Source organism: Flavobacterium sp. JLP, assembly GCF_015350755.1.
Classification (GTDB): Bacteria; Bacteroidota; Bacteroidia; order Flavobacteriales; family Flavobacteriaceae; genus Flavobacterium.
Window position 1 is genome coordinate 57,672 of record NZ_JADKPS010000009.1, and the last position, 57,671, is coordinate 115,342.

Sequence of the window (57,671 nt, forward strand, 5' to 3'; positions counted from 1 at the left end):
CTGCTCTAAGAATTACAGCTCAAGGCGGTTTGAATTCATTTGAAACCAGTAATTGGTTTAACATCCCAGCTTCATTATTTGGAACTGTGGCTGGAGGTTTAACACAGCCTTTATTAAACAACAAAAGAGTTAGAACGCAATATAACATTGCTGTTGCCGAAAGAGAAAAAGCAGTTTTAAATTTCAGACAATCTGTTTTAGTCGCAGTAAGCGAAGTTTCTGATGCTTTGGTAAAAGTAGAAAAATTACAACAGCAGGAAGCATTTTTGCAACAACGTGTAAAAACATTACAGCAAGCCATTAAAAATGCCAATTTGTTATTTAAAAACGGTATGGCTGAATACTTAGAAGTTCTTTCAGCGCAAGCCAATTTATTGCAGAGCGAGCTGGAACTGGCAAACATAAAAAGAGAGCAATTAGCTGCTAATACCGATTTATATCGCGCATTGGGCGGAGGTTGGAAATAATACCCGTTAATTATTTATTTTTTGAGATGAAAACGCTGTGAAACTTTGGTTTTGCAGCGTTTTTTTATTTTTCTGTTGTCATGGAACGCGGATTAAACGGATTTATACAGATTTCTTATAATCTGCGCTTATTTCGTTACTTTTGATTTTCCTTAATCTATATAATTAAACCTATGAAAAAAATAGCACTAATTGCACTTTTAGCTTTACTGTTTACCAATTGTAAAAAAAGCAATCAAGATGAAGAATTAAAACCAATAGAAAAACCAGCAGCTGTAAGTGCTGTAAAAAAAACCGAAGCGAAGGTCGATCAAAAAGAAGAACAAGATTGTAAAGATATTGCAGTAGAGATGGGAGACGGAAAAGAATGTATCTTAAAAAATACAGATCTTGAAAAAGTGTACCAAAATATCATTAAAAATAAAGAAGTCGAAGAATCTAGTTATTTTTTAAGTGCGATTCCAAGCGAAAATAAATCTGTTGAAGTAAATCAAAATGGATTAATGTCAATCGATTATGAAATCACAAAAGACAAAGTTGCTATTTCTATGAATTATGAAGGCGGTGTGACAGAAGTAACACTCGAAAAAATAAAGGACACTATTAAAAAGAGTATTTATCACTATGCTGACTAAATTCTGAAATGAAATAAAAATTTCGTATAATCTTTGATTAAACCGCTATGCAACTTTTAAGTGTTTAGCGGTTTTTCTTATTTCCTGCTGAGCGAAGTTCTTGAATCGCTCAGCAGGACATATGCATTGATAGAATTTTTACTCTTGATTCTTTACTTTCTATTCTCTAAAATCTAAATTAACTTGTCCTAAATGACCTTAAAATAGTCGTAAATACCTATTCGATAAAAAAATAAAGATCAGTAAGTTTGTAATACATTAACCAATAACTATTTAAAAAAATAAAAACCATGAAGAAAGCAAAAATTATTTTTTGGATTACTACAATTATTATTTTTCTATTTGAAGGCGTTATGCCGGCCTTAACTTCTCAAACTGAATTAGCGAAAGAAGGAATTAAACATTTAGGATATCCTGAATATTTTGGAAATGCTTTAGTTGTCTTTAAAATTCTAGGCGTTTTGGTATTGGTGATCCCACAGATTCCGAATAGAGTTAAAGAATGGGCCTATGCCGGATTTGCATTCGATTTTATATTCGCTTCGATAAGTCATTTTGCAGTAGACGGTGTTAATTTTCAATCTTTTTTCCCTTTGATCTTTTTAGTGATTTTAGCGATTTCATATACGTATCATCATAAAATAGAGCGCTATAAAAATATTGCGTTATAAACTTTTGGAGGCGATGATAGAGGTTTTTAAAACAAATGTTCAAGAAGTCGATCAGTCAAAAATGATTGTGGGGAAACTTCTTGAGCATTTTCCAAACAGTATTATCAATTTTGATTTGGAAGACTGCGATAAAATTCTGCGCATTCACTCCTCCTCCATTTCAAATAAAAAAATAATTGAGCTTCTAGATTCGTATGGTTATCAATGCGAAGTACTTTTATAAGTTACCAAAATCAACTTAAAAATTTGGTTTTCAAAATTTTAAATAAATTATTGTAAATTTGAAACACTATCAATCATTAAATCAAAAAAAATGAATATACCCGCTGGACATCAAACTGTAATGCCTTATTTAATTCTAAAGGGCGCATCACAATTTATTGATTTTACCAAAAAAGTTTTTAGTGCAGAAAATTCTCATTCACCTGTTTTACGCGAAGACGGAACAATAATGCATAGTGAAATAAAGATAAACGGAAGCACAATTATGGTAACTGATGAAACTGCAGATTGGGGAAAACAAACCGCAAACTTATTTATATATGTTCCAAATGCTGATGACACATATAAAATAGCGTTAGAAAACGGTGCAGCAAGCTTAATGGAACCAAGCGATCAGGAGTATGGCAGAGCTTGCGGCGTAACAGATTCCTTTGGAAATGTTTGGTGGATCACCTCTGTTAACAAATAATTTTTTAAGACAATAGAATGAAAACAGCAGTTCAAAAAAATGTTGTTGAAACATTTCAAAAATTAAACGAAGTACTTTCCTATTTTTCGCAGGAAGAATTTAATATTGTTCCTTTTAAAGGAAGCTGGACGGCAGGACAAACCGCTCAGCATATTATTTTAGCTTGTTCTGGCTATCCAGAATTGTTTTCTGGAAAAACAGAAAAAACCATTAGAAAATATGATGAGCATGTTAAAGAGCTCGAAACGTTATTTCTAAACTTCAATATCAAAATGGAATCGCCAGAATTCCTTAGACCTGAAAAAAAAGAGTACAATAAAAATTCGCTGACTTTAGTACTGCTCAAAATAGAATCTGATTTACTTGAGGCAATAGAAAATTATGATTTAACCTTGACTTGTCTGGATTTTCACTTGCCAAATTCCGAAAATTTTACCATTTATGAATGGATTAATTTTGCCTTGGTTCATGCACAAAGGCATACAAACCAACTGAATTCTATTTTACAATACTTAACCAAATTGTAAATTGAACATATTAACTTTCAACCAAAACCAAAAACCATTTTTATGAAATCAAAAGGAGGCGCTGTTTTCTTATCGGGATTAATTGCCGGCACATTAGATATTGTTGCGGCAATTACCGTTTACTCTATTATTCTAAACAAAACTACCGGAATAAAAATTTTGCAGTCTATAGCAAGCGGTATTTTTAAAAAAGAAGCTTACACAGGTGGTTCGAGTATGGCTTTGATCGGATTACTGCTTCATTATTTCATTGCCTTTACGTTTGCCTGGTTTTATTTCATTCTTTATCCTCGTCTTTCATTTCTAAAAAAGAATGCTTTACTCTCAGGAATTGTTTATGGCATCTTTGTATGGATTATAATGAATCTTATAGTATTGCCAATTGTATTTCCTGTTTTGCCAGAGAAACATTTCGATTTTCCTTTAATGCTGTCCATTTTAATTTTGATCGTCTGCATTGGAATTCCAATTTCTTTTATAACTAAAAAATACTATTCTATTAAGGAATAGTTTCAGGTTTCAGGTTTCAGGTTTCAGGTTTCAAGTTTCAGGTTTCAGGTTTCAGGTTTCAGGTTTCAGGTTGAAATGCATATTTTACCGCAAAGTACGCAAGGAGATAGTAGCTTGTTTTTAATATTATAAAAAAAAGTTCGCAAAGCTTTGCGAACTTTGTGTTTTAACTAAACCTTTATATAAATAAACTTAGCGTCCTTTGAGGTAAAATATACGATTAACAATTCTGCATTTCAACCTGAAGCCTGAAACTTGAAACTTGAAACTTGAAACAAAAAAAAAGCAACACGATAACGGTTGCTTTTTTTTTTAGAGAATTAGAACTTATTGTTAAACTTTTGTTCTTCCGCTTATCAATGAGATTATGAATAATACCAAAAATATAAAGAATAAAACTTTTGCAATACTAGCAGCTCCAGCGGCAATTCCGCCAAAACCAAAAATTCCGGCTATAATAGCAAGAACGATAAAAATAACTGTCCAACGTAACATAATATTTATTTTTTAGTTAGAAAAATGACTTTTTGACAAGTCTGATTTGTTTGTTACTCAAAGTTCTCAAATTCCTACAATTCGCATTAACTCAAAACGTTAATTTTTTATCGCAATCAACTATAAATCAAATTTTTAAAGTACTTTTATAATTCTCCTCTTTTCGTTACAGAATTCCCACCTGTAAGCATTTGAGTTAATTTTTTGATCGATTGGATTAATTCTCGCTCTACACCTAAAGTAATTTTATATCAAAATAACAGAAATATGGAATTAGCCACGGTCCAAAGCACAACAGCTACAAAACACGGTGTGATTTTAGAGAAAACAGAAAGAGCATTTGAAGAATTAGGCGTTTTAAATCCAGCCATTTACCAAGACGGAAATTCTGTTCATATGTTTTACAGAGCGGCTAAAAAAGGTAACTTTTCAACAATTGGTTATTGTCGTTTTGAAGGTCCGACAACTTTAGTAGAAAGACTTGCAGAACCGATATTTTCTCCTGAATATATTTATGAAATTCACGGTGTTGAAGATCCGAGAATTACTAAAATTGATGACACCTTTTACATGACTTATGTTACCTATGATGGATTGAATGCCTCTGGTGCTTTAGCAACGTCGAAAGATTTAAAAAAGTTTAAAAAGAAAGGAATTATAACACCAAAATTTATTCTGCATGATTTTACTAATCTAATTAGAAAACATTTACAGAATTCAAGCATTGCTAAAATTTTAGCTTTTAATGTAGAAAGAAATTATCCTCTTGCTCAAATGACAATCGAACATTCGCTTGTATGGGACAAAAATGTAGTTCTTTTTCCGAAAAAAATTAACGGAAAATTTGTGGCACTGCATCGATTATTTCCATCAATTCAAATTTTCACTTTTGAAAAAAAGAGCGATTTGACAGTTGACTTCTGGAAAGAGTATTTGGAGAATTTACCCAATTATCTGGTAATGGAACCAAGATACGAGCATGAAACCAGCCACATTGGCCCTGGTGCACCGCCTATTGAAACAAAAGATGGCTGGCTTATGATTTATCATGCAGCTGAAAAACGCGATAAAGGATTAGTTTATCATGCCTGTGCTGTGTTGCTTGATCTCGAAAATCCGCAGAAAGTGATTGGAAGATTATCAAAACCTATTATAACACCAGAAGAATATTACGAACGAAATGGGTATGTAAATTATGTTGTTTTCCCTACGGGAACAGCCATTTTTGATGACCTTTTATATATTTATTACGGTGCTGCCGATGACAAAATTGCGGTGGCTTCATTGAACCTAAACGACTTATTAACTGAACTAAAACAGAATTCCCATGAAAACGATATCTAATAAATCAAAAATAGTTTTTTTATCTACTTTTCCGCCAACACAATGCGGGATTGCAACTTATACGCAGGACACAATTAAAGGAATCAACGATGTTTTTGGTAAATCAGTTACTTGCGAAATTTGTGAACTGGTAGACAAACCTAACGCAAAATCAACTCAAGCTTTTACTTTAAACACAAAAAACAAAGAAGAATATGCAAAAGTTGCCGAAGAAATCAATAATGATAAAGCGGTTAAATTGGTACATATTCAACATGAATTTGGTTTGTTTGGAGGAAATTATGGAGACTATTTATTAGATTTTTTGAATGTTGTCAAAAAACCCTTAACATATACTTTTCACAGCGTTATCCCGAATCCTAATAACGAATTGAAAACTTTTGTGAAATTATTATTGAGCTACAGTAATTCTGTATTTGTAATGACAAATCAATCAAAAGAAATTTTGATGAGAGATTATGACATTAAAGAAGAAATTATTACTTGTGTACCTCACGGAACGCATATTGTAATTTACGAAGCACCGGATAAAGCAAAAGAAAAATTTGATATTCAAGACAGAAAAGTACTTGCTACATTTGGTCTTTTGGGAGAAGGGAAAAATATAGAAACAGGTTTGCAGGCTATGCCAAAAATTATCGAAAATACACCAAACGCATTGTATTTGATAATTGGAAAAACACACCCAAATTTAATTATTGACGGTGTTGATGCTTACCGCAATAAGTTAGAAGCAATCGTCGAAGATTTAAATATAAAAGATAACGTTCGTTTTATCAATCAGTATTTAGATACAGATGAGCTGTTAGATTATTTAAAAGCAACAGACATTTATCTGTTTACTTCTAAAGATCCAAATCAGGCTGTAAGCGGCACTTTTTCATATGCTATGAGCTGTGCTTGCCCAATTGTTGCCTCAAAAATTCCTCATACTTTAGAAGTTCTTACGCCAGATTCTGGAGTTTTGGTTGATATTGGAAATGTAGATCAGTTTTCAGATGCAGCTATCAAATTACTTTCTGATGATGAATTAAGAACTGAAATGGGAATTAATGCCTTCAGAAAAACAAGAGCATCTTCTTGGGAAAATGTGGCAATTACACACATGAATACGTATAAAGAATTGATCGAGAATCCTTCTGAAATTAAATTCAGCTATCCTTCAATTCAATTAGGACATATTAAAAAAATGACCACAGATTTGGGAATTATCCAATTCAGCAAAATCTCTGTTCCAGACCTTTCATCAGGTTATACCTTAGATGATAATGCACGTGCACTTATTGCATTATGTATGCATTATAAACTAACAAAAGACAAAGAAGATCTTCCTTATATTTTGATTTATTTAGATTTTATCGAGCGTTGTCAAAAACCAAAAGGAAACTTTATCAACTATGTTGATCAAGAAAACCGCGAACATATTGAACAAAATGCTGAAGTTAATTTAGAAGATTCTAATGCTAGAGGTATTTGGGCTTTAGGAACTGTAGTTTCAATGAAAGATATTTTACCAGATGCAATTTCTAAAAAAGCTTCAAAAATTTTATTGAACTCATTAAAATGGGCAGAGAGTATACAATCTCCTCGTTCTATTGGTTTTGCAACAAAAGGTTTGTATTTATATCACACAGCTGTTCCTAATTTATACGTTGCAGCAATTATTAATAAACTGAATGCAAAATTGCTTTCTAACTATGAAATTCATGCTTCAAACGACTGGAAATGGTTTGAAAACTATATGACGTACGGAAATGGTATTTTACCAGAATCAATGCTGTTTGCTTATTTAACAACAAATAAACCTATTTATAAAAAAGTAGCTTTAGATTCTCTTGATTTCTTGATGTCGAAAATGTTTAAAGGCAAAGACTTTAAAGTAATTTCAAATAACGGATGGCTTCACAGAGATTCAGAAGCAAAAGAATACGGAGAACAACCAATTGACGTTGCATACACTATTCATACCTTGAATTCATTTTATGCTGCTTTTGGTACGCCAGAATATAAAAACAAAATGAAAATTGCTTTTAACTGGTTTTTAGGTAAAAATCATTTAGGTGAAATTATGTACAACCCTATTAGTGGTGGTGGTTATGACGGACTTGAAAAAGAAAACGTAAACTTGAATCAAGGAGCTGAATCTACAGTATGTTTCTTGACAGCCAGACTGTTGATGGAAAATCTTAAATTATCTGAAATCAAAGTTATTCCGTTAATGAAAACCGGAACAGACGTTGCTATAAATTCTTAAGTCAATTATATGATAATAGGCTAGCCAAAATGCTATTACATAAACTCAGAAAATCCCTCTTCTACAAGAGGGATTTTTTGTTAACTAAATTGTCGCTAACGTCAATTTTTTACGATTATTGTGTTTAAATGTTAATTATATAAACTTCCAAAAAAGTTGTGTAATATGTTTTGCTTTCTTATAAAGTAATTTTAATACTTGTAAATGAGAGGGTAAGCAAAATTTTTAAATCATTGTTTCTCAGAAGTTTATTTTCGATTTAATAACCTAAAACATAGTATTTTGATTCTCACTTTAAAAAATACATTCACCGAGATAGGAAATGCAACACTGTTTGCAAAGCAGTTTTTTAAGGAAGTTTTTATACCTCCTTATGAGGGAAAAGAATTCCTAAAACAATGTTATGTTATAGGATATAAATCATTACCGCTGGTTGCGATCACTGGTTTTATTATGGGATTGGTTCTTACGCTTCAGTCGAGACCAACTTTGGTAAAATTTGGTGCTGAATCTTGGCTTCCAGGAATGGTAGCACTTTCTTTAATTAGAGAGATTGCTCCGGTAATTACAGCTTTAATTTGTGCCGGAAAGGTATCATCAGGAATTGGTGCGGAATTAGGCTCAATGAAAGTAACTGAACAAATTGATGCCATGGAAGTTTCGGCAATCAATCCTTATAATTATTTAGTTGTAACTCGAATTTTAGCTACAACATTAATGGTACCGCTTTTAGTAATTTTTGCAGATGCCATCGGAATTTTTGGAGGATATATTGGAATTAATATTCACGGCGATGTTAATTTTTACCGATTTGTAACACAAATTTTTCAATCGCTAGAATTTCTAGATGTTATTCCGGCTACAATTAAGACTTTTTTCTTTGGCTTTTTTATCGGAATGATTGGATGTTACAAAGGATTTAATGCATCAAATGGAACTGAAAGCGTGGGTAAAGCGGCAAACTCTGCTGTAGTAACTGCTTCATTAACCATTTTTATAATTGATATGGTCGCTGTACAGATAACCGATTTATTTTTTTAAGATGATTAAAGAGAAAGAAAATATAGAACCTAAAGCAGAAGTACAAAGCAAAAGTCCGATCATTGAGATTAAGGATCTGCATAAAACTTTTGGCAAGGATAATAAAATATTAAGAGGCGTAAATCTGACTGTAAACAAAGGTGAAGATTTAGTAATCTTAGGCCGTTCAGGTTCAGGAAAATCAGTTACTATAAAATGCATTGTTGGCTTAATTGAACCAGACAAAGGCGAAATAAAAGTTTTTAATGAAAATGTACTAAATCTGACAAAACCAGAATTAAATGAAATCAGGGTCAGAATTGGATTTTTATTTCAAAGCGGTGCGTTGTATGATTCGATGTCAGTAAGAGAAAATTTAGCTTTTACCTTAAGAAAACATAGAAAAGATTTGACAGCTGAAGAAGTTGAAAGTGAAATTGTAGAAGCTTTAGACAGTGTTGGGTTAAGCGATGCAATCGAAAAAATGCCGTCTGAATTATCTGGAGGAATGCAAAAAAGAATTGGCTTGGCCAGAACTTTAATTCTTAAGCCTGAAATCATTTTATACGACGAGCCTACAACAGGTTTAGATACGATAACATCAAGAGAAATCAGCGAATTAATCTTAGATATTAAACACAAGCAAAAAACAACATCTATAATTATTACGCACGATATGGCCTGCGCAAAATTAACTGCAGACCGTATTATGGTATTAAAAGATGGCGTTATACATGCTGAAGGAACATACGAAGAACTAGAAAAAGACGAAGACGAATGGGTTCGCTCATTTTTTGAATAAGCAAAATAAATAATTAGAAATCATGGATAAGCAATCTGGATACACTTGGAAATTAGGAATGTTTGTAACAATAGGTTTATTGCTTTTTATAATGGCAATATACTTTATCGGAAAACAGAAAAACCTTTTTGGATCAACATTCAACATCACATCTAACTTTAGAACTGTAAGCGGTTTAGAGGTCGGGAACAATGTACGTTTTTCAGGAATTAATATCGGAACTGTAGAAGAAATCAGATTAGTAAATGATTCTTCAGTTATAGTATCAATGGTTATAAAAGATGACGTTCGAGAATTTATTAAAACAGATGCGCGTACCAGTATTGGTTCTGACGGATTAATGGGCGATAAAGTGCTGACAATTTCTCCGGGAGTAAAATCTCAAAAAGCAATTGAAAACGGTGGACAATTGGCATCTCTTAAAGGAATTGAGATGAACGATATTATGAAAAGCGTTAAAAAAAGTATGGATAACGTGGGCGTAATATCTGAAGAGCTGGCAATTTTCAGTCATAGCATGAACAACGGAAACGGTGCTTTAGCAAGATTGGTTCGTGATGATAAAATGGCGAACAGCGTATCGAACACCCTTTCTAACTTAGAATCTGGAACTAAAGGTTTCAGTGAAAATATGGAAGCTGCAAAAAGCAATTTCTTATTTAAAGGTTACTTCAAGAAAAAAGAGAAAGAAAAAGAAAAGGCTAAAGAAGAAGCAAAAGAGAAAAAAGAAGAGCAAGCTGAAAAGCTAGAAAAAGCTAATAAAGAGAAAGAAGAAAAGGCTAAAGAAGAAAAGGCTAAGGAAGAAAAACAGAAACAGGAAAAGCAGAAAGAAGAAGACGCTAAAAAAGCAAAATCTTAAACTCTTGAAAACAATGTTATGAAAGCCACATATAAAAATATAAGCCTTAAAATCTTAAAGGTAACCGGAATAGTAATAGCAAGTATTTTGCTGTTACTATTTTTGATTCCGCTGCTTTTTCCTGGAACAGTTGCGTCTGAAGTAAAAAAGATTGCAAACGAACGTTTGGATACGAAATTAGATTTTTCGAAATCCAGACTTTCCTTTTTTACACATTTTCCCTCACTTACAGTTTCACTTGATGATTTGTCGATGACAGGTTCTGCACCGTTTAGAAATGATACTTTGCTTAAAGCGGAACAAGTTGCATTTGGAATTAACCTAAAAAGATTGATTTTCGACAACGAAGTTAAAATCAATAAATTATACGTTTCTAAAGCGATGATAAATATAATGGTAAACCAAAAAGGGCAAGCCAATTATAATATTTATATCGCTCCTGAGGAGAAAAAACTAAAACCAAATGAAAAACCAGATGAAGGAACCGCTATTCGATTAGAACGAATTGATTTGGAAGATTGTCATGTAAAATATAACGACCGTTCTGCCAAAATACTGGTTGATGCAAAAGGTTTTAATTATGTAGGAAAAGGAAATTTGAGCGAAGATATTTTTGATTTGAATACAGATGCTCAAATTGACAAACTTGATTTCTATTACAACAGAACTGGTTATTTAAGAAGAAAAGAAGTTCACGCCAATTTAATTACGCGAATCAATACTCATGCGCTTTCGTTTATTCTTCAAAAAAACGAATTGCATATCAATAAGCTACCACTAAAATTTACAGGCTTTTTTACTATTTTGAGAGATGGTTATAAAATCAATATTAAAGCTGCTTCAGAAAATACAACCGTAAAAGATTTATTGTCTGTCATGCCGCCAGAATATTTGACATGGCTGGAAGAAACTGAAATTTCAGGCAGAAGTGACTTGCTTCTGACTTTCAAAGGAAATTATAATGTTGCTAAAAAACAAAAACCAAATTTAGCTTTCAATTTAAAAATCGAGAAAGGAGCTGTAAATTATCAAAATGCACCAGTGCCTTTAACCGATTTTAATATGGATCTGAATGCTATGCTGCCTGATCTTGATCCGGAAAAATTATTAATAAATCTAAGAGCACTTAAATTTAAAGTGGGTGAAAAAGATTATTTTAATGCTTACCTGCACAGCAAAGGCTTATCTGAAATGACGGTTGATGCAAGTGTAAAGGGTGCGCTGGACCTCGCTGTTGTTGATGCTGCTATTGGCTTAAATAGTATTGAATTAAAAGGACTCTTAAAAACTGATATTCAGGCTAAAGGTGTTTTTAGCACTTCAAAAAAACTATTTCCAAAAACTATCGGAGGAATTGCTTTGCATAATGGCTGGCTAAAAACAGACTCCTATCCTAACCCAATTACCAATATCACTTTTGTTGCCAATATACTTAACAAGGCAGGAACCTATCAAGATTTGATTGTGGCCGTAGCGCCTGCATCTTTTGTTTTTGAAGGAAATCCGATGTATCTAAACGCTACATTATCTGATTTTAGTGATCTGGCTTATAATGCAAAAATAAAAGGCGAATTGAATGTTGGCCGAATTTATCAGGTTTTCTCTAAAAAAGGATTGGATGTAACAGGTTATGCAAAAGCGGATCTGTCGCTAAAAGGAAAACAAAGTTATGCTACAACAGGACAATATGATAAACTCAATAATAAGGGAACTATTATTCTTAAAAATATAAAAGCGACATCAGAACTTTTTCCGAAATCTTTTTTCATTAAACAAGGAAATTTCCGATTTCAGAATGAGAAAATGTGGTTTGAAAAGTTCAATGCTTCTTACGGAAAATCAGATTTTGATATTAACGGATATCTGCTGAACACTATTAATTATTTCTTAGAATCACACGGAACTTTGACCGGGAACTTCAACATGAAGTCAAAACTGATTAATGTTGATGAATTTATGGCACTTGAAAAAGGCGAAAATACCGATCGAAATCTTGAAGTTGAATACGCTAAAGAAGATCATCCAAAAATGAGCGGTGTTGTTCTAGTTCCTAAAAATCTAAATGTTTCGCTTACAGCAAATGCTGATAAAGTCGAATATAACGGTTTGGTTTTAAACAACCTTTCTGGAAAATTTGGAATTTCAAAAGAAGGCTTTTATTTAGAAAAATCAACTTTTGACATCATCGACTGTATTGTTGGAGTTGATGCATCTTATAAAGACGAATCACCAACTACAGCACATTTTAATGCCCATTTTACAGCTAAAGATTTTAGTGTACAAAGAGCTTACAAAGAAATTCCGATGTTTCATGAAATGGTTTCTGTGGCTGAAAAAGCACAAGGAATTATTTCTGTTGATTATACTGTAAAAGGAGATTTAAACGGAAATATGGGGCCAATTTACGAATCTCTTGAAGGCGGAGGAACTTTAAACTTGCGTGATGTGCAGGTAAAAGGATTAAAATTATTTGACGGAATCAGTTCTAAAACCGGACAAAAAGGATTAGATAATCCTGATCTAAAAGGAATCGAAATTATCTCAACTGTCGATAATAATTTAATCCACGTAGAGCCTTTTACATTTTCGGTAGCCAGCTTTAGACCCACTATAAAAGGAACAAGCAGTTTTGACGGATTACTGGATTTACGAGTACGATTAGGACTTCCGCCCTTTGGCATTATCGGAATTCCAATTGTAATCACAGGAACTCACGATGATCCAAAAATTAAGGTTTTTAGTAAAACTGGCAAAAAAATAAACGATGCCATTTATGATGAAATTCGAAATAAAGTAATTCGTGAAGAAAAAGTAAGCAAACCATAAAATCAAAAGAAAAAATGAAAAATAAAAAACAGAATGGCGGCAGTACATTCGAAAAATTCGCTACTAAGGTTTCAAAAGCTTCTGGAAGTACAACTGCTTTTTTAGGTGCTTTTTTTATCGTTGTAGCATGGGCGGTTTCAGGTCCGGTTTTTAATTATTCTGAAACTTGGCAATTGGTTATTAATACCGGTACAACAATTATAACGTTTCTTATGGTCTTCTTGATTCAGAAAGCCCAAAATAAAGATTCTCTTGCCATTCAATTGAAGTTAAATGAATTAGTAGCTTCTAACGAATATTCAAGCAATAGTTTAGTTGATATTGAAAGCATGACTGAGGAAGAGATGATTATTGTTCAAAAATACTATCACAGACTTAGCGAGCTTGCCAAAAAAGAAGAAAGCATAAGAACTTCTCACTCGATTGCCGAAGCACATCAGCAGCATGAACGAAAAGATAAAAACAGAAGTGGGCTAAAAACGATTCAAAAACCAAATACAACAAATCGAAATACAACCAAAAAATGAAACTACGCTCTATAGAAACTTTCTGGCCATTAAAAAATGCTATGAAAGCAAGTTATCCATCAATAGATTCGGATTTAAATACAACGATTTTAATTATTGGAGGTGGAATTACTGGAGCTTTAATTGCTTATAAATTAATAAACGACGGCAAAAAAGTAGTATTGGTTGACCGCCGCGACATCTGCAGCGGAAGCACTGCAGCCAGCACAGCGCTTCTTCAATATGAAATTGATGTAGCATTGCATGAGCTTATTAAAATTAGAGGAATAAACTGCGCTGTTGACAGTTACAGAAATGGAAAAAAAGCCATTTTTGATTTGCGAACCATAATTGACACTGTAAAAAGCGATTGCCAATTTGAATTCAAAAAAAGCATTTATTTCAGCTCTGTTCAAAAAGATCTTCCTTATTTAAGAAATGAATATAAAGCCCGCAAAGAACATGGATTTGATGTGAATTGGCTTGAAAAATACGAATTAAAAAAAATGGGTTTAAATGCTCTTGCGGGAATTGAGTCTAAAACCGCGGCAGTTATGGATCCGTATCGATTGGCAAGTGACATTTTAATTTACTGCCAGAAAAAAGGCATGCAGATTTTTGACCGCACTAATATCACCTCAATTCAAACTCAAAAAGGAAAATCTATAGCGCATACCGAAAATAAATTTACAATCACTGCAGATCATGTTGTACATTGTTCTGGTTATGAAAGTACTCAGACATTAGACGAGAAAGTAGTTGACTTAAAAAGTACCTACGTAATTGCATCTGAGAGTTTGCCTGATCTGCCAAATTCTTTTAAAAATGCCATATTTTGGGATACCAGTAAGCCCTATTTATATTTTAGATCTACTGTAGATGGCAGAATTATTGCAGGCGGAGGAGATGAAGAATTTGTAGATGCTAAAAAACGTGATAAATTATTACCTAAAAAAGAACAATATCTTTTACGAAGATTTCAGCGAAAATTTCCCAATATAAATTTTAAGCTCGATTATTCCTGGGCTGGAACTTTTGGAGAAACAAGAGATGGACTTCCTTATTTTGGAAAACCAGATCCGGATAAAAACGAACATTACGTTCTAGGTTTTGGCGGCAACGGAATTACCTTCAGCGTTATTGGAATGAATTCTATTCTAGATTCTATAAATGGAATCAAGAATCAGGATTTGGAATATTATAAGTTTAAGCGTTAATTTTTTAGCTTCTAAGATACTGAGTTGCTAAGTTGCTGAAAAAAACTTAGAACCTTAGCAACTCAGAACCTTAGTGTCTTAAATGCTATAGCACTAATTCCATTTGTATGTTACAGCGTTTGTAAGGCGTTGGTAAACCAAATACCTTTTGAAAACCCAGTTTATAATACAAATTAACTGCGGGCTTTAAGATTGTGTTGCTTTCCAAATATATTTTTTTTGCGCCTTGTTCTCTAGCATAATTCACAATAGTTTGGCCTAATAAAAAGCCAATGTTTTTACCCTGCGCTTTTGGAGAAACTGCCATTTTTGCCATTTCAAAATCATAATCAGAATTATTCATTTTAATCAGCGCACAAACTCCCACAGGCTCATTTTTATACAAAGCCACGAAAATTTTTCCGCCCTTATTTAAAATATATTCTTCTGGATTATCTAAAGCTTTGTAATCGGCTTCTTCCATTTCAAAATAAGTCGAAATCCATTCTATATTTAAAGATCTAAAAGCTTCACGGTATTGAGGTTCATATCCTGTAATTTTTACATCTTGGCTTTCTCTCAATTTTTTCTGTTCGTTAACTCTTTTAAGCAAAGTTTTCTGCTCCAATAAAAACTCCCATTCTTCTAAAGCTGCCCAAAGATTTGTAGAAGATTCTGCAATTAATCCGTCAACCGCAGCTTCTACATCCTTCAATTGGAGCTTTAATTCTTTTGAAAATGCTATTCCCTGCGCTGTCAAACCCACAATATTTCGTCGTTTGTCATTGCTTTTTAAACTTTCTTCTACTAAACCTGCCACAATCATTTCCTGAACAATTTTACTGACAGAAGGCTGAGAATGACCAATTTCATTTGCAATTTCTGTAATTGTTATTTCTCTATCTTCTGTAAGCGTATAAAAAACAGGAAACCATTTTGGCATAAAGTCCATTCCGTACAACTCGTATATTTTAGCAGCATCATCTGTAATAATTGCTGTCATCAAACGCAACCGGCTTCCTAAAGCCACTTTGCCTACTTTATTAAAAAATTCCATATATAATTAATTACATAACTAGTTATGCAAAGATATGTAAAAATAGGTTCAAAGTTGCAAAGGTTTTTCTGCACTGCTAATTTTAATTCTAAAATAAAAAAGACGGACAAATAATGTCCGCCTTATATTTATCTTTAAACCTTCAAACCTTTGTTGCTTTGAACCTTTGCAACTTTGAACCTTTAAACCTTCAAATTAAGCTGTAATAGCCATCGGATTCAAATTGAATTTATATTCTTTTGGGCTGCAGTTGAACTTTTCTTTAAAGATTTTAGAGAAATAGCTTCTGCTGGTAAAACCAATGCAGTAAACAATCTCAGAAATATTTAAGTCAGATGTTCGCATTAGAACTTCGGCTTTTAAAACTCTAACGTGAGTAATATAGTCGTTTACAGTCCTGTTGTGTATTAATTTAAAACCTTCTTGAAGTTTATTTGGTGACAAACCTGATTTTTTGCTTAACGATTTAATGGTGAAAGCTTCTTCAGGGCAAGATTTTATAAATTCAGAAAGTTCTTTGATTTCTTCCATTTCTTTAAGAGTCAGACAATTTGTATCTTTTGATGCATTTAAATCATCTGTATGTTGCTGAATTTCCATTGCAAGAATAATTCTTAAAATTCCTTCTTTCAATAAATTTCTAACAACTCCGGTTTGTGTTATAGCGTTTAATTGCTCAATTTTTTCAGCAATTTTCAAATTATAAGAACCTACATAAAAGAAATCTTGAACCGTATTATTTTCAAAGAAAGTTTCTTTTACTTTTTGATTTAAAGAATGCAGATTATTTTCGTCAACTTGCGTTCCAACAATAATCAAAGTAAATTTTGTTTTGATGTCTTTTTCAAAGAACAAAACATTATCCTGTTTGTTTTTAGAAGTAACAATAGCAGTCTGAAAAGTTTTGAATTTTCTTTCTTCACCGTTAAGTCCAAAACTATGCGATAAATTTCCTTTAGAACAGTATGCGAAATAAACAGGAGATGACATAACGTTTAGAATATCCAATCGAACATCAGCTGAAAAAGTCATATCAAACTGCACGTACGAAATATTATCATTAAAAGAGGCACCAATAATAGATCCTTTTGCAAAACTATTATTAACTTCAAGCTTATGTTCGTCTAAATCAAAAGTGATTTTTCCGCCTAAGTTGCTGTTCAATTCCTCAAATATATTTTGAATTTTTTCTGTATGGATGGTAACTATTTTCATTTTGCCTGAATTTAAATTCGATAATCTGTTGTAGATTTATATCACGAAGCATTTGCTGCGTTTGCAAATCTGACATCAAAGTTCGTTCACAAGTAGGCCAAAAATGTTATATAATTTTCGGCTTTTGTTTTATAATTACTTATGGTAATATTTTAACTCAAATAAATTATTTCTTAATTCAAAAAAAATGAAAAGTTTTTCTTTCTCACCTATATCCTCTCATGAAGCTAACATTTTGATTTTAGGGACAATGCCCGGAACAAAATCTTTAGAACTAAATCAATATTACGGACACAATCAAAATAACTTCTGGAAATTTATGTTCATTATTTTAAGGGAAGATTTTTCAAATGATTATGAAACGCGAAAAGCATTATTGCAAAAAAACAACATTGCACTTTGGGATGTTCTTCAATACTGTGATAGAATTGGCAGTTTAGACAGCGCCATAAAAAACGAAATTGCCAATGACTTCGAAACCTTTCTAGAAAAACATTCTAACATCAAAATCATTCTGTTTAATGGTCAAAAAGCGGCCTCGTTTTTCAAGAAATATGTTCATCTAAAAAAAACATATCAGCTAATTACATTGCCTTCTACAAGTCCAGCAAATGCGAGCAAAGGTTTTCAATCTAAATTAGATGAATGGAAAATTATTGCATCTTTAGTACGATATTGAAATCATATAACATTTTCAATTTAAAATATAACACAAAATTTCGACATCTAAATTAATTTTACTTCAACGAAATAAAAGCCATTAGAAGAAATTTTTAGGATGAGAAAGAGGCTTTTTAAAATATAGATATTACTAAGAAAAACTGTAAAAAGTTTAGACTATAAAAGCAACATTGGTTATGTTAGTTTATTTTGAAAAGAAAGCTATTCTAATTATTTAGGGTAGCTTTGTTTTTTTATTCGAAATCTAAACCAAATAATTATGAAAATTCAAACCTATTACAACCACATACGATTCTACCCCCCACATCATTTTGTATATTACCCAGTTTTATTCCTCTTCTTAGCGGGCAGCCTTTATCTTGCTTTTACCACAAACGATATGTTAATCTGGTTATTTATCAGTGCTATATTTATATTTTTATTTGCACTTGGTTTTATGCTTCGCCAGCATTATGCGCTCATTTTGCAAAACCGAATTGTAAGACTCGAAGTGCGATACCGCTATTTTACCCTAACCGGAAAAAGGCTCGAAGAATTTGAATATAAATTAACAGACGATCAAATATTTGCTTTAAGATTTGCACCAGACAATGAATTTTTACCACTTCTCGAAGATGCTCTCAAAAATAACTTACCTGGAGATTCTATCAAAAAAGCCATTGTTCACTGGAAAGCCGATTATAATAGAGTATAAAAAGTAAATCTAAAAAATATAAAATTCCAAATTCCAAAGTTTTTCAACAGTTGGAATTTGGAATTTTCATTTATAATTAATTCCACAGTCAAAATTCGTAAATCATAACTCAAATAAGGGCGTGCCACCATCCCGATAAAAGGGCAAAATACCTGTGCGCGCATACGCCCTTTTATCGCGATGCTGTCGGGCTATACGCGCTACTTTGGTAGCCAGCTTCTATCCCTCACGCGGTTGGCGTATCCAAAAAAAAGTCTGTTTTTTAACAATTTCAAAATAAAAACAGGTTGTCTAAAAATCATACCGCGCTGATAATCAAACAAATTACTTGAAATAAAAATTAAATGAATGATTTTTTTTGTTAACTTTAAGTGTTAAAACTTTATCAATTAAATTTAAAAATAAATTATTATGAAAAAATTATTTTATTTTTTGATAGTTTCTCTTTTTTGGCTTTCATCACATGCACAAATTGTTGCTGAAGCTGCCGCTAAAGACACTTTAGTTTCAATTGAAAACAAAGCTGCTTTTGATCAAAACATTCCCGATGATTTGCCATGGCACGCACGACGTTTTAAATTGACTGCCGGCGTCTTTTTTCCTTCTAATAACACCGAGGTAGAAGTTGGAAGCAATAATGGAAACTTTGGAGATTTAATTGATTTTGAAAAAGACCTTGGTTTTAATAAACATACAACATCATTTGCCGGATCTTTTGAATGGAGAATATCAAGAAGGTCAAGACTTGGCACAGAATTTTTCTATCTAAAAAGAACCTCAACTAAAACCCTGCAGAGAGATATTGAATTTGGAGATCATACATATCCAATAAATGCGACGGTTTCTGCATTTATGGACAATCAAATTGTTCGCGTTTATTATGGTTACGCTTTTATATCAAAACCAACATATGAAATTGGAGCGCTTATAGGAACACATGTTTTATTAGGAGATGTGGGTTTACGTCTTGAAGCAGGCACCGCACAGGCTGAATACAAAGATAATTTCGATTTCACAGCGCCACTGCCAGATCTTGGAATATGGGGAGAATTTGTATTAGCGCCAAAATGGGGACTTTATGCTAATATTAACTATTTCGCCATTAAAATCAACGATGTTGACGGGCGAATTTTAAGTTATAATTTATCTGTTTTATATAATATTTACAAAAACTTCAGTTTAACTGCCGGCTATACAGGTCTAAACATGAGAGTTGATGTTGAAAAAGAAAGACTAAACGGATTTTTCAAATGGGGTTATTACGGACCAACATTAGCCGCTACTTATAGTTTTGGAAATCATGTTAAGCTTTATAAACATTGATTTTTTTGTTTCAGGTTTCAGGTTTCAGGTTTCAGGTTGAAATGAGAATTAACCGCAAAGTTCGCAAAGTTTTTCTATAAGGAAGGATTTATAAAAACACAAAAAGTTCGCAAAGCTTTATCAAATCAAAGCCTTGCGAACTTTTTCTGTTCAAAATCAATAAATTTTCTTAGCGTGCTTTGCGGTAAATATCCACCAAGATTGCAACCTGAAACCTGAAACCTGAAACTTGAAACTTGAAACTTGAAACTTGAAACTTGAAACTTGAAACAAAAACAACAAGCCCGATACCTTAAAAGATATCGGGCTCATCAGCTCAAACTTAACTTAAACTCAAAATAAACTTAACAAAACTTATTTTACTTCTCGATTGGAGTGAATTTTATAGCTGTTCCTCCTCCAGCTGCGAGTTTGACATCTAAAACTGTTTTACTGTTTACTTTTTGTTTTGAAATAATAACCGGATACGGATTGGTTTTGTAATTCGCTCCTTTTCCATCAGCATAAATTTCAGCTTCGTATTCTTTTCCAAAATCTAAGAATGATAAATTAACTTTTAGATCTCTAGCATTTTTATTTGTAATAGATCCTAAATACCAGTTTTTTTCCTCCCAGTCTTTACGGACAATTGTGGTGTATTCTCCAATTTTAGAATCTAAAACTTTTGTATCTGACCAAGTACAGGGAACATCTTTTATAAACTGAAATTCCGGTTTGCCAACATAATTTTCCGGTAAGTCTGAAGCCATTTGCAACGGACTAAAAATAATAACATACAATGCCAGTTGATTCGCCAAAGTAGTCTGCACTCTTGCTCCAGAAGGCGTTTTATAATCAAAATTAAAATTCCCGGGCGTGTAATCAAAAGGTCCTGAAAGCATTCTGGTAAAAGGCAGAGTAGTTAAATGTTCTGGCGTATTTCCTCCATCAACAGACCAAGCATTGTATTCTTGACCTCTTCCTCCTTCTTGTGACATAAAATTTGGATATGTACGTTGAATACCAGTTCCTTTCATTGGTTCATGATTGTCGATCATGATGTGATATTTAGCTGCAGTTTCGATTACTTTTCTGTAATGACGCGCTCCGTACTGGCTGTCGTGCCATTCTTTTTTATCCAAATATTTGTTTACATAACCCGTTTTAACCGAATTTACGCCCATTTTTTGATACAGTTTAAAAGCATCTTCCAATTGGTTTTCGTAATTTTTTGTAGCGCCGGCCGTTTCATGATGTCCAATTAAGCGAACATTTTTCATCGCTGCATATTTTGTAATTTCTTCTAAATTAAAATCAGGATAAGCTTTTACAAAACTAAACGCAGATCCGTCAGCGGTCCAGTCGCCGTCCCAGCCTTCGTTCCAGCCTTCAACCAAAACACCATCAAAATTGTTTTTCGCAGCAAAATCAATATATTCTTTTGTATTCTTAGTTGTAGCGCCGTGTTTTGGTCCTTGCCCCCAAGTAAATTTTTCTAAATGCATTCCCCACCAAATTCCAATGTATTTTGAGGGCGTGATCCACGATAAATCTTCAATTTTAGATGGCTCATTTAAATTCAGCATAATTGTCGAAACAGCAACTTCTCCAGGAGTTTTACCCACAACAATCGTTCTCCAAGGCGTTTTAAAAGGCGTTTCGGCATAAACTTTTACACCGTCAGCCCAAGGCACTAAATCACTTTTGTATTGTTTGCTGTTTGTTTTTAAAAGTGTCATCGAAGCAAAATCAGTTAAATTGGCTTCATGAATAGCAACGTAAAGTTTCTCTTTGGTTTCAAAAGTTGCCGGAGTATTTATTGTATCCGTCTCACTTACTGGAGTTTTGCGATACGTACTTTCATAATAACTATTCTCTCGATGTACCGGAATCCACCAAACATCATTTTCAGATTTAAAAGTGAATTGCGTTATTTCATTCGAGATTTTTACCTTTCCTAAATGAGGCTGTTTCGGAAATTCATATCGAAATCCTACACCATCATCAAAAACTCTGAAAATAATATCAACCAATCGCTCCTCTCCTATTGATTCTTTTAAATGAACAATCAATTCGTTGTGGTGATCTCTCAGTTTTTTGAATTCTCCCCAAGGCTGCTCCCAAGTTTCATCTGCTGTTTTTTCGTCGGTAGAAACTACTTGAAAACCTTCTGTCATTTTTTGAATTCCCTGAAATTCAAATCCCAACAAAGAAGGTTCTATAACCGATTTTCCATTTGATGAAAAGCTGTATTGAGGCTGACCTGACTGCGTTAATTCAAAAGTTAATTCGGTATTTTTTCCGGGCGAACTTATTTTGTATGTTTTTTTAGTACTAGAACTGCACGCGTACATTAACATCGACGCAAGAATGATCAGACAGCAGCTGTATTTTATGTTTTTCATTATTTAATTGTATTAATTACAACTCTTATTTTATTTCACTTAATAACTGTTTTGCTTTTGCGGGCTGCATAGAAACAAAATAATTAAAAGCCTGATCTAATTTTTTCTGGGCATCGGCATTGCCTTTCTTTTCTATTCTTAGGTTGTATAATTTGCTGATTTCTGTAAAAAACGATTCGGTACTTTTTACTCCCGCAAATGCTTTTACTTTTTCGATATACGTATAACCAAATTCAACCGTTGGTTCCAACATAGTTCCTTCTCCAAAGTCATTCCATGTAATCAATTGCAAATAGTTTACGTTTGCATTTTTTGCCATAGAAAGTGTTTCCTCGAGCGTGGCGCCATTGTTATGTTCTATTGTCCAGCCAATTGCCGCTCCGCCTCCGCCTTCGGCATAAAAATCTTTAAAACCGGGATAAGCACTTCCCATCGCAACTGAAAATTTTGGTTTGGTATTGGTATAAAAATTTGTCAAATAAGTGCTGTTTTTATACACCCAGGCATATTCACCTGTAGCATTTTCTCCCGCTTCTACAGATTGATCCCAAAGGGTTAAAAAAGTTGGTTTTGCAGTTAAAGCACCAAAAATGTTTGTCCATTCTGCAGGCGTCTGAAGTACAATTGGTCCAAAATTTAACAGTAATGGTTTTCCATTAATTTTGATGTAGTTCGAATCGCCAAAATAATTCGTCTGCAAATAACTCAAATCAGTTTTAGCGGCGCTTGTAACCGAAATTGCTTTCCCGGCATCGACAGCATTTTTCGTCACTCGGTCCTCATAAACGATGGCATATTCAAGTCCAACTTTATCAAGCATGGCAATCAATTGCTCTGTATTTTCTTTTACCATTCTATAATCGTTTACATCATACGTTCCGTACCAATCGATCAAAAGCCCATCAATTCCTGAATATTTCATCAATAATAAATGATTTTCAATCACATTTTTATCGCCAGAATGATAAGGTCCGATCATCGGATAATAATACGATGCAATTTGTCTGCGGTTGTTTGCTCCAATATTGTTTGGGTTTTTATTGGCCATTGTCCAATGATATCCCCATTTTTTATCGGGACTGCTTTCATTGGTTTCAAACCAAGGCATATAATGAACGTAAATTTTCGTGCTGTTTGTTTTTTCAATTGCAATCGGAGCGAGTGTTTCTGGCTCTGTTGGCTTGTCTGAACCTTTGTCATCACTGCTGCATCCAGAAGCGACCAAAATGTTCATAATTCCAAAAAACAAGAATGTGATATATCTTTTCATATTGATGTATTATTTGTTTTTATTTTTTGATACAGATTAAAAATTTATCAAATTTTTTAATCATTAATCTGTGGTTAAATTTCTCTCGCAGATTTTGCACATAAAGCAGATTTGTTTTAATGAAATTTGATTATGAAAATCTCTTTAAACTGTACGAAAAAATAAATCTATCAGATCTGCAAAATCTGCGAGAAAAAAAAATGTTCAGTAATTCTTATACCAAAAAAATTAAAATATGTCAGCCTTCCGCGACTAACCAACATGGAAGGCTGACATTCAATAACCTAATACCCAGGATTCTGTACCAGATTTTTATTTGTAGTTAAAACTGTACTCGGAATAGGGAAAATCGCTCTATACTTTTCAGTTGCACCTTTTTCCCACCACGGCTGGAAAAATGTTCCAAAACGAATATTGTCTGTTCTTCTTCTTCCTTCAAAAGTGAATTCTTTCAGCAGCTCTTTATCAATAAAATTAAGATCAATAGTTGCTGGCATTTCTTCTCCTGCACGTGCTGTAATTTGCTGTACAAATGGTTTTGCTAAATCAGGTGATCCTAAGCGAACGTAACATTCAGCCTGCATCATTAAAATTTCGGCATAACGAATTAAAACAAAATCATGATCGCGCTCCCATTGTTCGCCCGCTTTCATTTCGTATTTTCCTAAACGAACTCCCTGATTTTCTTTTGCATCTGCGACACTTGTTACTTCTTCAGTATACGTTAATGGCTCTCCGTTATCCATAATAATAACAGAACCAGTCGCTAAATTTATCTGATCTCCGGCAACCATGCATTTTTTTCTTTTATCAGTATCTGAAAAAGCCGAATAAACTCCTGGCTGTGCGCACATTCCGTTTGCGCTCCACGGATAATCTCCAATTGGAGAAAGTGTTAGTTTATGCAGATAATGACAAGACATTGAAGACATATAATTCCCAACTGTTCCTGCTTTTTGATCGTACGGGATTGCAAAAATTATCTCTGGAGATTTTTCATTTTGTGTTGCAAAATTGGCGAAGAAATCAGGCGCTAATGTATAACCTGTTACTTTCTGACACATGTTAATACAGTCTTGCCAACGCGCAGTTCCGATAAATGCTTCCGAATTTAAATACAATCTTGCCAATAAAGAATAGGCAACATTTTTTGTAAATTTAGAATATACTACATTTGAAGTTAAGTGCGGAATCGCATCCAGCAATTCTTTCTCCACAAAATCATACACTTGTTTTCTTGAAGAATTAGACGGCAATGCGGTATCTTCAAAATTGACAACAATTGGCACATTCCCAAATAAATCTAAAAGATTATAGTAATAGTAAGCTCTCAACGCTTTTAGTTCAGCATAAATTGGTGCTTTTGCAGCAGCTGTTAAAGATGATTTATCAATTTGATAAATGATAGAATTGATTTTTGCAATTCCGGTATAATTGTAACGCCAAGCGGAAAGAATCATACGGTTGTCTGCTTTCCAAGTGTGTCTTTGAGCGTCTTGATATTGACCTCCATCGAACCAGTTTGTTCCTCTGGTTGGAATTGTAGCTTCATCAGAAACTGTTTCATTTAAAAAGAATACATACTCACAAGTTGGATAATTATTTGATATACCGTCTGCAAATCCTCTTAGCGAAGAATAAGCGCCTCCAACTAATGCATCAATTTCTTTTGGAGTATTGCCAAAGTCTCCATCTTCTACTTTATCATATAGATCTTCATTTAAATTGGTACATGATATCGTAAAAAGCATACTCATCAATATTGCTGCTGTTATTTTGATTTTCATTTGTTCTATTTTTGAGTTAATTCGCTTAATTATTTAGCGTAAAATTTAATCCAACAGAAATAGTTGTTGGTCGAGGATAATTATTATACTTATCAATTCCTGGAGCTGCTAATCCTGTCTGGTCAACACCATCTTGAGCATTTAAGCCAATCTCTGGATCAACACCTTTGTAGCTTGTCAAAACAAAAAGATTTTCTCCCATAAGGTAAACTCTCAGTTTTGAACTTTTATACTTCAACGGTAAAGTATAGCCTAATGAAAGTGTTTGAAGCCTGAAGAAAGAGGCATCTTCAATCCAATAACTTGAATATTTTGGAGATGATGTAATCCCGCTGTTCAAAAAGTCATCCGGAACATTGAAAGCCGGAAGTCTGTTTGGATCATTTAGCATCATATTTGTTGCATTTAATGCTTTCTGACCAAACATTCCATAACCTGAAACGCCAAGGTCGAAGTTACCGTAAGTAAAATTCATCCCGATTCCTAAAGTTAAATCTGGCTGTACATTTCCTAAATCTCTTTTGTCATCATCGACTAACGCATCTCCTAAAACTTTATCATTTGCAGCATTGTAATACAGCATTTTTCCATCGGCGTCAAGCCCTGCGCTTTTAAATCCCCAGAAAGTTCCAACCGGATATCCTTCGGCAATAATTTGAGAATACTGACCAGACATACCAGATAACCCATGAAGAGATCCGCTGTAAATCACATCTGTTTCATAAGTAGTATTTGATAGTTTTTCAATTTTTTGAATATTGTGTCCTAAAGTTAAATTGGCATTCCAACTAAATTTATCTCCTTTAATGATGGCAGCATTCAGTGTAAGCTCCACTCCTTTATTTGACATTTCACCAACGTTCGCCAGCATTGTTCCAACTAAGTAAGGTGGTTGAGGCACTTCGTACGTATATAATAAATCATCCGTTTTTTTAGAATAATATTCAAATGAGCCCGAAATTCTATTGAAAAGTGTAAAATCGATACCAACATTAATTTGTTTTGTAGATTCCCATTTTAAATCTGGATTTGGATTTTGTTTTGGAGAATAAGCCAAACTCCAAGTTCCCGTAACTGGATCGTAGTAACTGTCGTTTCCAACTCCTAGAATTGAAAGCGATTTGTATTCGCCAATCCCGTCCTGGTTTCCGGTAACTCCATAACCTACTCTAAGTTTTAAATTATCAAGCCAGCCTTTTGAGGAGCTCATAAAATCTTCGCTTGAAATTTTCCAAGCTACAGAAGCAGATGGAAAAGTTCCCCATTTATTATTTTCTCCAAAACGGCTAGAACCGTCTCTTCTTACTGTTGCTGTCAACAAATATTTGCTGTCGTATGAATAATTGGCACGAGCATAAAATGAAACCAAATTTGATTTCCCTTTATACGAATACACATCACCTAAACGGTAATTGTAACCTGCTCCTAAATTATTGTAGCTAAATGCATCTGTTACAAAACCGCTTCTTTGTGCACCAAAACCTTCATAAATATTTTCTAAATACGAATATCCGGCAAGCGCTCCAATATTGTGTTTGTCAATTATTTTATTGTAATTGACATAAATTTCGCCTTGCGCATTAGCATATTCAGCATATGTTTTCTGAGCGTAACCGTCTTCTGTTCTTCCTTCCATAACTGCGTATGAAGGTTTGTACGTGCTTCCTTTTACGGCGTTATGTTCGTATGAAATGTTGGCTACCGCTAGAAAATCATTCAAAAACTTAACTTCAGTTTTAAAGTAACCCAGCAATCTGTGTCTTTCATTGTCAACGGTTCTGTTCGTCAAAATCTCAACCGGATTTTCATAAATTGTACCGCTTACTGAAGTAAAATCTCCATTTGCATCATAAACAGGAATTGTTGGATTTAGATTATAAGAACGTTCAAAAATTCTATAATCTAACGGATGCCACTTATCAACATTGGCAAATAATCCCATATCAAATTTTACATCTTTATTATCACCAAGATATTGGTACGCGCTAACGTTGCCGCTTAATCTTTCTAAACCTGTAGTTTTAATAACACCTTCATTATTTAAGTATGAAAGAGAGGTTCTAAAACCACTGTCTGCTTTACCAGAATTAATGCTTAAAGTATGCGATTGCGAAATAGCAGTCTGCTCTAATTCTTTTTGCCAGTTGGTATTTCCTCCGTAATCAATCGCATCTTTATTGCCAGTTTGGCGCACATATCCTCTCCATTGATTGGCTGATAGAAGATCTAAATTATCCGCAACATAACCAATACTTGATAAACCGCTGTACGTTACAGAAACACCTTTTGTCCCTGATTTTGTTGTAATTATAATAACTCCATTTGCTCCTCTAGATCCATATATGGCTGTCGCCGAAGCATCTTTAAGAACGTCAACAGATTTAATATCCGAAGGCTGAACGATATTGATATCAACTCCTGCAATTCCATCAACTACAATTAGCGGACTGTTGCTCGCTGTCAGAGATGTTCCTCCACGCAAGCGCAATGTAGAACCTGCTGCAGGATCTCCAGAAGGACGAATTACATTTAATCCGGCAACTTTTCCCTGCAAAACCTGTTCTGTAGATGAAATGGTTCCTTTTACTAAATCATCTCCCTTAACTGTAGAAATTGCTCCAGTTAAATCTGATTTCTTTTGCGTTCCGTATCCAACGGCAACAACTTGAACTTCTGCCAGCATATAACCATCATTTTGCAGACGAACATCAATAGGAGATTTGGTTCCTGATAGAATTTGAATTTTTTGAGTTGTCGATCCGATAAACGAAATTTCAATTGAACTTCCTACGGCTACAGTCAAGCTGAATTTACCGTCAAAATCTGTAGTGGTAGCATTTTTAGTACCCACCTCTATTACTGAGGCGCCTGGCAATACATTTCCGGTATTGTCATAAACAGTACCAGATACCTGCTTTTTATCCTGAGCGAACATTCCTCCCGAAAGAAAAAGCATGAAAATCATGAATACCACAGTTTTAGTAGTCCACATATGATACAGGACTATTTTTTTATTTTTACTATTCATTAGAATTGATGTTTTAATTTGATAGTGAATTATTTGTCTAGCGTTTTAAGCGGCATTTTGGTATCTGAGATCGTTTTGTCTTTGTTGTCTTTTACTACAACATGAATCTCATTTAAGTTCGCAATACCATTTAGTTCTGTAACTAAATTGACAAATCCTTTTATCTCTGCCTTTCCTCCGGTAAACTCACCAGAAATTATTTTGCTTCCGGCTGTAATAGTGTAGAGCAATTTGTTTACGCCCGGCTCATTGTTTTTTCTAGACATTCCCAGAAAATCCTTTTGACTGATCTGCAAAGGAAAAAATGCAAATACCGGTGGCGGTGGCGGAATATATTCTCCAGCGTATAAAACCTGATCCGGAATTGTTCCGGCCCAATCGTCTTTTACCATCAAGAAAACTAAATTTTCCATTACGTAACCGTCTGGTGCGTTGTAATATTCCTTCGGAACCAAATCCATTTTATAGAATCCGTTTCCTAAGTCTTTTAATTTTGTTTTTGCTGCAATTTCAGGAAGCCAAGATTGGTATTCTTGTTTAATATCCCAATTATTCAAACCGCTGTGTATATGTACACTTGTCGCGCCTGCAAATCCTGGAGCCAAATTGGCATTGAATAAAATACTTACGCCTTTATCGATTGTTGGTTTTGTTGGATAAGCTCTGATTAGTTCATTAGCTGTATAAAAAGAAGAAAAATCAGTATAAGGCATATTGGCAACATCACTTTGCTTCGATCCGTTTTTGTTTTTTAAACGAAACCAAAATCCTGCGCTTGCTGCAATTTCCTCCGGAGTTTTAGAGAAATACTGTGTTGGAGTTAAAGTAAAACTCCAAACTTTATTGCCAACATACGTCAGTTTTGCAAAGTCTGACGAGTTTTCCCAGTGTCCTGCATCTGGCTCAGATGGCGACCAGATCCAGATATAAAGATCTTCATTTTCAGCAAATGTGGTTCCTGAAAGATCAAAGTACCAAGTCACTTTTTCATCATATTTGTATACTACAGGAAATGATGACATACTTCCCACAGCTCCCGCGGCTTCTTGAGCCTGCGTAAAATTAGGAGCCATTAAAAGGGCAAGTAAAATTGTATATAGAAATTTTTTCATATTACTTTTTAATTAATAGCATTTAATTTAAACACGTACGACACAAAAGGGCTGCCTCCTGAAGAATGCACTAACTGAAATTCCATTTCGTCATTGCTTCCCGGAACTGATGTTAATCTAAGTTCATCTGTTTTTTGTGTTTTTTGAGCGTCACTATACAAATAGATTTTTACCGCGCTTGCGTTCGTCTGCTGAAAATCTGAGCTTAACTGCCAATATCCCTTTGGGGCAAATAACGCTGGCACGTTACCCAAAACTTCATAACTTGTCGGATTATTCTTTTCGTCTACACTGAATCTGATTTTAAAATCTTCGTAGTTGAAATAGGTGCTCAAGTTTTCTTCACTTGGTTCGATCTTATTTGCTTTCGCAGATTCGTCAACCATTTTTAAATTTGTTAATCCCCAGTCTCCATTTACTTTCTCATAAATGGTAATCGGATCAACGTGGCTTCCGTCGTCAGTATTATCACAGCCAACGGCTATTAAACACAAAACAAAAGCCAGCCAATACATACTTTTACATCTCATAATTTGTGGTTTGATTGTTAGTTTTTTTTGCCTCATTAAAGACAGAACGAAGCTAGATGTTAAATAAATCTAAAAAAAAATATCTTAGAAAAATCAAGATATAATTCGAATAAATTTTAGATCAATTAATTGAAAATGAATATTTTATAATATTTTTGCATTTACAAAAATCAAGGTTATGTTTAGATCAAAATCAACAATTAATTAATGGTAATTATGACAATATCTAAATTAAAGTCTATATTTTTTTCACTATACATATATATAATTGCTTTTTATTGTATAATTGCAAATTATTAGACTACTTTTAACATTTAGATCTAGTTTTTGGATGCCAAACCCAATTTTAGAGCTTTGTTTATTGAAGTTGTAAAATTCTGAAAGTTGTCTAATCATCAGCTTTCAAGTTCTTTTTTCAAATTAAAAAACGAATTAACTCGAACCAATCAAAAGAAATTTTTTACCCTAACCAAACAAAACCATGCAAAGAATATTCATTCTATATTTTTTTATTGCAGGTTTTTCTCTAACTGCGAAAGAGACGAATCCTGTTCTGGAAGAATTAGATAAAGTACTTCTGAAAAAAGATGTTTACTTAAAACAGAAGTATCGCAAAATTGAAGCTTTAAAAAAAAACGTATCAAAATTTACGGTAAGCCAAAACAACGAAGAGCTCTACAATAGCTATATGGCATTGTTTGAAGAATATAAATCGTTTAAATATGACTCTGCTTATTATTATTTAGAAGAAGCAAAAATTAAGGCGATCGTTTTAAAAGATCCAAAGTATTTGGCTCATAGCCGAATTAAAGAAGGTTTTGTATTGCTTTCGTCAGGATTATTTAAAGAAGCAATTGACACATTAAATGTTATTGATGACACTAAACTCAATCTTAAAAATAAGTTTGAATACTATTCCATAAAAGCCCGCGCTTATTATGATTTAGCTGATTACAACCGTGATCAGCGTTTTAATATTCACTACGTACAACAAGGAAATCATTTCCTTAAAAAAGCGCTGGAACTAATCGGAACTAATACAAACGAATATTGGGCAGCCGAAAGTCTAAAAAGATTAAAACAACAAGATTGGCGTGGTGCCGAATTTGCTTTTAGTTACTGGATTAATAATTATACTTTACCACCTGATTATTACGGAATCGCTACTTCCAGTCTTGGCTACATTTATTCGGAACGAGGATATACAAAAAAAGCAATTCAATATTTAGCGCTCGCCGCTATTGCAGATGTCAAAAATGCGACAAAAGAAACTGTTGCGCTTCGGAATTTAGCCAACGAACTCTTTAAAATGGGTTATCTTGACAAAGCAAATGAATACATTAACATTGCCATGGATGATGCTACTTTCTACAACGCCAGACATCGCAAAATTGAGATTTCGTCTATATTGCCTATTATCGAAAAAGCACAATTGAATAATGTAAAAGATAAGAACGATAAACTCGAAAAGATCATTATTCTGCTGACTATCTTGACACTAATTATTGTATTGTTTTCGATTATCATTTTTAAGCAGCTAAAAGAAAAAAATAAAGCGCGCAAGATAATGGCTTCATCGTACGCGCAGCTTCAGGAAATGAATATCAGTTTAAGCGAAGCGAATGCCATAAAGGAAGAATATATTACGTATTTTATTAAGGCGACATCTGCTTTTATTAATAAAATAGACCATCTCCAAAAAAGTACGCTTCATAAAATTATTACAAAGAAAACCGACGAAGTTATTGCGAGCCTGAAACGCTATAACGTTAAAGAAGAACGCGAAAATCTCTTTCATCAATTTGATGAAATTTTCCTGAAATTGTTTCCAACTTTTGTGACAGATTTTAATCATTTATTTCCAAATGATCATAAATGCATCGTAAAAAAAGGAGAACTTTTAAATACTGAATTAAGGATTTTTGCTTTGTATCGATTAGGAATTCAGGACAGCAGTCAAATGGCAGAATTTCTCGAACTTTCTGTAGCTACAATTTACACTTATAAGACAAGAATCAAAAGCAAATCAGATTTTAAAGATACCTTTGAGGAAAAGATTATGGCAATTAAAACGATTTAAATTACATTCGTCCTTCATGTAAGGGTTTTCAAAACCTTGCAGGAAAGAGAAAAAGCGGCATGTAAATGTCGCTTTTCTTTGTATTATTTATTAAATTAAATAACTCATATCCCTTAACTCATAACTGGTTATTCAGAAGTTTCCAGCTGCAGCACTACATTTTGATACCTTTTGCTCAAAGAGAACAATTGCTCGGCAAAAATCATAATCGCAAGCGGAATAAAGAAGAACGAAGTTAAATCTTCTTCATATAAAAAGTAAGTTGTTATAATAAAAATTCTTCCATATTCTAGATAATACATCCATTTTCGCTGTTCTAATAAAGCACCGCAATTGATTAATGTAATAAGAATAAAGCACAGAACAAAAACTTTATCAACGAAGTTTAAATACTCAAAATAATACGTAAAAACAGTCAATACCAAAGTACATACTCCTAATTGAATATAGAGATAGTTTCTAAATCGAAGTCTTTGATGCGGATTGCTTTTATCCTGCAGAAAGCGTTTTTCTAAAATTGGGCGAATATCCTGATCCATATGAGCTGGGCTTCCAAAAACGGCGCTCCATCTGGCTTTAAAGCCTTTAGAACGTTTCCATAATTCAAAAATTTCAAAGTAATAATGAAAATGCTGCCACAAGAAACTGTAGCTTTTTAAAGGATGCGTTAATCCGTATTTTGGTTTTTCCTCTTCTTGCTGAAAAGTTCCAAAAAGGCGATCCCAAAAAGTAAACATATCTCCGTAATTTTTATCCAGGTATTTTTCGTCAGAGGCATGATGTACACCATGAACAGAAGGCGTTACAAAAACATATTCAAGCCATTTTATTCTACCAATAAGCTGTGTATGCGTAAAAAAAGAATAGGCACCATGAACAATAAGCATTGTAATAACCATAGACGGATGAAAACCGACAAAAGGAAGAACGCACCAAAATCCGGTACGTATAATTGCCTGAAAAGTAGTGATTCTGGCAGCAGCTGTAAAATTAAATTCTTCACTGTGATGGTGCACAATATGTGCCGCCCAGAAAAAATTGACTTCATGTCCTAATCGATGGTACCAGTACCAAACAAAATCGGTTGCCAAAATTAGCGCAAACCACACAAAAGCATTACTCGGAATATAAAAAATTCTGTAGTTATTATAAATGAAATAATACAGCTGATAAAAACTAGCGGCTATAAAGAGATTGATCAACCGTTCTGCAATACCAATACTGATATTAGAAACAGAGCTTTCATAATTAAAAATTTCCGGTCTCTTTTTACGCTGTGCCAACTTATATTCTAAAAACAAAAAAAGAAAGAAAGCGGGCATTGCGAACGCAAGAAAATTAATATGTTCCATTTTTAAAAATTACTTTTTTTTCGATTCTAAAAAAACTCTAATAGAAATTATTATAAAATTAGTAAAGACATTTTCATCAATTAATATATTTCTATTTATGAAATGCTACTAACTGATGAAAACAATCTTCATCTTTATAGCCAATTTTTAATTCTGTTTGAATTTTGGAGTCTCTAAAGCTACTTCTTTAACAGATTGTGTATCAGCTACTTTTTGCAAAGCAATTACATAAGCAGCAATTCTTGGCGTAATATTATGTTTGGCCGCGATTCTAAAAACAGTTTCAAAACCTTTTTCCAGAATATCTTCTAAACGTGTATTGATTTGGTGAATTCTCCAAGACTCTAAAAGTGAATTTTGAAGCCATTCAAAATAAGAAACGGTAACACCGCCAGCATTTGCCAAAATATCCGGAACTACCAATACATTGTTGTCATGCAATATTTTATCAGCATCAGAAGAAACGGGTCCGTTTGCACCTTCTACAATAATTTTTGCGCGAATAGCATCGGCATTTTTCTGTGTAATAACATCTTCTTTTGCTGCCGGAATTAAAACATCTACATCTAAAAGCAATAATTCTTCGTGTTTGATGGCAACCGAATTTGGATAGCCTTTTATACTTTTATTATTCAAATTATAATACAAAATAAGTTCCGGAATATTGATTCCGTCAGGATTGTAAAAAGCTTCAGATACATCACTTACAGCAACTACTTTTAATCCTTTTTCATATAAAAATAAAGCTGAATGCAGTCCGACATTTCCAAAACCTTGAATGGCAACACTTGATCTTGCTGGTCTAAGTTTTAATTTTTGAAGTGCCAATAACGTAATAATACTGACACCTCTTCCTGTTGCTTCTACTCGGCCTAATGATCCTCCAGAATGCAAATGTTTTCCCGTTACAACAGCGTGAATTGTTTTGCCGTGAACTAATGAAAATTCATCCATAAGCCAGCCCATTTCGTCAGGACCTGTTCCCATGTCTGGCGCAGGAACGTCTTTTTCTGGTCCAAAAATATCTGATAAAGCTTTTGTGTAAGCTCTTGTTATTTTCTCTAATTCTGTTTTAGAAAGTTTTCTTGGATCACAAATAATACCGCCTTTTGCTCCTCCAAACGGAATTCCAGTTACTGCTGATTTCCAAGTCATCCAAGCGGCAAGCGCTTTTACTTCATCTAGATTTACTGCTGTATCGTATCTAATGCCACCTTTTGAAGGTCCTAATGCTGTATTGTGAATTACACGATATCCTTCAAAATTTTGCTGGCTGCCATTATCCAATGTAATCGAAAAATTAACCACGATCTGTTTTTCCGGTCGCTGTAATTTTAATCTGATTGATTCATCTAATTTTAAAATATCGGCCGCGATATTAAAACGATCAATCATTGATTGAAAGGGATTTTGTTTAATTATTTCTGCACTCATATTATATATCTTTAAATTTGGGTTTATCTAATTTGTATTTTATTTTTTTTTAAAAAACTTTCTAAAATTTCTGAAAGAATGTTTTAGAAATAAAGACCACAGCCACAACATGGAATTTTAATCCGGCAGCTCTGCATCATTTTATTTTTATTCCTATTCGATCTCATTTTATTTGTTTTTTAATAGTTCTAAAAAAAGCCTTTCATGGTGCATGAAAGGCTAAAAAAAAAAATAACTAACAAGTACTTTCTCTATTAACGCCATTTCATCTCACAGTTTATCATGCAGCACATCGTGAAGCTGCATGTAAACGAGATTATATTTGGACTATAGTTTTTCATTGTTACTGCAAATCTATAAAATATATTTGTTAATTCTATAGAATTAGTAGAGTTTTGTTTTAAAAAGTTTAATATCAATTCAAAATGAACTGTAAATTAATACTTTATATATAAAAAAAAACATTAAAATTGCGATCTTACTATGAAAAATATTGAAATTAAAGCCAAAACAAGTCCAATAAAATTGATTTTAGATAATTTCTCTTTGAACAAAAATACCCCTGTAAGACTTCCTAAAATGATTACTCCCATATTCATTCCGGCAAAAACCGTCGAGGGATTTTCAGAAAAAGCTTTATGGGCTTTTAGATAAAACAGAATATTACCGAAATTAAATATTCCGACTAAAGCGCCAAAAAGAATATTTTTTAAATTGAAATTTTCCTTTTTAATAATGATTTTATACAAGGCAACTCCTAGAGCAATTACAAAAGAAATAGCAAAAACAATGCATAAAGAGGTTGGATATGGAAGTGTCGTGTAAAGCGCGATTTGTTTAAATAGAATGTCGATGATCCCGAAACCAATTAAAACTCCCGCTGGATAAATCCATTTGTTTTCTGTATTCTTAGATTGTTTTCTTAAAATGAATAACAATGCTGTAAAACCAATTACGAGACCGATAACTTTATAAGTATTAAATTCTTCTTTAAAAATCAGCCAAGCTGCTAAAATCGGAATAAAAAGAGATAATCGCTGTGCAGCATCCGTTTTTACTATTCCAATATATTTGATAGAAGCCATTAAAAGCAAAAAAACGACAGGCAATAAAACTCCAATTGCAATATAAATGTTCCAAGGTGCTTTTGCATCAACTTCAGCAAAATTGGGACTAAAAGTTAAATAGCATAATATTAGGGCTGTTATGTAATTAAAAGCTACAATTTGTGTGGGATTGGTATCGTATTTTCGAGTTATTTTGAAGATTACTCCAACAATTACACTGCAAAGAATACTTAGAATAAGAAATAACATAGAATCAAATTTTGATTGTAAAAATAGTATTTATCTACATTCCAACTTTCAAAAAATAAAAATATTAATCACTTTTAAGCCAGCCCGTAATACTCATTCTGGTATTTTGAGTTACCAAAACTTCATGAACCAATTCATTGCTTTTAAAGAAAACTGTTTTTCCTTGAGTAGGTGAAATTTTTTGATTGTTATTTTCTTGGTGAATCATTAATTCGCCGCCGTCAGCTTCAACCCAATTACTATTAAGATAACTGATCATAGAGTATTTACGGCTCGGATTATTTTTAAATTGATCCAAATGTTTGAGATAAAAATCGCCTTTTTCATATAGAGAATAATGAAATTCATAACCTGTAATTCCGGCGTAACAGCTTTTATTTAAATAAATTACAAAAGCATCAATTTTATCAAAAAATTCATTTTCAAAAATATTTTCGTTCTTTTTATCGAGCCAATAAATAGCATCGCTTCTGATTTTATTATTAAAAGAAAGTTTTTCAGAATTTCCTATTCCAGCAGATAAAAGCAAACTTCCAGCATTTAAATCAAGTAAATTTTTCTTTAAATGATTGGCCAATTCATCACTCAAAAAATGCTCAGAAATACCAATTTTATTTTCTAAATAAGTCGCAATCAAATCCTCAAAACTATCTTCCATCTATTATTTGGGAAAACTGCAAATACAGCCAACGAAGCAAGATAGACTATTAAAAACTTGTAATAGTACTTTTGAGAAAATAATAAACCCGACAGTCCTAAAATCTTGGGATAATCTGTCGGGTTTGATAATTATAATGTAATATTAATTCTTAATTTATAGTTTACTGATATAACTTCCGTACATATCCTTAAACTGATGCCCTTGCGCAAAACGGTCTTTGCTTAACTTTTTATATTCAACCAATCCCCACAAAATAAATTCTTTGAAGAAATATTGATCATTTTTATCTAATTGAGGCTGATATTTTTTCAATAAAACATCCAACGGCGTTACTTCATCCAAAATCTTTTTGTATTCTTCATCTGAAGCGTCATCTAATAATTCGAAACCGCTTTCTGCAAAAAACCATTCGATTAAATCAGAGTAAGCCGTTTTTTCACCAGCTTTTTCAAGCTTTTCAATTTTAGGCAAAAGTGTTGGAAATAAAGTTCGTATTGCAGATCCGATTAAATTCTGCGCCACCGACGCAGCTCCCTCCTGCTCTCCTTCATAAACCAATTCTACTTTTCCTGTAATTGCCGGAATAATTCCGATAAAATCAGACAATCGCAAAGTTGTTTTTTCCGCTCCTGATTTTAAGGCACGGCGTTCTGCCGTACTCATTAAATTTTCAAAAGCCGTAATACTCATTCTGGCACTCACACCGCTTTTATTGTCGATGTATTCGCTGTCACGCGCTTCAAAACTTATTTGCTCCAAAATATCTTTGGCTAAACTAGGGACATACACGAGTTTATGCTGTGTTTCATCTAATTTCGCTTCTTGTTCCGTAATAGTTCTTGCAATGGCAACACTTTCAGGATAATGCGTTAAAATCTGAGAACCAATTCTATCTTTTAACGGCGTCACGATACTTCCGCGATTGGTATAATCTTCTGGATTTGCTGTGAAAATAAACTGCATATCGAGAGGCATTCTTAATTTGAAGCCACGAATTTGAATATCGCCTTCCTGAAGAATATTAAATAAGGCAACCTGAATTCTTGCTTGTAAATCTGGTAATTCGTTAATAACAAAAATACAGCGGTTTGCTCTCGGAATCATCCCGAAGTGAATTACACGATCGTCTGCATAAGATAATTTTAAATTTGCTGCTTTTATTGGGTCAACATCTCCAATTAAATCAGCAACAGTGACATCTGGCGTTGCTAATTTTTCGAAGAAACGCTCATTTCTATGAAGCCATGATATTGGAGTTTCATCTCCTTTTTCGTCAATTAAATCTTTAGCAAAACGCGAAATTGGATTTAATGGATCATCATTGATTTCTGAACCTGCAACAAATGGGATATATTCATCTAATAATTCGATCATTTTACGAGCCAAACGCGTTTTTGCCTGACCGCGAAGTCCTAATAAATTAATATTATGACGAGATAAAATAGCACGTTCCAATTCTGGAATTACAGTATTTTCAAAACCATGAACACCCTCAAAAACAGGTTTGCCAGATTTTATTTTTTCACGAAGATTATTTCGCAATTCGTCTTTTATACTTATACTTTTATATCCTGAAGCTTTTAGTTCGCCTAGTGTTTTTATGTTTTCTATTTTCATATTTTTTATTTAAAAATTGAATGATTTAAAGACTTAAAATTCAATTGATATTTGATTTTTTTTGTGTTTGGGAACCTTTTTAATTAAATAAGCACTTCTTCGGTCCCGAAGCTTCGGGATCTGGACACTCAGCGTTGCAACCGAAAACTGAGACAGAGATTCAAAACTATCTAACTCGCTTTTTCCTATTTGTTTCATAATCTTCAAAAATCATTTCACCCAAACCTTTTAGTCCAGTATAAAATGCTTTTCCTTGATTCGCTTCTGTAAATTGATTCACAAAACGCTGTAAATACGGATCGTTTGCAATCATAAAAGTCGTAATCGGAATGTGTAATTTTCTGGCTTGCTGTGCCTGTGTGTAACATTTGTCTACGATATATTCGTCGAGCCCGTTGCTGTTCATATAATATGAACCATCTCGCTCACGCACACAGCTTGGTTTGCCGTCGGTGATCATAAAAATTTGCTTGTTTGTATTTCGCTTTCTACGCAAAATATCCATCGCTAATTGAAGCCCGGCTACCGTATTTGTATGGTAAGGACCAACTTGCAGGTAAGGCAGATCTTTAATTGGAATTGTCCAGGCATCATTTCCAAAAACTAAAATATCTAGAGTATCTTTAGGATAACGAGTTGTGATTAATTCAGCCAAAGCCATAGCTACTTTTTTTGCAGGCGTAATTCGGTCTTCGCCATACAAAATCATACTATGACTGATGTCAATCATTAAAACCGTACTCATTTGGGCTTTATATTGTGTTTCTTCAACTACCAAATCATTTTCGGTCAACATAAAACTTTCAACACCGTTGTTTATTTGAGCGTTTCGCAGACTTTCGGTCAGTGAAATACGTTCTAAGCCGTCTCCAAAATTAAATTCGCGGAATTCACCTGTATGTTCATCGCCATTTCCAGCATGTTTTGTTTTGTGATTTCCTGTTCCGGAGCGCTTTAAATTTCCGAAAATTTGATCTAAGGCTTGCTGTCGAATCGCACGTTCTGTTTTAGCCGTGATTCCAAAACCGCCAGTTCCGTCTTCTTTGACCTCATCTTTTATGTAACCTTTCTTTTTTAAATCTTCGATAAAATCATCGATTGTGTAGTTCTCGTCGGTCAGTTTATATTCCGTATCTAGCTCCCGAAGCCAGTCTATAGCTTCATCAAAATCCCCCGAAGTATGGGTGATCAGCTCTTTAAAAATACCAAAAAGCTTTTCAAACGGAGACTGAAATGGGGCTTCGTATGTCTTGAAATAAAAACCTTTTTTAAATTCGTTTTTCATAATTCTAAAATTACGCTATTTTAGAATTACGAAAAAAGAAACGTTTATTAATTTTTAGTTAAAATATTGAAACAAAATATACTAAAATTACTAAGAATTTTATCAATTATTCAAACTTTCCGTCGAGATAAAACCAAGCATTATTTTCAAACTTAAACGTCGAAAATTCGTAATGCATCTGTGGTTTTTTGTTTGAATCTATAAAATAAGCCTTAAACTCAACTGTATTTTCAGTAAAACTTAAAATTTCTAATTTTTGCCATTTATTGCTCGTTGCCCATTTTAAAATTTCAGCTTTTGAGTAATATTGTCTTTCAGAAACATGAGTAGTTTCTAAAAGGTAAACTGCATTATGCGTGGCATACGCCGAATAGCGAGAACGCATTAAAGCCAATGCAGTGGGTGCTTTTTGATTATTTTTAAGATACAATCCACAGCAGTCATTAAATAGTAAACCTGTATCGCAATAGCATTTTTTATTCTCCATCAACTTGCTCTTCGCCGTTAATTTTTACGTGCAACTGATTTAATAAAACTTGATATCTGCTGATTTCTCTCAAATCTTCATCTTCTTCTGCATGATCGAGCAATTCGTCTAGAGTTTCATTTACTTCAAGCAATTTATTATTCGCTTCTCTGTCTTGTTTTGCAGCGATCAAATCAATTATTTCCTGTACGCTTGCTTTTAAAGTTTCGAATTTAGTATTCATATATTTTGTTTTTATTTTGTTTCAAGTTTCAGATTTCAAGTTATTTACAAACTTGAAACTTTTCTATTCTTCCTTTTTGTCTTCGTTGAACTTTTTAATAATTTCTTTCAGTTTTTCTTTACGCGCAATTACAGCCTGTTTTGCTTTGTCTTGGGCTTTGTGCAATTTGTCATTATGCTTTTTGATATTCCTTTCGTTGTTGCGTCCCATTATATTTGTCTTTTAATTTCTTCTAAAGTTTTTTCAGTAAAAATCAGTTCTGTTATGATTTTCTTTCTCAAATCGGCAATGTCATCATAATCAAAATGTTTTGCCCACGAAGTCAATTGCTGCAGATTTCTGATTTGTTTTATTCTTTTTGTGGTTTCAAAACTCGTTCTCAGAATTGCTTTACTATCGTAATTCGGATTCTTTTTATGCTGATAGGTTACTGTATTTTTTTCGAAATCAGCTTCTATATAGTATAGCTTTTCCTCGGCATTATCCGCATAAAATTCGTTCCAGGCGGCAAAACCTATTTTTGTTTTCGATTCTCCCGAAGCTTCGGGATCAACGTCTCGGGCAATCAAACGCCATTTACTGTTGGCTAATCTTCCCCAATGATTAGAAACACGGTACATTCCTGCTTCTGTATAATAATAGGTACTTCCCGCTTTGCTTTCAAACTGTTTTTTTAGGCCTTCTATTTCATTTGCAAGCACTTCATGAAAAACACAAAAGGTATTTTTGAAGGAATTGGGATGTGGCTTAAAATTTTTCTGCATGTGCAAATATACTGAGATTGACTCGAACTCCCTAAAACAAAGATAAATTGATTAACTTTGCAACTTCAATTTTAAAATTTAAAAAACATGTCTAAAGATTCACACGATAAAATGATGCAAAAAGGAGTTTATACCGGCATCATCGAAAAAGATGAAAACAACAATTATTTTTGTGGAGAATATCTTTTAGATTATAAAATGGTACATACCAATCATACAATAGGGGAATTGATTACTATTAAATCTGTTATCGAAAATCCAAGTGATATCAGTTATGATAAATATCCTAAAAAATCTAAAAATTTCCATAAGGCAAATAATAAGCCGGAAGATAAATAATTTGTTCAGGTCTTCTTTGTTTCAAGTTTTAGGTTGAAATGAAAATTCAAACTCAAAGAGTGCACACTAGCAAAGTTCGCGAAGTTTTTTAATAAAGCTTTGCGAACTTTTCGTTTTAAATCCATGGAACATAAAAACTTTGCGGTTAATTCAATGGATAGATGGAGTAAAAACGTTTTACATCTAATATTTATCAAATAACTTTTTCTGAATATTTTTTCTATCAAAAGTAAAAAGTTAAAAAAAAGTGTACCTTTGCAAAAAATTTGTCGTTTTGAAGTAATAAAAACTCATTTCAAACTAATAGACAATAAGTTACCTTTTATTTATGAAAAAAATAGTTGAATACCGCAAGTTACTAAACGTTGATAAAACTGCAGAGTTAAAAGATTTGAAAACCATTTATCGTAATGCGATGAAAGAATCTCATCCTGATAAATTTCAAGGTGATGAGGCTGGTTTAAAAGCTGCAGAAGAAAAAAGTAAGGCAATCATTGAGGCTTATCACTTTTTGGTAAGTATTAATCCTGAGACGATTAAAGCAAATTTACCTGAATATACTGAGACAATCGCAACTGCAACAATTACTGATTATAAATTTGTTGAAGGGCGTTTAATTATCGATTTCTCTAACGGAAGTGTTTACGAATACATTAGTGTTCCTAAAGCGACTTACGTAAAAATGGTAAATGCTGACTCTCCTGGAAGATTCGCGAAAAGACACATTTTGAACTCTTTTACTTGGAGAAAGAAAACAAATCAAGAATAGTTTTACACTATATTATACTTAAAAGCATTCTGGCAACAGAGTGCTTTTTTTATACTTAAGAATTAGGAAATTGTTTGTTTTTAAGCAAAATAAAAATATAATTACTAGTTTTTAAGCACATTAAACAAACAAAACCCCTGATAATAGGCACTTTAAGCCTCTAAAAACTATAACAAAATTTTAGGTTACAAAATTCTTTATGTTTTATATTTTTAGATACTTTTGTTGCACAAATCAATTAACTAATTAATATTTATAATGAAAAAAATATTTTTTTTACTTACAGCTTCTGTAGCGATTATTTCATGCAGCAAAGTTAAAGACGGAGAATACCTTATTACAGGAACTGCAACAGGAATTGAAAACGGAAAAACTATCATCCTTCAAGGTCAAGACCCTACTACAAGAATGTCAGTTAATCTTGATACAGTAAAAGTTGAAAACGGAAAATTCGAAATAAAAGGAAAAGTAACTGAACCAGCTTTTCACGCTTTAGTACTTGAAGGTGCTAACCAGCCAATTCAATTTATCTTAGAAACTGGAGAAATCAATATTGCAATTGACAAAGACAGTATTCACAAATCTAAAATTTCTGGAACTTACAGCAATGATGAGTTTGTAAAATTCAATGAAGATCTTACAAAAACTCAAAAAAGACTTGTTGACTTTCAAAAAAATAACACTGAGAAAATGCAACAAGCTCAACAAGCTCAAGATACTGCAACTATCAATGGTTTGATGAAACAATACGTTGCTATTCAAACTGAAGTTCAAGCAGATTCTAAAAAGAAATATGTTGCTTACGCAGAAACTCACCCAAAATCTTTTATCTCTGCATTGATCGTAAAAGGAATGTCTGAAGATCCTACTGCAGATACTAAAAAAGTAGAAGCTATATATAACTCTTTAGATGAGTCTCTAAAAAATACAACTCCTGCCAAAGAAGCTAAAACAAAAATTGGTCAAGCAAAATTGCCTGCAGTTGGTGCATCAGCTCCTCCGGTTGGCAGCGCTAAATGAAGATCAGATTTTTCAGCTCCTAATCCAGAAGGAAAAGTAGTTTCGCTTAAAGAAAGTTTAGGAAAAGTTACTATTGTAGATTTTTGGGCTTCATGGTGCGGACCATGCAGGAAAGAAAATCCTAATGTTGTTGTTATTTATAAAGAATTACACGCAAAAGGATTAAATATTATTGGAGTTTCATTAGATAAAGAAAAAAGCAAATGGACAGAAGCTATAGCTAAAGACGGCTTAACCTGGACACACGTTTCGAACCTAAAATTTTGGGATGAACCGATTGCTGCTCAATACGGAGTTCAATCAATTCCGGCAACTTTTATTCTTGATGCGTCAGGAAAAGTAGTTGCTCAGGACTTAAGAGGTCCAGAATTAAGAGCAAAAATAGTAGAGCTTTTAGCTAAATAACACCAATATTCAGAATAAAATAAAAAAATCTCCCTAGTGGAGATTTTTTTATTTTATTCAATACCAAGGAATTAAAAAGCAATTGAAAAATAACTTAAAATTAAGTGCGATTTTAGTTTGTAAACATCAAAAACGTTTATATATTTGCAACCGCTTAGCACAACAAAGCGCATTAATACAAGCTTCGGGGAGATACTCAAGCGGCCAACGAGGGCAGACTGTAAATCTGCTGTGTGAACTTCGCAGGTTCGAATCCTGCTCTCCCCACAAAAAGGGTAAAAGAAGTAAAAAGTCACTTTTTCAATCTTTTCAAAAACCCATAAAAAACGTGGTAAAACCTGCAAATCCTAGGATTCGCAGGTTTTTTGCTTTTAAGACAGTTTTCAAACTTTGTAAAAACACTCAAAAGTTTTGTGGCAAAATCGTGGCAAAACTCAGAGGTAAAAAATTTTGCCACAAAATAGTACTTAAACACCTATAAATACAGGGGTTAAGAAAGTTAACGACTTGTTTTTTTGATGCTATAATTCTACATTTATTAATCTAAAAAGTTGAATTATGTTAGAGAGCAGCTTTGGGTTGGCTTTTTTTCTAAAAAGCCCCCACAAAGGAAGTAAAATTAGAGCGGTTTATCTTAGAATAACCGTAGATGGAATTCCAAAGGAAACATCCACTAAACGTAAATGGGACAGCACCCGCTGGGACCAACGAACCGAAAGAGCAATCAGTACAAAAGAAGATGCAAGATCACTTAACTTCTTTTTGGATTAACTGATTTTAAAAGTCAACGAATACAAAACAGAAATTATGTACAGCGGAAAACCCATAACTTCAGAAAAAGTTATGGATTACGTTCTGGGAAAAATTGCCCCAAGGGTTAAACTGCTCGAGGAATTTCAAAAACACAATGAGCAAATGAAGGAGCTTTTGGGTAAAGGATATGCAAGAGGTACTCTTCAACGATTTACTATTACTAAAAATCATTTAGCATCTTTTATTAAATTTAAGTTTAAAAAAGACGACATTGAATTTGCGGATTTAAATCTTGAATTTGTAAAAGACTTTGAGTTTGGTTCTGTCGCATCTGTCAGAGTCAAATATAAGAATTTAAGTAATTTAAAAGTTAGCCCGCCAATTTACAGAATGATTTAAACATAGTTATCCCTTGTCTAACCATCTGATTCTTTCTCAACATATGGACAACTTCAATTCCGCTCAATGTTCGTCTTGCTGATTCAAAGCTTTTAAAACCTAACCCGTTTTGTATGCGCCATATTTGCTCGGAAAGCCGTATAGTGCGGGATAAAGACAACAACTAATTTGTTTCATTATGGAAAGACAAACAAAAAACACCCTGTTGGCAGCATTGGCAATGCTGACAGGTTTCAGTGTGCTGGCACAGGGAAATGGTACGGCGGGTATTAATGAAGCCACTAAGATGGTAGCCTCATATTTTGATACCTCCACGCAGCTTATTTATGTCATCGAAGCCATGGTCGGGCTTATAGGAGGTGTTAAGGTGCTACCATCCTGCGTTCGTTCTTTCTTTAATCCCACTGCCATATGAGTAATTACAACAATTGAAGTTGATACATTTTTTGCCACAAAAACTCAAGGCGATATTTAAGTATATTTTACCAGTCGAGTTTTGTGGCAGATTCGTGGCACATGGTATTTTTAAAAACCATAATCCAGCAAAATCAAGGCCTGTCAATCTTAGGTTCCAAACTGTATCTCAATAATTTACAAATTTACAGTTTTAAAATTCTTAAAAAAACACTTGGGTCGTTGTTCAACCGCAACTAATAATTGATTAATTTCTCTTTTACCTGTCTTACTAATAATTTTCTTGAAAAAAATTATTATCTTGTTTAGGAAGTAGGAAGAGTATTAAAAAAAACAGTGCAGTACAACTTACAATATGGATTTTAATATGTTCAGAACACTGCAATAACTTACTAGAATTATAATATAGGCTTAAACTATGAATTGCATTATTATTGATGACGAAGAAATGGCAAGAGCCATTATAGAAAAAATAATCGAGGATATTCCGCAATTAAACTTATTAAAAAAGTTCTCAAATGCTATGAATGCCATCAAGTACTTGAATCAAAATGAGGTCGATTTAATTTTTCTTGACATCCACATGCCTGATTTTACAGGTGTTGATTTTATTAAAACTCTTAAAAATCCTCCCAAAATTATACTTATAACCTCTGATAAAGATTTTGCTATTGAAGCTTTTGAATATGACTGTATTGTCGATTATATAGTAAAACCTATTACCAAGGATCGTTTTGAGAAAGCAATTCAAAAAGTGATTGCGATACCCTTATCTAGAACAATGGTTATTAACAAAAGCGCAGGTGAAGATAATGCACATGAATTTTATATTAATATTGATCGTCGTTTAATCAAAATCGAATTTGCTTCAGTAAACATAGTAGAAGCCAAAGGAGACTATATTCATATTAAGACAGAAAATAAAAACTATGTAGTACACTCTACTCTTAAAAAAATTGAAGACAAATTACCTAAAAGTTTATTTTTGAAAGTGCACCGTTCGTTTATCATCAATACCAAAAAAATTATAGATATTGAGGACAATAGTGTCTTAATTGGTAAAGATGTTGTTCCGGTAAGTCGCGCAAATCGGCCTGATTTAATGAAGCGTTTAAATTTATTGTAGACTTTAATAAAAAGAATTAGATTTCTTCCAACTTATTTTTTTCTAATATTTTACATTTTAAATCTCAATTCTAAAAAATGACCAGCTATAACTAAAGATTAAACAATCAGCAAATAAGAATTACTATAAGCCTTTTACAAAATGTTGAATTAATTGTAAAATATTTTCAAACTCATTTGCAGACTTAATTATGCCATTTAATAACTCATTTTCATATTCATGCGTGATATGATATTCTTTTTCAAGACCAAAAATTATTATTTTATGTTTTAATTTATGAACATGTTCTGCCGCATTTTTGTAGTTATGAGCTTCCATACTTTTATTATATGCCAATATTTCGAGCGGAAGTTCTTTTTTAATAATAGTAATCATTTTTTGCTTACATTCACTGTCATCTCCACAAATTTGATCTATATAAGTTAAATTAGGCTGTTCCATGGTTTTTAGGTAAAGTAAAATAAAATGTTGTTCCGATATTTTCCTTACTTTCAAGCCAGATGGAACCTTTGTAGTATTCTACAATTTTTTTGACTATCGAAAGACCCGCTCCTGAATTTTGATTGCTGCTCTCTAATTTTGTAAATATTTTAAAAATTTTGCCGTGATATTTTTCAGCAATTCCGATACCATTATCTTTAATATAAAATTCAAAATCATTCTTGTTTTCTTTACAGCCAATGTCAATTTGACCGTGGTTTTTATCATTATAATGAATGCTGTTTTCAATTAAATTTTGCATTAATTGTTTGAATCGCCATGTATTTCCGTTTATTTTAGGTAAATCATTGATTATTGAAATTTTAATATTTTTGGGAATATGAATTTCTCTCGTAATTTCATCAATTATCTGATTAAAATCAATTAATCTTTCTTCAGATTCTAATTTGTCTATTGTAGAGTAAGCTAAAATTCCATTGATTAGCAAATCCATTTTTTCGACATTAAACAATACCTGATGTAGCAAATTCAAACAACTTTCACTCATTGCGTCTTTATTCTCCTCAAGAACCCAATTAATCAACGTATCTATATTCCTTAGTGGCGCTTTTAGATCATGTGAAACAACATGAGCGTATTCATTAAGCTCTCTGTTTTGATTTTCCAGACTTATTAGCAATTCTTCCCTGTGTTTACTCTTATTCATATTTCCATAGATTGCTATAAAAAAACAAGTTCCTATAATGTATTACTGCGAAATTATTTCATTTATACTCCAGTAGGTCAGTAGTTTTGCTATCCTGTCTACATATTCCTCATATTTCAAAGGTTTTAAAATATATCCTGCAATACCAATTTTATAACACTCCATTACATCTTTATGGTTATTGGAAGTAGTTAATATAATTGCGGGTATGAATTTTAATACATCATCTGTTTTTAAAATATTCAAAAATTCAATCCCATTTAATTTTGGCATATTAAGGTCTAAAATGATAATGTCTGGCACTATCTCTTTCTTATTCAATATATCAAGTGCTTCTTCACCATTAGTTGCTTCGATAATTTGATGATTGAATTCTAATTTTTTTAGTACTCTGTAAAATTTCATTACTTCTATTACATCATCTTCTATTAATAGAATATTTAAAGATTTTGCCATTTTCTTATTTTTAAAATTTGATGTATACCAATATTATAATAAATATACCTTACTGTACGTGAAAACATGACTTTATTCGTTAACTCTTCTGTAAGTGTCGATGAATGGGAATTAAGTGTCGATGAATGAATATATTTTTCAATTCTTCGATAAAAAGTTTCTTATGTTGATTAGATTAAGTATTAGTATCTTTTATTTTTTGTATCAGATAGAGATGGCAAGCAATATGAATATTTAAAAGAAAATTAAAAAATAGCATTATTTCCCTTTAATACTAATTTGTCTACCTCTCAATTCCAATCAATTACAAGTCAGCCGTAAAGATGGAAGATTCACCGACAGCAAACTACTATTCATCGAAAAAAATAAACAAAATTTGAGTATCGACTTAGATTTGTATCAGAATTAAGAAAGAATCTAAAAATAATTTTCAAAACAATTTAACAAAGTTAATTACCATTTACAATTGCATTATTTAGTTGATTAGAATTCCTAGTATTAACCATTTAAAAAATTAAATACATTTAAAAGCAGGTCAATATTATAGGTACTTCCTGAATTACATTGTCATTACAATTGGAATTTTGCACATTTAAAATCTTTTTTGAATTTACCTACATCTTCAAAAGAGTTGCTAATACCGAAAACATGACGCCCTTTTTGCCCAAAGCCTGAGCTTTCTACAAATTAAAAATTAGTAACGGCAATGTAATTCTACAGAAGTAATAATTTAAATGTCCACATTATTTCCATTTTTTATTAAGTGGGAAGTTTTTTTACTTTGATTTTCCGCAGCTAATTACTCCTAAGAAATTAAGGAAATCCAAAAAAAATTAGCAGTTTTACTCTTTTGGTAAAACAAAACAAAAACAAGCACCTCTTTGATTATTTTTTCTATTTTTCAGATAGATAGTGCCTCCTAATCGCTCTAATATAGCTTTTATTGTTGATAAGCCAATGCCGGAATTTTTAGCATATTTTTGATTGACAGTTTCAAATAATTCAAATACTTTTTCCCAATATTCTTCTTGTATGCCTGGTCCATCATCTTCATAAATAAATGAATAACTAGTTTCATCTTCTTCCAGAGATATCCAGACATTACTTTTTTGTTTGTCAGTGTGTTTTACTGTATTTGACAAAAGATTTTGAATGATTTGAATAAAACCAATTTTGGAACACTTTATTACAGCATCACAATTAATATAATGAATTTGCGCCAGAATACTTAAAGCATTATTATCAACTATATATTGAATAATGTTTTGTACATTAAAATATTCTAAACAAATTTTGTCATTGCTAACTTTGGTATATTCTAAAATCCCGTTGATTAAAAACTCCATGTATTCATTTCTGGAATAAATTAGATCGATCCATTCCTCTAACGTAGTATTTTTTATAAGTTCTTTATGATCCTCTTTTATAAAAGTTATCAAAGAGTTCACCCCTTGGATAGGAACTTTTAAATCATGAGTTAATCGATAAGCAAATTGATTCAATTGCACATTTTTTTTCAAAATTTCATCATTAAGACTTTCTAAAAGACTATTTTTTTTTCGAAGTTCAAATTGAGAAATTACCTGTTTTGCCAGTGCCTTTAATGATTCTTTTTGGCTTTCTGTAAGGCCTTCTCTAGGCTTTGTATCAATAACACAAATTGTCCCTAAAGAATACCCCTCTTTACTGTTTAAAGGAGCTCCTGCATAAAATATTACGTGAGGGTCATCTGTAGTTAAGGGATTATCATAAAACCTCTTGTCTTTACTAGCATCCGGAATAATGAATAATTCATCGGGCGTATTTATTGTATGTGCACAAAAAGCTAAATCCCTCGGAGTTTCGGTCGTATTTAAACCATGATGCGATTTGAACCATTGCCGGGTATCATCAACTAAAGTTACCAATGCGATTGGAGTGCCGCAAATTTCAGCTGCTATTTTTGTCAGGGCATCATATTCTTCTTCAGGTAATGTATCTAATATTTTATAAGTATCTAAAGCTTTTAAGCGGCGATCCTCATTGTTAGGAATTTGTGGTTTATACATATAACTGAATTTTTATTTGTTTGCTTAAAACTAAATATGCATATGTAAGATATGTCTGCTATTTTCATTCATAAAAATAAATAATTTATAATTCTTTTTATAAGAAATTACCATAAAAAAACATGATGGAATATTAAAATATGGCTTTTCAGTAAATTATACTATAAACTGAGCTGAATCTTTGTGGTAAGCTGTCTTTCTTTTCCGTTTAAAAGAATTATTAATTTACTGCAAATTATAATCCCCTTGCAATAACACTTTGGATAGCAATGAGCTTTAGTATTTAAAATTCTAAGATAAAAGTTATCTTCATTTATGACAGAGCCGATAATATTAGAGATAAAATTTCCAACTATACAACAAATCAAGGCTTAAGAAGTTTAAGTCGAAACTTTTAGATCAAGAAGGTGCAATTCATATGAAAAAAAACTTACAAAATTATTTAAAAAAAATACTATTCAATCAGTTTTTAGATGAAATAGTGAAGGCTTGCTTATGTTATAACATACATTGATAATAATACCAAAAATGTATTTAATAGCCGCCTTATCGGAACTGAATACAGTGTTTATAATAAAACAAACAGTACTACTCAGTCGACATCTTAGCAAACCTGATTTTATTGAAATATGCACACTATTGCTAATCATTAAACCTTTATAAACATAAATTGCTTATTTTTGTTTAATATTATCTGGAAATAATTAAACAAAAAAAATAGTAAAGCCAATTATGATGCTGTAGGATATTGGTTTTGTCGATGTAGAAAAATCCAATATTATTTCTTGTTCCGGTCCGCACAGCCATCATAAAACTTTACAATTAGACAGGTTAAGTTATGCAAAGCCTGATAAAGAAATTACATCACTGCTTAAAAGTTGAACAAAAAAAAGTTAAATATTATGTGGTTCAAACGTGATCTGCGTTTTACAGATCATGAACCTCTTTTTATGGCACAGCAGGAAAATATCCCCCTTCTTATGTTGTATTTTTTTGAGCCATCAGTAATGGCGTGCGATGATTCTGATGTGCGTCACTGGCGTTTTGTTTATGAATCCTTAAGGGAAATGCAGTCTAAATTAAAGCCGATTGACGCGCAGATCTATTATTTTCATAACGAAGTCCAGACTGTTTTTGAGTACCTATGCAGTCTTTATAATATCCAGACAGTGTTTTCGCATCAGGAAATCGGCAACAAAGCCACTTTTGACAGGGATATTGAAATGCAGTCTTTTTTTGATCAAAATAATATCGTTTGGAAACAATCCCAGCTGCACGGAGTGATAAGAAAGCTGCGGTCAAAACAAGATTGGGACAAGCGCTGGGAAGAAACAATGCGGGCAATACCTAAAATGATTGACCTGAATGCTTTTAAATTTGAAAATTTAAATCCTGATTTTTACCTGGAACTAATAGGAAAAGCACTTTCGAATGAAATTACAAACCGAAATGAAAACTTTCAACAAGGGGGCGAATATTGGGCATGGCGCTATCTGCAAAGTTTTGCAAAAGAAAGACATATAAATTACAGCAGGCACATTTCCAAACCAGCCTTAAGCCGAAAAGGCTGCAGCCGTCTCTCTCCCTATTTAACTTACGGAAACATAAGCATGCGGATGGTGTATCAATATACCAATCAGTTTTATGAAGGATCGCCCAACAAAAGAGCCATGCTTAATTTTGTTTCCAGACTCCACTGGCATTGCCATTTTATGCAAAAATTTGAAAATGACTGCCAGATTGAATTTGAAAATATAAACAAAGATTATGATTCCCTGGTCAAGCCAAAAAATGAAAACTATATAAAAGCCTGGCAGGATGGCAAAACCGGCGTTCCTATTGTAGATGCCTGCATGCGATGTTTAGTGCAAACAGGTTATATCAACTTTAGAATGCGGGCGATGCTAGTTTCCTTTTTTACATTCAATTTGTGGCAGGACTGGCGCGAACTGCATTTTCTGGCAAGACAGTTTTTAGATTACGAACCCGGAATTCATTATCCGCAGATTCAGATGCAGGCAGGTACAGCAGCAGGCAATACCATTAGAATTTACAATCCCATAAAAAACTCGCAACAGCACGATCCAGAGGGTGTTTTTATAAAGAGATGGATGCCTGAACTGGCTGAAATTCCATCACAATTAATTCATGAACCCTGGAAATTAAATCTTATTGAACAGCAATTTTACAAATGCGAAATAGGCAAAGATTATCCAGAGCCGATAGTTGACATAGAAGAAACGCGGAAATACGCCAGTGATATTGTCTGGGGTTTTAGAAATAAACAAAAAAATGCGAGGAGTTAAGAAACAGAACCTGCCCATTAAAACCTGCCCTGCCTGCCAAAGGCCATTTGCATGGAGAAAAAAATGGGAAAAGGTGTGGGACGAAGTGAAATATTGCAGTGATAAATGCAGAAGCAGCAAATAATATGGAAACCAAAACTTTAAGGCTCATACTTGGAGATCAGTTAAACAGCAATCATTCCTGGTATGAAACCACAGACAATTCAATAACCTATGTGATGATGGAAATCCGCACAGAAACAGACTATGCCATACACCACATACAAAAACAACAGGATTCTTTGCAGAAATACGCCTGTTTTGCAATTACCTAAAATCCAAAAGACATCATTGCATTTATCTGGAAATAAACGACAAAGACAATTTACAGTCTCTTGAGGCCAATCTGTCCTTTATCATAGAGAGAGATCATTACACAAGATTCGAATACCTGATGCCCGATGAATACCGCGTAGATGCAGTATTAAAAAAATTTACATCCCAGCTTGGTATTGCATCTAAAGTTTACGATACCGATCATTTTTTCAGTACCCGTAATGAACTCGGAAAATTCTTTGAAGGCAAAAAAACTTTTTTGATGGAAAGTTTTTATCGCGCCATGCGAAACATCATATCCTTATTTCAGGAGACAACCCAGTGACAGGCCAGTGGAATTATGATCATGAGAATAGAAAAAAACTGCCTAAAAATCATCGACCCGCTCCCCCTTTAGTTTTTAATAATAATGTTTCCCATATAGTGGATGCCATTTTACAGACCGATATTAAAACGATCGGATCTATTGACAAAACAAATTTCATATGGCTGTAAACAGGAAACAGTCCCTCGACCTCCTTGATTATTTTACAGATGAATGCCTGCCTTTATTCGGTTCTTACCAGAATGCAATGCTCCCTAATGAGTGGTCCTTATACCACTCCAGATTATCATTTTCTTTAAACAAAAAAATGATTTCTCCGGCTGAAGTCATACAAACTGCAATTGCAAAATGGGAGAAACATCCCGAAGTTATTGCTTACAACCACCTAAAAGGTTTTGTACGCCAAATTATTGGATGGCGGGAATACATGCGAGGCATTTACTGGCTCAAGATGCCGGAATATGCTGCATTAAATTTTTTCGGCCATAAGGAAAAATTGCCTGAATGGTTCTGGACAGGCAAAACCAAAATGAACTGTCTTAAAGACGCCATAACGCAGTCCCTCACATTGCCTATGCGCACCATATCCAGCGTTTGATGATCACTGGAAATTTTGACCTTTTGGCCGGAACCGATCCTGATGAAGTCGACAGCTGGTATCTTGGCATATACATCGATGCGCTGCATTGGGTTGAAATAACAAACACACGAGGCATGAGCCATTTTGCAGATGGAGGAATTGTCGGCACGAAACCTTATTTCAGTTCGGCTTCATATATTTATAAAATGAGCCCTTACCATGATGAATAAATTCTATTCCGGCCGTTTTTTCGTCAAAAAACATTCCGTTGTATTCGTTGTTAAAAACCCAGACATTAAGTCCGGGAGTTTCAAAATATTCTTTTTCGTTTAATACTAAATTCTGAGAAAATGACTTATTTGCAAGACTAAACAAACAAAAAAATATAATTACTTTTTTTAATAAAGTTTTATTGAAAACCATTACTAACATACTATTAAGTTTACACATAATTTTATATTTAATTATTAAAACCAACAACAAGTACCTGGACAAATGAATTGTTTGAATGTCATGTTTTGGGGCAAATACAATTCATCGCCAGATACTGTATATTAAAATGAATGAATTAGTAATCCTGGAAATCACTTTTCTTTAAATAAAAGTGGTGCTAATTCTTTGAAGCTTCGACGCCAGGTTTGAAATTCGTGTCCGGTATTTTCAGAAATATAGGGAACCGCATTAAAACCAGCAGTTTTAAGAGTTGCCACAGCATCTTTAATACCATCAGGCCGCTCTTTGCTTCCACAACTTAAAAAGATCAATTTGACTTTTGATTTATCTTTAATGTCTTCCGGTTTATAAATTCCTCCACTAAGAAGTGCATAATAAGAGAAAACCTCCGGTTTATTAAGAGTTATCATTTTTGTTTCCATTCCTCCCATTGATAAACCACCCATCGCACGATTAGCAGAATTTGCCAGCGTACGGAAATTTGAATCCACATACGGAATTAAATCCTCTACCAAAACCGTTTGAAAGGGTTCTATTTTGAAACTTGCCAAACCACCGTATTTAATTTCATTGGTCATACCGTACGTCATTACAATAATGAATGATTTTATTTTGCCTTCTGCTATCAAATTATCCATGATCAAATTGACGTGTCCCTGATTGCTCCATGCTGTTTCGTCTTCTCCCCAGCCGTGTTGTAAATACAAAACCGGATATTGCTTTGATTTATCTTTATGATATCCTGGTGGGGTATAAACAAAAGCCCTGCGAGAGGTATTAGTGCTTTTTGAAGGAAAAAGAATTTGCTGTACGTTTCCGTGCGGAACATTTTTCAAGGCATAAAAATCCTGATCATGTGCGGGTATTTCAATGCCGCTTTCCCAACGCGTAGAACCGTAAAAATTAAGTGCTCCCGGATCGTTAAAAACGCCTCCATCGATAGTTACATGATAATAATGAAAGCCTTCATCCATGGCGCCTGCTGTGGTTCCACGCCAAATACCGTCTTCTCCTTTTGCAAGAACGGTTCCTCCTTTTGTTCCACCTAATCCAAGGCTTACTACTACAGATTTGGCTTCGGGAGCCAGAATTTGAAATCGTGCATAACCCTGAGAATTAACTTGCGGGTATTCCTGTCCGGGCTGATTAAGTGTTGAAGGTTTAAAATCTTCGGCAATAGCGGTTTGATTTGTTTGTGAAAAACCTATAAAACCTGATAAAATAAATGCCCATACCATAACAATTGTATACTGTTTCATATTTTTTATTTTTTATATTTAAAAAAATTATTTTACTGTTGGCGTGATAATTTGATAATTCCCACTAAGATGCATTAAACTGAAGAGATACATTAATCCATCATAATACGGATCGAAGTAACCATCTTCATACGGTTCCAGTTTCGCATTCCAAAGGGCATGAACAAAATCCATACTTGTTTTATCGGGATTGACAAGTGATGCTGTTGCCGAAGTCGCTACTAATCCTATGGAATGTCTGAGTTTTTTAACGGGACCGGCTTGCAGTATAAACTCTGGTTTAGAACCATCCAGATTAAATTGATCTTCAAAAGTGTCTAATCCTTTGGATCTAAGAAAATTTTGGAATTTTACGGCATATTCTTCCTGCCATTTTTTATCTTTTCCATACCACATATAATCCATTGCAATATTCATAGGAACACGCCACGAATCATAACGAAATCCTCCAGGCATCCATGGTGTAGGATGTGGTTCTCCTGTGAATTCGGTGTAATCTGAATTTAGTCCTGTTACAGGATGAGTAGCTTTATGGAGAAAATTGCGAGACACATCGGCACATTCTTTATAAAATTGCTCGTGACCATCTTTCGCATACAAAGCCCATATTTCATAGAAGGCTGGAACATGATAAGAGGGGTCTGTCCAGTTATAACCTCCTCTTTCTGGCACAAAAGATATTTGCTTGTGTTCCGTATTTATTATATTATGAATACCAGCTGTACCGTCTTTTTTCCACATAGCATCGAGTATTCTTCTGGCTTCTTTATAATAATTTATTCCGGTATCATTTCCCCATCTATTAGAAGCAAAAAGCAAACTGGTGATATAGTATAATTCTCCATCTGAAGCAGAGCCGGGCGAATTTCGTTTTTTAGTTTCAGGGTTTACACTCCATGCAAAATAAGCTTCTCTTGGTCCTTCCTGATGTTGCATGTATTTGACAGACCATCTCCAGATGCGGTCGAAAACCTCTTTTTTATTCAGTTGAACAGCGACCATCATTCCATACGACATTCCCTCTGTACGGGCATCTTTGTTTTTAACATCCGAAACATATCCTAAAGAATCACCTTCTTCAAAATACACTTTGTTTGGACCTTCAAAAACGTCATAATAGGCTTTGGCTACTTTCTTATCTATTTCAGCCTGACTATAGCCTGCTTCCTTAAAAAGATTGCGGTACTTAGGTCTGGATTCTGATTTTTCTGCTTTCTTTTTAATTTGACCAACGACCAAAACGGGTAAAATCAATCCGAACACCAATACCAAAACGTGAATCCTAATCAGAAATTCATTTGCAAAACTTTTATCTATTATCATAATTTATCTTTTTAATATTTAATTCTAAACCAATCAAAATCGACATATCCTCCAGTATTTTTTGTCGCATAATTGAACAATCCAAAACGATAGCCCATAAAATGCGGAAGTGTATATTTCATTTTTAAAGTTTCGCCTATCGGGTTCCAAACTTTTCCATCGAGACTGTAGAAAAAATTGGCTTCATCTTTTTTGTTTGTAAAATCACAATCAATTTTAAAATAAACCAGATTTTGATCTAAAGCAATTCGCTGTACTTCAACAGCTTTGTCTTTATTGGTATTTACCATTACTATTGATTTTTTGTCTTTTTCTACTTTCACTCCAATCAGTCCGTATTCTTTTTGTAAGGCAGATAATCCGGCAAAATCACCGTCCTTCATTTTAGAAATATCCAAAAAAACAGAAGCTGAGCTTGCTGGACCAATTGTACGTTGTGTGAGTGTATTTCTTGCTAAGAGAAAATCAGTATCAATTCTTCCTGTTTTAAGGCGCAGGAATCCTTTTCTTTCTTTTAAAGACCAAAGTGTATTATCCGGATTGTGATTCCATTGCCAAACTAATGGCAGCATTTGTTCCCCTTTTTTGCGGTTGAATTCATCTGAGGCAACCAAATTCGGAATTAAGCTTTTACTTACTGGCAGATCTAATTTTTCAGGAACTTTTCCATTTTTGCCTAATATTGGCCAACCGTCTTCCCATTTTACAGGAACCAGATACGGAATTCTGCCAACAGCTCCATAATCGCGAAAAAGATAAGAGAACCATCGACCGTCGGGAGTGTCTATAAGTCCGCCCTGAGCAACGCCTAAATCCTGTAAACCTACTTTTCCTTCCCACGGACCATTAATATTGTCAGCTCTATGAATTATTACAGTACGCATTCCGCCTTGAGGCCAGCAAATATTAAAAAGGTAATATTTTCCTTTTATTTTAAATAACTGAGAACCTTCTGCACCTAGCATAATATTGTTTCCAGCAGGTGCACTGGCGTTCGCTATAATAATTTTATCCGGAACATTTTGTTTAATTCCGGTTAAATCATCATTGAGTTCAACCAGTTTGATTTTGCATGCTCCGTAGATTAAATAAGCCTTACCGTCATAATCAAAAAACAAAGAATGGTCGTGA

The 57,671-nt window shown here is 33.3% G+C and carries 55 protein-coding genes, 1 tRNA gene and 3 pseudogenes (2 of these 59 cut by a window edge); 33 read left to right on the forward strand and 26 right to left on the reverse strand.

Annotated features, from left to right (window positions below):
• The 7 genes from IRZ83_RS18270 to IRZ83_RS18300 all read left to right on the forward strand — a co-directional run.
• A protein-coding gene (locus tag IRZ83_RS18270) for a TolC family protein (RefSeq protein ID WP_194570610.1) crosses the window boundary here: on the forward strand, window positions 1-467 show its 3' portion. 952 nt of this gene lie to the left of the window's left edge; the window shows 467 of its 1,419 coding nt (coding positions 953-1,419); the start codon falls outside the window, past its left edge; it ends in the stop codon at window positions 465-467.
• 173 nt (window positions 468-640) lie between these two features.
• Window positions 641-1,102 (forward strand): hypothetical protein, encoded by a 462-nt coding sequence (locus IRZ83_RS18275; protein ID WP_194570611.1) that lies wholly within the window; start codon window positions 641-643, stop codon window positions 1,100-1,102.
• A 290-nt stretch (window positions 1,103-1,392) separates the two neighbouring features.
• On the forward strand, window positions 1,393-1,773 hold the full coding sequence (locus tag IRZ83_RS18280; RefSeq protein WP_029273535.1) for a DoxX family protein: 381 nt from the start codon (window positions 1,393-1,395) through the stop codon (window positions 1,771-1,773).
• A 13-nt stretch (window positions 1,774-1,786) separates the two neighbouring features.
• Entirely contained in the window at window positions 1,787-1,996 is a 210-nt protein-coding gene (locus tag IRZ83_RS18285; protein WP_194570612.1) for a hypothetical protein, read from the forward strand.
• 90 nt (window positions 1,997-2,086) lie between these two features.
• Entirely contained in the window at window positions 2,087-2,464 is a 378-nt protein-coding gene (locus tag IRZ83_RS18290) for a VOC family protein (RefSeq protein ID WP_194570613.1), read from the forward strand.
• Window positions 2,465-2,481: 17 nt separating this feature from the next.
• Window positions 2,482-2,991 (forward strand): DinB family protein, encoded by a 510-nt coding sequence (locus IRZ83_RS18295; protein WP_194570614.1) that lies wholly within the window; start codon window positions 2,482-2,484, stop codon window positions 2,989-2,991.
• Window positions 2,992-3,033: 42 nt separating this feature from the next.
• Window positions 3,034-3,501 (forward strand): DUF1440 domain-containing protein, encoded by a 468-nt coding sequence (locus tag IRZ83_RS18300; protein WP_194570615.1) that lies wholly within the window; start codon window positions 3,034-3,036, stop codon window positions 3,499-3,501.
• A gap of 333 nt (window positions 3,502-3,834) precedes the next feature.
• On the opposite strand, the gene IRZ83_RS18305 is transcribed toward IRZ83_RS18300, so the two are convergent.
• The gene (locus IRZ83_RS18305) at window positions 3,835-3,996 is read right to left on the reverse strand and encodes a DUF1328 family protein (RefSeq protein WP_029273540.1); all 162 of its coding nucleotides are present in this window, start codon (window positions 3,994-3,996) and stop codon (window positions 3,835-3,837) included.
• A gap of 267 nt (window positions 3,997-4,263) precedes the next feature.
• Here IRZ83_RS18305 and IRZ83_RS18310 point away from each other — a divergent pair, with 267 nt between their 5' ends.
• The 8 genes from IRZ83_RS18310 to IRZ83_RS18345 all read left to right on the forward strand — a co-directional run bounded on the left by IRZ83_RS18310 (window position 4,264) and on the right by IRZ83_RS18345 (window position 14,824).
• The gene (locus IRZ83_RS18310; protein ID WP_194570616.1) at window positions 4,264-5,340 is read left to right on the forward strand and encodes a pesticidal protein Cry7Aa; all 1,077 of its coding nucleotides are present in this window, start codon (window positions 4,264-4,266) and stop codon (window positions 5,338-5,340) included.
• On the forward strand, window positions 5,324-7,594 hold the full coding sequence (locus IRZ83_RS18315; protein WP_029273542.1) for a glycosyltransferase: 2,271 nt from the start codon (window positions 5,324-5,326) through the stop codon (window positions 7,592-7,594). The genes IRZ83_RS18310 and IRZ83_RS18315 overlap by 17 nt, the downstream gene beginning before the upstream one ends.
• Before the next feature lie 282 nt (window positions 7,595-7,876).
• Window positions 7,877-8,635, forward strand: a complete 759-nt coding sequence (locus IRZ83_RS18320; RefSeq protein WP_029273543.1) for an MlaE family ABC transporter permease — start codon at window positions 7,877-7,879, stop codon at window positions 8,633-8,635.
• A gap of 1 nt (window position 8,636) precedes the next feature.
• Entirely contained in the window at window positions 8,637-9,416 is a 780-nt protein-coding gene (locus tag IRZ83_RS18325; protein WP_194570617.1) for an ABC transporter ATP-binding protein, read from the forward strand.
• Between the two features lie 22 nt (window positions 9,417-9,438).
• Entirely contained in the window at window positions 9,439-10,275 is an 837-nt protein-coding gene (locus tag IRZ83_RS18330) for an MlaD family protein (protein ID WP_194570618.1), read from the forward strand.
• Window positions 10,276-10,293: 18 nt separating this feature from the next.
• Complete coding sequence (locus IRZ83_RS18335; protein ID WP_194570619.1) at window positions 10,294-13,101, forward strand: AsmA family protein; 2,808 nt, start codon at window positions 10,294-10,296, stop codon at window positions 13,099-13,101.
• 14 nt (window positions 13,102-13,115) lie between these two features.
• Entirely contained in the window at window positions 13,116-13,628 is a 513-nt protein-coding gene (locus IRZ83_RS18340) for a low affinity iron permease family protein (RefSeq protein ID WP_035667387.1), read from the forward strand.
• Window positions 13,625-14,824, forward strand: coding sequence for an NAD(P)/FAD-dependent oxidoreductase (locus IRZ83_RS18345; protein WP_194570620.1), 1,200 nt, complete (start codon window positions 13,625-13,627; stop codon window positions 14,822-14,824). The genes IRZ83_RS18340 and IRZ83_RS18345 overlap by 4 nt, the downstream gene beginning before the upstream one ends.
• 85 nt (window positions 14,825-14,909) lie before the next feature.
• Here the strand turns inward: IRZ83_RS18345 and IRZ83_RS18350 are convergent, their stop codons facing one another.
• Together IRZ83_RS18350 and IRZ83_RS18355 are read right to left on the reverse strand one after the other, a co-directional pair.
• Window positions 14,910-15,860, reverse strand: coding sequence for a GNAT family N-acetyltransferase (locus IRZ83_RS18350; protein ID WP_194570621.1), 951 nt, complete (start codon window positions 15,858-15,860; stop codon window positions 14,910-14,912).
• Window positions 15,861-16,055: 195 nt separating this feature from the next.
• Entirely contained in the window at window positions 16,056-17,075 is a 1,020-nt protein-coding gene (locus tag IRZ83_RS18355; RefSeq protein ID WP_194570622.1) for a helix-turn-helix domain-containing protein, read from the reverse strand.
• 187 nt (window positions 17,076-17,262) lie between these two features.
• On the opposite strand from IRZ83_RS18355, the gene IRZ83_RS18360 reads away from it, so the two are divergent.
• The 3 genes from IRZ83_RS18360 to IRZ83_RS18370 all read left to right on the forward strand — a co-directional run bounded on the left by IRZ83_RS18360 (window position 17,263) and on the right by IRZ83_RS18370 (window position 19,773).
• The gene (locus tag IRZ83_RS18360) at window positions 17,263-17,754 is read left to right on the forward strand and encodes a DNA-deoxyinosine glycosylase (protein WP_194570623.1); all 492 of its coding nucleotides are present in this window, start codon (window positions 17,263-17,265) and stop codon (window positions 17,752-17,754) included.
• A 261-nt stretch (window positions 17,755-18,015) separates the two neighbouring features.
• Window positions 18,016-18,450, forward strand: coding sequence for a DUF6526 family protein (locus IRZ83_RS18365; RefSeq protein WP_029273552.1), 435 nt, complete (start codon window positions 18,016-18,018; stop codon window positions 18,448-18,450).
• 411 nt (window positions 18,451-18,861) lie between these two features.
• Window positions 18,862-19,773, forward strand: coding sequence for a hypothetical protein (locus IRZ83_RS18370; RefSeq protein ID WP_194570624.1), 912 nt, complete (start codon window positions 18,862-18,864; stop codon window positions 19,771-19,773).
• Window positions 19,774-20,132: 359 nt separating this feature from the next.
• Here IRZ83_RS18370 and IRZ83_RS18375 read toward each other — a convergent pair whose 3' ends face one another.
• The 6 genes from IRZ83_RS18375 to IRZ83_RS18400 form a co-directional block, all read right to left on the reverse strand.
• Window positions 20,133-22,157, reverse strand: coding sequence for a glycoside hydrolase family 97 protein (locus IRZ83_RS18375; RefSeq protein ID WP_194570625.1), 2,025 nt, complete (start codon window positions 22,155-22,157; stop codon window positions 20,133-20,135).
• A 25-nt stretch (window positions 22,158-22,182) separates the two neighbouring features.
• Window positions 22,183-23,427 (reverse strand): glycoside hydrolase family 71/99-like protein, encoded by a 1,245-nt coding sequence (locus IRZ83_RS18380; RefSeq protein ID WP_194570626.1) that lies wholly within the window; start codon window positions 23,425-23,427, stop codon window positions 22,183-22,185.
• A 284-nt stretch (window positions 23,428-23,711) separates the two neighbouring features.
• Window positions 23,712-25,214: a RagB/SusD family nutrient uptake outer membrane protein gene (locus IRZ83_RS18385; protein WP_194570627.1), complete on the reverse strand. Its 1,503-nt coding sequence runs from the start codon at window positions 25,212-25,214 to the stop codon at window positions 23,712-23,714.
• 25 nt (window positions 25,215-25,239) lie between these two features.
• Window positions 25,240-28,242: a SusC/RagA family TonB-linked outer membrane protein gene (locus IRZ83_RS18390; protein WP_228520726.1), complete on the reverse strand. Its 3,003-nt coding sequence runs from the start codon at window positions 28,240-28,242 to the stop codon at window positions 25,240-25,242.
• Between the two features lie 29 nt (window positions 28,243-28,271).
• Window positions 28,272-29,354: a hypothetical protein gene (locus tag IRZ83_RS18395; RefSeq protein ID WP_194570628.1), complete on the reverse strand. Its 1,083-nt coding sequence runs from the start codon at window positions 29,352-29,354 to the stop codon at window positions 28,272-28,274.
• An 8-nt stretch (window positions 29,355-29,362) separates the two neighbouring features.
• Window positions 29,363-29,884, reverse strand: coding sequence for a DUF5004 domain-containing protein (locus IRZ83_RS18400; protein WP_194570629.1), 522 nt, complete (start codon window positions 29,882-29,884; stop codon window positions 29,363-29,365).
• A 481-nt stretch (window positions 29,885-30,365) separates the two neighbouring features.
• Here IRZ83_RS18400 and IRZ83_RS18405 point away from each other — a divergent pair, with 481 nt between their 5' ends.
• A complete protein-coding gene (locus IRZ83_RS18405; protein WP_194570630.1) occupies window positions 30,366-31,964 on the forward strand; it encodes a DUF6377 domain-containing protein in 1,599 nt (532 codons plus the stop codon).
• A 128-nt stretch (window positions 31,965-32,092) separates the two neighbouring features.
• On the opposite strand, the gene IRZ83_RS18410 is transcribed toward IRZ83_RS18405, so the two are convergent.
• From IRZ83_RS18410 to IRZ83_RS18455, 10 genes are all read right to left on the reverse strand, one after another.
• Entirely contained in the window at window positions 32,093-33,316 is a 1,224-nt protein-coding gene (locus tag IRZ83_RS18410) for a sterol desaturase family protein (RefSeq protein ID WP_194570631.1), read from the reverse strand.
• 147 nt (window positions 33,317-33,463) lie between these two features.
• A complete protein-coding gene (locus tag IRZ83_RS18415; RefSeq protein ID WP_228520727.1) occupies window positions 33,464-34,750 on the reverse strand; it encodes a Glu/Leu/Phe/Val family dehydrogenase in 1,287 nt (428 codons plus the stop codon).
• 464 nt (window positions 34,751-35,214) lie between these two features.
• Window positions 35,215-36,066 carry an EamA family transporter gene (locus IRZ83_RS18420; protein WP_194570632.1) on the reverse strand — a complete coding sequence of 284 codons (852 nt, stop codon included), beginning with the start codon at window positions 36,064-36,066 and terminating at the stop codon, window positions 35,215-35,217.
• 64 nt (window positions 36,067-36,130) lie between these two features.
• Entirely contained in the window at window positions 36,131-36,724 is a 594-nt protein-coding gene (locus tag IRZ83_RS18425) for a 2OG-Fe(II) oxygenase (RefSeq protein WP_194570633.1), read from the reverse strand.
• Window positions 36,725-36,880: 156 nt separating this feature from the next.
• Window positions 36,881-38,344 (reverse strand): AAA family ATPase, encoded by a 1,464-nt coding sequence (locus IRZ83_RS18430; protein ID WP_194570634.1) that lies wholly within the window; start codon window positions 38,342-38,344, stop codon window positions 36,881-36,883.
• A gap of 166 nt (window positions 38,345-38,510) precedes the next feature.
• Window positions 38,511-39,629, reverse strand: a complete 1,119-nt coding sequence (locus IRZ83_RS18435; protein WP_029273566.1) for a vWA domain-containing protein — start codon at window positions 39,627-39,629, stop codon at window positions 38,511-38,513.
• 106 nt (window positions 39,630-39,735) lie between these two features.
• The gene (locus tag IRZ83_RS18440) at window positions 39,736-40,116 is read right to left on the reverse strand and encodes a YchJ family protein (RefSeq protein ID WP_194570635.1); all 381 of its coding nucleotides are present in this window, start codon (window positions 40,114-40,116) and stop codon (window positions 39,736-39,738) included.
• A complete protein-coding gene (locus tag IRZ83_RS18445) occupies window positions 40,106-40,339 on the reverse strand; it encodes a hypothetical protein (RefSeq protein ID WP_029273568.1) in 234 nt (77 codons plus the stop codon). Before IRZ83_RS18445 ends, IRZ83_RS18440 begins: the two co-directional genes overlap by 11 nt.
• 63 nt (window positions 40,340-40,402) lie before the next feature.
• Complete coding sequence (locus tag IRZ83_RS18450) at window positions 40,403-40,549, reverse strand: hypothetical protein (RefSeq protein WP_194570636.1); 147 nt, start codon at window positions 40,547-40,549, stop codon at window positions 40,403-40,405.
• Window positions 40,549-41,103 carry a hypothetical protein gene (locus IRZ83_RS18455; protein WP_194570637.1) on the reverse strand — a complete coding sequence of 185 codons (555 nt, stop codon included), beginning with the start codon at window positions 41,101-41,103 and terminating at the stop codon, window positions 40,549-40,551. Before IRZ83_RS18455 ends, IRZ83_RS18450 begins: the two co-directional genes overlap by 1 nt.
• Before the next feature lie 87 nt (window positions 41,104-41,190).
• Here IRZ83_RS18455 and IRZ83_RS18460 point away from each other — a divergent pair, with 87 nt between their 5' ends.
• The 9 genes and pseudogenes from IRZ83_RS18460 to IRZ83_RS18495 all read left to right on the forward strand — a co-directional run bounded on the left by IRZ83_RS18460 (window position 41,191) and on the right by IRZ83_RS18495 (window position 46,328).
• Window positions 41,191-41,442 carry a hypothetical protein gene (locus tag IRZ83_RS18460; protein WP_029273570.1) on the forward strand — a complete coding sequence of 84 codons (252 nt, stop codon included), beginning with the start codon at window positions 41,191-41,193 and terminating at the stop codon, window positions 41,440-41,442.
• A 328-nt stretch (window positions 41,443-41,770) separates the two neighbouring features.
• Complete coding sequence (locus tag IRZ83_RS18465) at window positions 41,771-42,211, forward strand: KTSC domain-containing protein (protein ID WP_194570638.1); 441 nt, start codon at window positions 41,771-41,773, stop codon at window positions 42,209-42,211.
• Between the two features lie 258 nt (window positions 42,212-42,469).
• A complete protein-coding gene (locus IRZ83_RS18470; protein WP_029273572.1) occupies window positions 42,470-43,231 on the forward strand; it encodes a DUF4369 domain-containing protein in 762 nt (253 codons plus the stop codon).
• A gap of 18 nt (window positions 43,232-43,249) precedes the next feature.
• A pseudogene (locus IRZ83_RS19650) lies at window positions 43,250-43,636 on the forward strand (peroxiredoxin family protein); the annotation flags it as partial.
• A 186-nt stretch (window positions 43,637-43,822) separates the two neighbouring features.
• A tRNA-Tyr gene (locus IRZ83_RS18480) sits at window positions 43,823-43,903 on the forward strand.
• Window positions 43,904-44,194: 291 nt separating this feature from the next.
• Window positions 44,195-44,407 (forward strand): Arm DNA-binding domain-containing protein, encoded by a 213-nt coding sequence (locus IRZ83_RS19535; RefSeq protein ID WP_228520728.1) that lies wholly within the window; start codon window positions 44,195-44,197, stop codon window positions 44,405-44,407.
• 36 nt (window positions 44,408-44,443) lie between these two features.
• On the forward strand, window positions 44,444-44,788 hold the full coding sequence (locus IRZ83_RS19540; RefSeq protein ID WP_228520729.1) for a phage integrase SAM-like domain-containing protein: 345 nt from the start codon (window positions 44,444-44,446) through the stop codon (window positions 44,786-44,788).
• A gap of 178 nt (window positions 44,789-44,966) precedes the next feature.
• Window positions 44,967-45,158, forward strand: a pseudogene (locus IRZ83_RS19550) (DUF4134 family protein); the annotation flags it as partial.
• Window positions 45,159-45,620: 462 nt separating this feature from the next.
• On the forward strand, window positions 45,621-46,328 hold the full coding sequence (locus tag IRZ83_RS18495) for a LytR/AlgR family response regulator transcription factor (protein ID WP_194570640.1): 708 nt from the start codon (window positions 45,621-45,623) through the stop codon (window positions 46,326-46,328).
• Window positions 46,329-46,451: 123 nt separating this feature from the next.
• Here the strand turns inward: IRZ83_RS18495 and IRZ83_RS18500 are convergent, their stop codons facing one another.
• The 4 genes from IRZ83_RS18500 to IRZ83_RS18515 all read right to left on the reverse strand — a co-directional run bounded on the left by IRZ83_RS18500 (window position 46,452) and on the right by IRZ83_RS18515 (window position 49,979).
• A complete protein-coding gene (locus tag IRZ83_RS18500; protein ID WP_194570641.1) occupies window positions 46,452-46,769 on the reverse strand; it encodes an Hpt domain-containing protein in 318 nt (105 codons plus the stop codon).
• Window positions 46,756-47,475, reverse strand: a complete 720-nt coding sequence (locus IRZ83_RS18505; RefSeq protein ID WP_194570642.1) for a sensor histidine kinase — start codon at window positions 47,473-47,475, stop codon at window positions 46,756-46,758. Before IRZ83_RS18505 ends, IRZ83_RS18500 begins: the two co-directional genes overlap by 14 nt.
• A 42-nt stretch (window positions 47,476-47,517) precedes the next feature.
• Window positions 47,518-47,931, reverse strand: a complete 414-nt coding sequence (locus IRZ83_RS18510) for a response regulator (RefSeq protein WP_029268498.1) — start codon at window positions 47,929-47,931, stop codon at window positions 47,518-47,520.
• Between the two features lie 842 nt (window positions 47,932-48,773).
• A complete protein-coding gene (locus tag IRZ83_RS18515; protein WP_194570643.1) occupies window positions 48,774-49,979 on the reverse strand; it encodes a sensor histidine kinase in 1,206 nt (401 codons plus the stop codon).
• An 878-nt stretch (window positions 49,980-50,857) separates the two neighbouring features.
• Here IRZ83_RS18515 and IRZ83_RS18520 point away from each other — a divergent pair.
• From IRZ83_RS18520 to IRZ83_RS19565, 5 genes and pseudogenes are all read left to right on the forward strand, one after another.
• Window positions 50,858-52,285, forward strand: a complete 1,428-nt coding sequence (locus tag IRZ83_RS18520; protein WP_194570644.1) for a cryptochrome/deoxyribodipyrimidine photo-lyase family protein — start codon at window positions 50,858-50,860, stop codon at window positions 52,283-52,285.
• A complete protein-coding gene (locus IRZ83_RS18525; RefSeq protein WP_194570645.1) occupies window positions 52,272-52,409 on the forward strand; it encodes a DUF2256 domain-containing protein in 138 nt (45 codons plus the stop codon). Before IRZ83_RS18520 ends, IRZ83_RS18525 begins: the two co-directional genes overlap by 14 nt.
• Before the next feature lies 1 nt (window position 52,410).
• Window positions 52,411-53,095, forward strand: a pseudogene (locus IRZ83_RS19555) (cryptochrome/photolyase family protein).
• Entirely contained in the window at window positions 53,086-53,523 is a 438-nt protein-coding gene (locus tag IRZ83_RS19560; protein WP_228520730.1) for a hypothetical protein, read from the forward strand. Before IRZ83_RS19555 ends, IRZ83_RS19560 begins: the two are co-directional and overlap by 10 nt.
• Window positions 53,523-53,735, forward strand: a complete 213-nt coding sequence (locus tag IRZ83_RS19565) for a hypothetical protein (protein ID WP_228520731.1) — start codon at window positions 53,523-53,525, stop codon at window positions 53,733-53,735. The genes IRZ83_RS19560 and IRZ83_RS19565 overlap by 1 nt, the downstream gene beginning before the upstream one ends.
• 354 nt (window positions 53,736-54,089) lie before the next feature.
• Here IRZ83_RS19565 and IRZ83_RS18535 read toward each other — a convergent pair whose 3' ends face one another.
• The 3 genes in view from IRZ83_RS18535 to IRZ83_RS18545 are tightly spaced (at most 27 nt apart) and all read right to left on the reverse strand, a layout consistent with a single transcriptional unit that may run on beyond the window.
• Complete coding sequence (locus IRZ83_RS18535; RefSeq protein ID WP_194570646.1) at window positions 54,090-55,217, reverse strand: alpha/beta hydrolase-fold protein; 1,128 nt, start codon at window positions 55,215-55,217, stop codon at window positions 54,090-54,092.
• Window positions 55,218-55,244: 27 nt separating this feature from the next.
• The gene (locus IRZ83_RS18540; protein ID WP_194570647.1) at window positions 55,245-56,540 is read right to left on the reverse strand and encodes a glycosyl hydrolase family 8; all 1,296 of its coding nucleotides are present in this window, start codon (window positions 56,538-56,540) and stop codon (window positions 55,245-55,247) included.
• Between the two features lie 11 nt (window positions 56,541-56,551).
• A protein-coding gene (locus IRZ83_RS18545; RefSeq protein ID WP_194570648.1) for a glycoside hydrolase 43 family protein crosses the window boundary here: on the reverse strand, window positions 56,552-57,671 show its 3' portion. It continues 431 nt past the right edge of the window; 1,120 of the gene's 1,551 nt are visible here — the last part of the coding sequence; its start codon lies off the right edge, out of view; it ends in the stop codon at window positions 56,552-56,554.

What these genes read in the sequence shown, in the direction of transcription:
- IRZ83_RS18440 (WP_194570635.1), bottom strand. Translation starts at nt 40,116, where the DNA reads ATGGAGAATAAAAAATGCTATTGCGATACAGGTTTACTATTTAATGAC.
- IRZ83_RS18455 (WP_194570637.1), bottom strand. Translation starts at nt 41,103, where the DNA reads ATGCAGAAAAATTTTAAGCCACATCCCAATTCCTTCAAAAATACCTTT.
- IRZ83_RS18420 (WP_194570632.1), bottom strand. Translation starts at nt 36,066, where the DNA reads ATGTTATTTCTTATTCTAAGTATTCTTTGCAGTGTAATTGTTGGAGTA.
- IRZ83_RS18385 (WP_194570627.1), bottom strand. Translation starts at nt 25,214, where the DNA reads ATGAAAATCAAAATAACAGCAGCAATATTGATGAGTATGCTTTTTACG.
- IRZ83_RS18505 (WP_194570642.1), bottom strand. Translation starts at nt 47,475, where the DNA reads ATGAATAAGAGTAAACACAGGGAAGAATTGCTAATAAGTCTGGAAAAT.
- IRZ83_RS18345 (WP_194570620.1), top strand. Translation starts at nt 13,625, where the DNA reads ATGAAACTACGCTCTATAGAAACTTTCTGGCCATTAAAAAATGCTATG.
- IRZ83_RS18400 (WP_194570629.1), bottom strand. Translation starts at nt 29,884, where the DNA reads ATGAGATGTAAAAGTATGTATTGGCTGGCTTTTGTTTTGTGTTTAATA.
- IRZ83_RS18460 (WP_029273570.1), top strand. Translation starts at nt 41,191, where the DNA reads ATGTCTAAAGATTCACACGATAAAATGATGCAAAAAGGAGTTTATACC.
- IRZ83_RS18495 (WP_194570640.1), top strand. Translation starts at nt 45,621, where the DNA reads ATGAATTGCATTATTATTGATGACGAAGAAATGGCAAGAGCCATTATA.
- IRZ83_RS18540 (WP_194570647.1), bottom strand. Translation starts at nt 56,540, where the DNA reads ATGATAATAGATAAAAGTTTTGCAAATGAATTTCTGATTAGGATTCAC.
- IRZ83_RS18450 (WP_194570636.1), bottom strand. Translation starts at nt 40,549, where the DNA reads ATGGGACGCAACAACGAAAGGAATATCAAAAAGCATAATGACAAATTG.
- IRZ83_RS18415 (WP_228520727.1), bottom strand. Translation starts at nt 34,750, where the DNA reads ATGAGTGCAGAAATAATTAAACAAAATCCCTTTCAATCAATGATTGAT.
- IRZ83_RS18285 (WP_194570612.1), top strand. Translation starts at nt 1,787, where the DNA reads ATGATAGAGGTTTTTAAAACAAATGTTCAAGAAGTCGATCAGTCAAAA.
- IRZ83_RS18330 (WP_194570618.1), top strand. Translation starts at nt 9,439, where the DNA reads ATGGATAAGCAATCTGGATACACTTGGAAATTAGGAATGTTTGTAACA.
- IRZ83_RS18525 (WP_194570645.1), top strand. Translation starts at nt 52,272, where the DNA reads ATGCGAGGAGTTAAGAAACAGAACCTGCCCATTAAAACCTGCCCTGCC.
- IRZ83_RS18340 (WP_035667387.1), top strand. Translation starts at nt 13,116, where the DNA reads ATGAAAAATAAAAAACAGAATGGCGGCAGTACATTCGAAAAATTCGCT.
- IRZ83_RS18360 (WP_194570623.1), top strand. Translation starts at nt 17,263, where the DNA reads ATGAAAAGTTTTTCTTTCTCACCTATATCCTCTCATGAAGCTAACATT.
- IRZ83_RS18280 (WP_029273535.1), top strand. Translation starts at nt 1,393, where the DNA reads ATGAAGAAAGCAAAAATTATTTTTTGGATTACTACAATTATTATTTTT.
- IRZ83_RS19565 (WP_228520731.1), top strand. Translation starts at nt 53,523, where the DNA reads ATGATCACTGGAAATTTTGACCTTTTGGCCGGAACCGATCCTGATGAA.
- IRZ83_RS18435 (WP_029273566.1), bottom strand. Translation starts at nt 39,629, where the DNA reads ATGAAAAACGAATTTAAAAAAGGTTTTTATTTCAAGACATACGAAGCC.
- IRZ83_RS18465 (WP_194570638.1), top strand. Translation starts at nt 41,771, where the DNA reads ATGAAAAAAATAGTTGAATACCGCAAGTTACTAAACGTTGATAAAACT.
- IRZ83_RS18395 (WP_194570628.1), bottom strand. Translation starts at nt 29,354, where the DNA reads ATGAAAAAATTTCTATATACAATTTTACTTGCCCTTTTAATGGCTCCT.
- IRZ83_RS18325 (WP_194570617.1), top strand. Translation starts at nt 8,637, where the DNA reads ATGATTAAAGAGAAAGAAAATATAGAACCTAAAGCAGAAGTACAAAGC.
- IRZ83_RS18295 (WP_194570614.1), top strand. Translation starts at nt 2,482, where the DNA reads ATGAAAACAGCAGTTCAAAAAAATGTTGTTGAAACATTTCAAAAATTA.
- IRZ83_RS18365 (WP_029273552.1), top strand. Translation starts at nt 18,016, where the DNA reads ATGAAAATTCAAACCTATTACAACCACATACGATTCTACCCCCCACAT.
- IRZ83_RS18335 (WP_194570619.1), top strand. Translation starts at nt 10,294, where the DNA reads ATGAAAGCCACATATAAAAATATAAGCCTTAAAATCTTAAAGGTAACC.
- IRZ83_RS18305 (WP_029273540.1), bottom strand. Translation starts at nt 3,996, where the DNA reads ATGTTACGTTGGACAGTTATTTTTATCGTTCTTGCTATTATAGCCGGA.
- IRZ83_RS19560 (WP_228520730.1), top strand. Translation starts at nt 53,086, where the DNA reads ATGGCTGTAAACAGGAAACAGTCCCTCGACCTCCTTGATTATTTTACA.
- IRZ83_RS18315 (WP_029273542.1), top strand. Translation starts at nt 5,324, where the DNA reads ATGAAAACGATATCTAATAAATCAAAAATAGTTTTTTTATCTACTTTT.
- IRZ83_RS18300 (WP_194570615.1), top strand. Translation starts at nt 3,034, where the DNA reads ATGAAATCAAAAGGAGGCGCTGTTTTCTTATCGGGATTAATTGCCGGC.
- IRZ83_RS18355 (WP_194570622.1), bottom strand. Translation starts at nt 17,075, where the DNA reads ATGAAAATAGTTACCATCCATACAGAAAAAATTCAAAATATATTTGAG.
- IRZ83_RS18510 (WP_029268498.1), bottom strand. Translation starts at nt 47,931, where the DNA reads ATGGCAAAATCTTTAAATATTCTATTAATAGAAGATGATGTAATAGAA.
- IRZ83_RS18515 (WP_194570643.1), bottom strand. Translation starts at nt 49,979, where the DNA reads ATGTATAAACCACAAATTCCTAACAATGAGGATCGCCGCTTAAAAGCT.
- IRZ83_RS18275 (WP_194570611.1), top strand. Translation starts at nt 641, where the DNA reads ATGAAAAAAATAGCACTAATTGCACTTTTAGCTTTACTGTTTACCAAT.
- IRZ83_RS18470 (WP_029273572.1), top strand. Translation starts at nt 42,470, where the DNA reads ATGAAAAAAATATTTTTTTTACTTACAGCTTCTGTAGCGATTATTTCA.
- IRZ83_RS18380 (WP_194570626.1), bottom strand. Translation starts at nt 23,427, where the DNA reads ATGAAAAGATATATCACATTCTTGTTTTTTGGAATTATGAACATTTTG.
- IRZ83_RS18425 (WP_194570633.1), bottom strand. Translation starts at nt 36,724, where the DNA reads ATGGAAGATAGTTTTGAGGATTTGATTGCGACTTATTTAGAAAATAAA.
- IRZ83_RS19535 (WP_228520728.1), top strand. Translation starts at nt 44,195, where the DNA reads ATGTTAGAGAGCAGCTTTGGGTTGGCTTTTTTTCTAAAAAGCCCCCAC.
- IRZ83_RS18375 (WP_194570625.1), bottom strand. Translation starts at nt 22,157, where the DNA reads ATGAAAAACATAAAATACAGCTGCTGTCTGATCATTCTTGCGTCGATG.
- IRZ83_RS18405 (WP_194570630.1), top strand. Translation starts at nt 30,366, where the DNA reads ATGCAAAGAATATTCATTCTATATTTTTTTATTGCAGGTTTTTCTCTA.
- IRZ83_RS18350 (WP_194570621.1), bottom strand. Translation starts at nt 15,860, where the DNA reads ATGGAATTTTTTAATAAAGTAGGCAAAGTGGCTTTAGGAAGCCGGTTG.
- IRZ83_RS18390 (WP_228520726.1), bottom strand. Translation starts at nt 28,242, where the DNA reads ATGAATAGTAAAAATAAAAAAATAGTCCTGTATCATATGTGGACTACT.
- IRZ83_RS18310 (WP_194570616.1), top strand. Translation starts at nt 4,264, where the DNA reads ATGGAATTAGCCACGGTCCAAAGCACAACAGCTACAAAACACGGTGTG.
- IRZ83_RS18500 (WP_194570641.1), bottom strand. Translation starts at nt 46,769, where the DNA reads ATGGAACAGCCTAATTTAACTTATATAGATCAAATTTGTGGAGATGAC.
- IRZ83_RS18430 (WP_194570634.1), bottom strand. Translation starts at nt 38,344, where the DNA reads ATGAAAATAGAAAACATAAAAACACTAGGCGAACTAAAAGCTTCAGGA.
- IRZ83_RS18535 (WP_194570646.1), bottom strand. Translation starts at nt 55,217, where the DNA reads ATGAAACAGTATACAATTGTTATGGTATGGGCATTTATTTTATCAGGT.
- IRZ83_RS18445 (WP_029273568.1), bottom strand. Translation starts at nt 40,339, where the DNA reads ATGAATACTAAATTCGAAACTTTAAAAGCAAGCGTACAGGAAATAATT.
- IRZ83_RS18290 (WP_194570613.1), top strand. Translation starts at nt 2,087, where the DNA reads ATGAATATACCCGCTGGACATCAAACTGTAATGCCTTATTTAATTCTA.
- IRZ83_RS19540 (WP_228520729.1), top strand. Translation starts at nt 44,444, where the DNA reads ATGTACAGCGGAAAACCCATAACTTCAGAAAAAGTTATGGATTACGTT.
- IRZ83_RS18370 (WP_194570624.1), top strand. Translation starts at nt 18,862, where the DNA reads ATGAAAAAATTATTTTATTTTTTGATAGTTTCTCTTTTTTGGCTTTCA.
- IRZ83_RS18410 (WP_194570631.1), bottom strand. Translation starts at nt 33,316, where the DNA reads ATGGAACATATTAATTTTCTTGCGTTCGCAATGCCCGCTTTCTTTCTT.